At 41.8% G+C, this 57,671-nt stretch carries 51 protein-coding genes and 17 tRNA genes (2 of these 68 running past the window's edge); 31 read left to right on the top strand and 37 right to left on the bottom strand.

The features are described from left to right. The 6 genes from L3Q70_RS06490 to L3Q70_RS06465 form a co-directional block, all read right to left on the bottom strand. On the bottom strand, positions 1–282 hold the beginning of the coding sequence (locus L3Q70_RS06490; RefSeq protein WP_193988645.1) for a M90 family metallopeptidase. Its footprint begins 543 nt before the window's first position; the window shows 282 of its 825 coding nt (coding positions 1–282); the start codon lies at positions 280–282; its stop codon lies beyond the left edge, outside the window. A gap of 114 nt (positions 283–396) precedes the next feature. Continuing rightward, a complete protein-coding gene (locus L3Q70_RS06485) occupies positions 397–1,608 on the bottom strand; it encodes an elastinolytic metalloprotease pseudoalterin (protein ID WP_237115101.1) in 1,212 nt (403 codons plus the stop codon). 193 nt (positions 1,609–1,801) lie between these two features. Continuing rightward, on the bottom strand, positions 1,802–4,693 hold the full coding sequence (locus tag L3Q70_RS06480; protein WP_237115100.1) for a ligand-binding sensor domain-containing diguanylate cyclase: 2,892 nt from the start codon (positions 4,691–4,693) through the stop codon (positions 1,802–1,804). 130 nt (positions 4,694–4,823) lie between these two features. Next, the gene (locus L3Q70_RS06475) at positions 4,824–5,480 is read right to left on the bottom strand and encodes a CatA-like O-acetyltransferase (RefSeq protein ID WP_237115099.1); all 657 of its coding nucleotides are present in this window, start codon (positions 5,478–5,480) and stop codon (positions 4,824–4,826) included. 136 nt (positions 5,481–5,616) lie between these two features. Then, positions 5,617–6,657 (bottom strand): Glu/Leu/Phe/Val dehydrogenase, encoded by a 1,041-nt coding sequence (locus L3Q70_RS06470; RefSeq protein WP_062570699.1) that lies wholly within the window; start codon positions 6,655–6,657, stop codon positions 5,617–5,619. Positions 6,658–7,060: 403 nt separating this feature from the next. After that, on the bottom strand, positions 7,061–8,587 hold the full coding sequence (locus L3Q70_RS06465) for a fumarate hydratase (RefSeq protein ID WP_237115098.1): 1,527 nt from the start codon (positions 8,585–8,587) through the stop codon (positions 7,061–7,063). Positions 8,588–8,768: 181 nt separating this feature from the next. Between L3Q70_RS06465 and pabB the strand changes: the two genes are divergently transcribed. The 3 genes from pabB to L3Q70_RS06450 all read left to right on the top strand — a co-directional run bounded on the left by pabB (position 8,769) and on the right by L3Q70_RS06450 (position 12,186). Next, on the top strand, positions 8,769–10,112 hold the full coding sequence (gene pabB / locus L3Q70_RS06460) for an aminodeoxychorismate synthase component I (protein ID WP_237115097.1): 1,344 nt from the start codon (positions 8,769–8,771) through the stop codon (positions 10,110–10,112). Positions 10,113–10,129: 17 nt separating this feature from the next. Next, complete coding sequence (locus L3Q70_RS06455) at positions 10,130–10,708, top strand: CoA pyrophosphatase (protein WP_062570696.1); 579 nt, start codon at positions 10,130–10,132, stop codon at positions 10,706–10,708. A 101-nt stretch (positions 10,709–10,809) separates the two neighbouring features. Further along, positions 10,810–12,186: an L-serine ammonia-lyase gene (locus tag L3Q70_RS06450; protein ID WP_054551617.1), complete on the top strand. Its 1,377-nt coding sequence runs from the start codon at positions 10,810–10,812 to the stop codon at positions 12,184–12,186. 46 nt (positions 12,187–12,232) lie between these two features. On the opposite strand, the gene cysB is transcribed toward L3Q70_RS06450, so the two are convergent. Beyond that, the gene (cysB, locus tag L3Q70_RS06445; protein WP_062570695.1) at positions 12,233–13,210 is read right to left on the bottom strand and encodes an HTH-type transcriptional regulator CysB; all 978 of its coding nucleotides are present in this window, start codon (positions 13,208–13,210) and stop codon (positions 12,233–12,235) included. 320 nt (positions 13,211–13,530) lie between these two features. Between cysB and L3Q70_RS06440 the strand changes: the two genes are divergently transcribed. Continuing rightward, a complete protein-coding gene (locus tag L3Q70_RS06440; protein ID WP_062570694.1) occupies positions 13,531–14,289 on the top strand; it encodes a hypothetical protein in 759 nt (252 codons plus the stop codon). 39 nt (positions 14,290–14,328) lie between these two features. On the opposite strand, the gene L3Q70_RS06435 is transcribed toward L3Q70_RS06440, so the two are convergent. Continuing rightward, a complete protein-coding gene (locus L3Q70_RS06435) occupies positions 14,329–15,621 on the bottom strand; it encodes an NCS2 family permease (protein WP_193988640.1) in 1,293 nt (430 codons plus the stop codon). A 121-nt stretch (positions 15,622–15,742) separates the two neighbouring features. On the opposite strand from L3Q70_RS06435, the gene L3Q70_RS06430 reads away from it, so the two are divergent. Further along, positions 15,743–16,207, top strand: coding sequence for a sel1 repeat family protein (locus L3Q70_RS06430; protein WP_062570692.1), 465 nt, complete (start codon positions 15,743–15,745; stop codon positions 16,205–16,207). Positions 16,208–16,442: 235 nt separating this feature from the next. On the opposite strand, the gene L3Q70_RS06425 is transcribed toward L3Q70_RS06430, so the two are convergent. The 9 genes from L3Q70_RS06425 to dnaQ form a co-directional block, all read right to left on the bottom strand. Beyond that, positions 16,443–16,519, bottom strand: a tRNA-Asp gene (locus L3Q70_RS06425). Positions 16,520–16,569: 50 nt separating this feature from the next. After that, positions 16,570–16,646, bottom strand: a tRNA-Asp gene (locus L3Q70_RS06420). A 25-nt stretch (positions 16,647–16,671) separates the two neighbouring features. Further along, a tRNA-Asp gene (locus L3Q70_RS06415) sits at positions 16,672–16,748 on the bottom strand. Positions 16,749–16,789: 41 nt separating this feature from the next. Beyond that, positions 16,790–16,866, bottom strand: a tRNA-Asp gene (locus tag L3Q70_RS06410). A 31-nt stretch (positions 16,867–16,897) separates the two neighbouring features. Further along, positions 16,898–16,974, bottom strand: a tRNA-Asp gene (locus L3Q70_RS06405). Positions 16,975–17,015: 41 nt separating this feature from the next. Continuing rightward, positions 17,016–17,092, bottom strand: a tRNA-Asp gene (locus L3Q70_RS06400). A gap of 27 nt (positions 17,093–17,119) precedes the next feature. Next, positions 17,120–17,196: transfer RNA gene (locus L3Q70_RS06395), tRNA-Asp, on the bottom strand. A gap of 98 nt (positions 17,197–17,294) precedes the next feature. After that, complete coding sequence (locus L3Q70_RS06390) at positions 17,295–18,623, bottom strand: TIGR03503 family protein (RefSeq protein WP_228074469.1); 1,329 nt, start codon at positions 18,621–18,623, stop codon at positions 17,295–17,297. Positions 18,624–18,677: 54 nt separating this feature from the next. Continuing rightward, entirely contained in the window at positions 18,678–19,388 is a 711-nt protein-coding gene (gene dnaQ, locus L3Q70_RS06385; RefSeq protein WP_193988638.1) for a DNA polymerase III subunit epsilon, read from the bottom strand. Positions 19,389–19,456: 68 nt separating this feature from the next. Here dnaQ and rnhA point away from each other — a divergent pair, with 68 nt between their 5' ends. Both rnhA and L3Q70_RS06375 read left to right on the top strand, forming a co-directional pair. Continuing rightward, entirely contained in the window at positions 19,457–19,924 is a 468-nt protein-coding gene (rnhA, locus tag L3Q70_RS06380; protein ID WP_062570689.1) for a ribonuclease HI, read from the top strand. A 90-nt stretch (positions 19,925–20,014) separates the two neighbouring features. Next, positions 20,015–20,878, top strand: a complete 864-nt coding sequence (locus tag L3Q70_RS06375) for an MBL fold metallo-hydrolase (protein ID WP_062570688.1) — start codon at positions 20,015–20,017, stop codon at positions 20,876–20,878. Here the strand turns inward: L3Q70_RS06375 and L3Q70_RS06370 are convergent. Further along, complete coding sequence (locus L3Q70_RS06370; protein WP_237115096.1) at positions 20,849–21,607, bottom strand: class I SAM-dependent methyltransferase; 759 nt, start codon at positions 21,605–21,607, stop codon at positions 20,849–20,851. The two genes, L3Q70_RS06375 and L3Q70_RS06370, sit on opposite strands and share 30 nt — an antisense overlap. Positions 21,608–21,660: 53 nt before the next feature. Between L3Q70_RS06370 and gloB the strand changes: the two genes are divergently transcribed. Both gloB and L3Q70_RS06360 read left to right on the top strand, forming a co-directional pair. Next, positions 21,661–22,434, top strand: coding sequence for a hydroxyacylglutathione hydrolase (gene gloB, locus L3Q70_RS06365; protein ID WP_062570686.1), 774 nt, complete (start codon positions 21,661–21,663; stop codon positions 22,432–22,434). A gap of 146 nt (positions 22,435–22,580) precedes the next feature. Then, the gene (locus L3Q70_RS06360; protein ID WP_237115095.1) at positions 22,581–24,167 is read left to right on the top strand and encodes a LysM peptidoglycan-binding domain-containing protein; all 1,587 of its coding nucleotides are present in this window, start codon (positions 22,581–22,583) and stop codon (positions 24,165–24,167) included. A 55-nt stretch (positions 24,168–24,222) separates the two neighbouring features. On the opposite strand, the gene speB is transcribed toward L3Q70_RS06360, so the two are convergent. The 3 genes from speB to L3Q70_RS06345 all read right to left on the bottom strand — a co-directional run bounded on the left by speB (position 24,223) and on the right by L3Q70_RS06345 (position 27,717). Next, entirely contained in the window at positions 24,223–25,146 is a 924-nt protein-coding gene (gene speB, locus L3Q70_RS06355; RefSeq protein WP_237115094.1) for an agmatinase, read from the bottom strand. A gap of 3 nt (positions 25,147–25,149) precedes the next feature. After that, positions 25,150–27,063: a biosynthetic arginine decarboxylase gene (speA, locus tag L3Q70_RS06350; RefSeq protein WP_193988634.1), complete on the bottom strand. Its 1,914-nt coding sequence runs from the start codon at positions 27,061–27,063 to the stop codon at positions 25,150–25,152. 192 nt (positions 27,064–27,255) lie between these two features. Beyond that, entirely contained in the window at positions 27,256–27,717 is a 462-nt protein-coding gene (locus L3Q70_RS06345) for a GNAT family N-acetyltransferase (RefSeq protein WP_062570682.1), read from the bottom strand. 237 nt (positions 27,718–27,954) lie between these two features. On the opposite strand from L3Q70_RS06345, the gene cysZ reads away from it, so the two are divergent. Next, the gene (gene cysZ / locus L3Q70_RS06340; RefSeq protein WP_062570681.1) at positions 27,955–28,683 is read left to right on the top strand and encodes a sulfate transporter CysZ; all 729 of its coding nucleotides are present in this window, start codon (positions 27,955–27,957) and stop codon (positions 28,681–28,683) included. A 30-nt stretch (positions 28,684–28,713) separates the two neighbouring features. On the opposite strand, the gene L3Q70_RS06335 is transcribed toward cysZ, so the two are convergent. The 14 genes from L3Q70_RS06335 to hemA all read right to left on the bottom strand — a co-directional run bounded on the left by L3Q70_RS06335 (position 28,714) and on the right by hemA (position 43,632). After that, positions 28,714–29,214 carry a hypothetical protein gene (locus L3Q70_RS06335; protein ID WP_062570680.1) on the bottom strand — a complete coding sequence of 167 codons (501 nt, stop codon included), beginning with the start codon at positions 29,212–29,214 and terminating at the stop codon, positions 28,714–28,716. Continuing rightward, positions 29,211–32,246, bottom strand: coding sequence for a cadherin-like domain-containing protein (locus L3Q70_RS06330; RefSeq protein WP_237115093.1), 3,036 nt, complete (start codon positions 32,244–32,246; stop codon positions 29,211–29,213). The genes L3Q70_RS06335 and L3Q70_RS06330 overlap by 4 nt, the downstream gene beginning before the upstream one ends. Positions 32,247–32,260: 14 nt before the next feature. Beyond that, on the bottom strand, positions 32,261–33,346 hold the full coding sequence (gene rlmM, locus L3Q70_RS06325) for a 23S rRNA (cytidine(2498)-2'-O)-methyltransferase RlmM (protein WP_062570678.1): 1,086 nt from the start codon (positions 33,344–33,346) through the stop codon (positions 32,261–32,263). Positions 33,347–33,355: 9 nt separating this feature from the next. Then, positions 33,356–33,724 carry a DUF423 domain-containing protein gene (locus L3Q70_RS06320; RefSeq protein WP_062570677.1) on the bottom strand — a complete coding sequence of 123 codons (369 nt, stop codon included), beginning with the start codon at positions 33,722–33,724 and terminating at the stop codon, positions 33,356–33,358. Beyond that, a complete protein-coding gene (locus tag L3Q70_RS06315) occupies positions 33,721–34,365 on the bottom strand; it encodes an alpha/beta family hydrolase (RefSeq protein ID WP_062570676.1) in 645 nt (214 codons plus the stop codon). Before L3Q70_RS06315 ends, L3Q70_RS06320 begins: the two co-directional genes overlap by 4 nt. Before the next feature lies 1 nt (position 34,366). Then, positions 34,367–35,263 (bottom strand): transcriptional regulator GcvA, encoded by an 897-nt coding sequence (locus tag L3Q70_RS06310; RefSeq protein WP_062570675.1) that lies wholly within the window; start codon positions 35,261–35,263, stop codon positions 34,367–34,369. Positions 35,264–35,361: 98 nt separating this feature from the next. Beyond that, positions 35,362–36,216, bottom strand: coding sequence for a 3-deoxy-8-phosphooctulonate synthase (kdsA, locus tag L3Q70_RS06305; protein ID WP_062570674.1), 855 nt, complete (start codon positions 36,214–36,216; stop codon positions 35,362–35,364). A 9-nt stretch (positions 36,217–36,225) separates the two neighbouring features. Continuing rightward, the gene (locus L3Q70_RS06300) at positions 36,226–37,479 is read right to left on the bottom strand and encodes a DUF819 family protein (protein ID WP_193988630.1); all 1,254 of its coding nucleotides are present in this window, start codon (positions 37,477–37,479) and stop codon (positions 36,226–36,228) included. A gap of 15 nt (positions 37,480–37,494) precedes the next feature. Next, complete coding sequence (locus tag L3Q70_RS06295) at positions 37,495–38,322, bottom strand: tetratricopeptide repeat protein (protein WP_062570672.1); 828 nt, start codon at positions 38,320–38,322, stop codon at positions 37,495–37,497. 132 nt (positions 38,323–38,454) lie between these two features. Further along, positions 38,455–38,829 (bottom strand): SirB2 family protein, encoded by a 375-nt coding sequence (locus tag L3Q70_RS06290; RefSeq protein ID WP_062570671.1) that lies wholly within the window; start codon positions 38,827–38,829, stop codon positions 38,455–38,457. A 24-nt stretch (positions 38,830–38,853) separates the two neighbouring features. After that, positions 38,854–40,392: a response regulator gene (locus tag L3Q70_RS06285; protein ID WP_237115092.1), complete on the bottom strand. Its 1,539-nt coding sequence runs from the start codon at positions 40,390–40,392 to the stop codon at positions 38,854–38,856. 42 nt (positions 40,393–40,434) lie between these two features. Next, positions 40,435–41,280: a peptide chain release factor N(5)-glutamine methyltransferase gene (gene prmC, locus L3Q70_RS06280; RefSeq protein WP_237115091.1), complete on the bottom strand. Its 846-nt coding sequence runs from the start codon at positions 41,278–41,280 to the stop codon at positions 40,435–40,437. 2 nt (positions 41,281–41,282) lie between these two features. Next, a complete protein-coding gene (gene prfA, locus L3Q70_RS06275) occupies positions 41,283–42,368 on the bottom strand; it encodes a peptide chain release factor 1 (RefSeq protein WP_062570668.1) in 1,086 nt (361 codons plus the stop codon). Between the two features lie 7 nt (positions 42,369–42,375). Continuing rightward, positions 42,376–43,632, bottom strand: a complete 1,257-nt coding sequence (hemA, locus tag L3Q70_RS06270) for a glutamyl-tRNA reductase (protein WP_062570667.1) — start codon at positions 43,630–43,632, stop codon at positions 42,376–42,378. An 83-nt stretch (positions 43,633–43,715) separates the two neighbouring features. Between hemA and lolB the strand changes: the two genes are divergently transcribed. The 16 genes from lolB (at position 43,716) to L3Q70_RS06190 (ending at position 50,515) form a co-directional block, all read left to right on the top strand. Then, complete coding sequence (gene lolB, locus L3Q70_RS06265) at positions 43,716–44,303, top strand: lipoprotein insertase outer membrane protein LolB (protein WP_083515373.1); 588 nt, start codon at positions 43,716–43,718, stop codon at positions 44,301–44,303. A gap of 2 nt (positions 44,304–44,305) precedes the next feature. Further along, on the top strand, positions 44,306–45,172 hold the full coding sequence (ispE, locus tag L3Q70_RS06260) for a 4-(cytidine 5'-diphospho)-2-C-methyl-D-erythritol kinase (RefSeq protein ID WP_237115090.1): 867 nt from the start codon (positions 44,306–44,308) through the stop codon (positions 45,170–45,172). Positions 45,173–45,251: 79 nt separating this feature from the next. Then, positions 45,252–46,199 (top strand): ribose-phosphate pyrophosphokinase, encoded by a 948-nt coding sequence (locus tag L3Q70_RS06255; RefSeq protein WP_062570664.1) that lies wholly within the window; start codon positions 45,252–45,254, stop codon positions 46,197–46,199. Between the two features lie 150 nt (positions 46,200–46,349). After that, positions 46,350–46,958: a 50S ribosomal protein L25/general stress protein Ctc gene (locus L3Q70_RS06250; RefSeq protein ID WP_062570663.1), complete on the top strand. Its 609-nt coding sequence runs from the start codon at positions 46,350–46,352 to the stop codon at positions 46,956–46,958. A 19-nt stretch (positions 46,959–46,977) separates the two neighbouring features. Then, a complete protein-coding gene (pth, locus tag L3Q70_RS06245) occupies positions 46,978–47,562 on the top strand; it encodes an aminoacyl-tRNA hydrolase (RefSeq protein WP_062570662.1) in 585 nt (194 codons plus the stop codon). A 34-nt stretch (positions 47,563–47,596) separates the two neighbouring features. Next, on the top strand, positions 47,597–48,688 hold the full coding sequence (gene ychF / locus L3Q70_RS06240) for a redox-regulated ATPase YchF (protein ID WP_062570661.1): 1,092 nt from the start codon (positions 47,597–47,599) through the stop codon (positions 48,686–48,688). 441 nt (positions 48,689–49,129) lie between these two features. Further along, positions 49,130–49,206, top strand: a tRNA-Met gene (locus L3Q70_RS06235). 137 nt (positions 49,207–49,343) lie between these two features. Next, positions 49,344–49,428 (top strand) — tRNA-Leu (locus L3Q70_RS06230). Between the two features lie 36 nt (positions 49,429–49,464). After that, a tRNA-Gln gene (locus L3Q70_RS06225) sits at positions 49,465–49,539 on the top strand. A 4-nt stretch (positions 49,540–49,543) separates the two neighbouring features. Then, positions 49,544–49,620: transfer RNA gene (locus tag L3Q70_RS06220), tRNA-Met, on the top strand. A 163-nt stretch (positions 49,621–49,783) separates the two neighbouring features. Further along, positions 49,784–49,868, top strand: a tRNA-Leu gene (locus L3Q70_RS06215). Positions 49,869–49,908: 40 nt separating this feature from the next. Continuing rightward, positions 49,909–49,983, top strand: a tRNA-Gln gene (locus L3Q70_RS06210). Positions 49,984–50,054: 71 nt separating this feature from the next. Then, a tRNA-Leu gene (locus L3Q70_RS06205) sits at positions 50,055–50,139 on the top strand. Between the two features lie 35 nt (positions 50,140–50,174). Continuing rightward, positions 50,175–50,249 (top strand) — tRNA-Gln (locus L3Q70_RS06200). A 71-nt stretch (positions 50,250–50,320) separates the two neighbouring features. Further along, a tRNA-Leu gene (locus tag L3Q70_RS06195) sits at positions 50,321–50,405 on the top strand. Positions 50,406–50,440: 35 nt separating this feature from the next. Then, a tRNA-Gln gene (locus tag L3Q70_RS06190) sits at positions 50,441–50,515 on the top strand. A gap of 133 nt (positions 50,516–50,648) precedes the next feature. On the opposite strand, the gene L3Q70_RS06185 is transcribed toward L3Q70_RS06190, so the two are convergent. Beyond that, on the bottom strand, positions 50,649–51,818 hold the full coding sequence (locus L3Q70_RS06185) for an FAD-dependent oxidoreductase (RefSeq protein ID WP_237115089.1): 1,170 nt from the start codon (positions 51,816–51,818) through the stop codon (positions 50,649–50,651). Positions 51,819–52,076: 258 nt separating this feature from the next. Between L3Q70_RS06185 and miaB the strand changes: the two genes are divergently transcribed. Genes miaB through lnt form a run of 5 tightly spaced genes read left to right on the top strand, consistent with a single transcriptional unit; the run spans position 52,077 to position 57,511 of the window. Then, positions 52,077–53,522: a tRNA (N6-isopentenyl adenosine(37)-C2)-methylthiotransferase MiaB gene (miaB, locus tag L3Q70_RS06180; RefSeq protein WP_062570659.1), complete on the top strand. Its 1,446-nt coding sequence runs from the start codon at positions 52,077–52,079 to the stop codon at positions 53,520–53,522. Between the two features lie 49 nt (positions 53,523–53,571). Beyond that, positions 53,572–54,624 carry a PhoH family protein gene (locus tag L3Q70_RS06175; protein ID WP_062570658.1) on the top strand — a complete coding sequence of 351 codons (1,053 nt, stop codon included), beginning with the start codon at positions 53,572–53,574 and terminating at the stop codon, positions 54,622–54,624. After that, positions 54,621–55,076 (top strand): rRNA maturation RNase YbeY, encoded by a 456-nt coding sequence (gene ybeY, locus L3Q70_RS06170; RefSeq protein WP_062570657.1) that lies wholly within the window; start codon positions 54,621–54,623, stop codon positions 55,074–55,076. The genes L3Q70_RS06175 and ybeY overlap by 4 nt, the downstream gene beginning before the upstream one ends. Before the next feature lie 22 nt (positions 55,077–55,098). Beyond that, positions 55,099–55,983 (top strand): CNNM family magnesium/cobalt transport protein CorC, encoded by an 885-nt coding sequence (corC, locus tag L3Q70_RS06165; protein WP_237115088.1) that lies wholly within the window; start codon positions 55,099–55,101, stop codon positions 55,981–55,983. Then, positions 55,964–57,511, top strand: a complete 1,548-nt coding sequence (lnt, locus tag L3Q70_RS06160) for an apolipoprotein N-acyltransferase (RefSeq protein WP_237115087.1) — start codon at positions 55,964–55,966, stop codon at positions 57,509–57,511. The genes corC and lnt overlap by 20 nt, the downstream gene beginning before the upstream one ends. Before the next feature lie 39 nt (positions 57,512–57,550). Here lnt and L3Q70_RS06155 read toward each other — a convergent pair whose 3' ends face one another. Continuing rightward, positions 57,551–57,671 carry the final stretch of an FKBP-type peptidyl-prolyl cis-trans isomerase gene (locus L3Q70_RS06155; protein WP_237115086.1) on the bottom strand. 356 nt of this gene lie beyond the right edge of the window, so 121 of the gene's 477 nt are visible here — the last part of the coding sequence; the start codon falls outside the window, past its right edge — the gene reads right to left on this strand; it ends in the stop codon at positions 57,551–57,553.

The following is a 57,671-nucleotide window of genomic DNA, read 5'->3' as shown; positions in this document are numbered from 1 at the left end:
AGCAGCAACTATCAGCTTCATAGATTCGTTAAGTTTTAAGCCATCACAACCAATAAAACGTTTTTCATTTAAAAACCAAACGATATGTCGTTCCAGCTTTTCACGATCGGCGTCGGTCATTCTTTGGTAGATGGGCATGTACTTTAGCAACAAATTCTTTTGCTGTGAGTTAAGAGCAAAACGATGGTATTTTTTTTGCCAAAAATGATTTCTAATATCATCCCAGCGCCAATAACACACAATAAAAATAACTAAGGAAAGTAACAAAAATAGGTTAAGCATTACCATCGCCTAAAAAACGGTCTTAGTAGTTAAATGTGTGCAAACAAGAAAAGATCAATACTTGATAAATTAATTGAACATTAAAAGCCGTGTTAAACACGGCTTTTACCATCATTAACGGTATAAGGGTTGCCAAGCACAGGTTCTACGTCCATTGCGCTCAAAATAAAAGTTATTACAATTTGAATCATAGTTACTATTACCAACATCAATACGGTAATTACTGATATAACGGTTATGTAATGAAACTTGCTGACCATTTTGTAATAAAGTGAAGTGTACGTGTGGACCAGACGATTGTCCGCCTTCGCACAGTGCTTGGTTATAACTATTCGCATAACGACCTAGCAACGTTCCTGGCTGCACAGTGTCACCATTATTGTATTGTAAGTTAGACATGTGGTAATAATTAGTTGCAAAGCCACTTGAGTGCGTTACCCGTATATTACATGACGAAAAACGAGTGATGACCCCACCATGTGCGGCTTGAACCCAAGGCGTATTGCTTCCCCATCCACCAGAACCATTGTTAAAGTCTAATGAAGAATAAGGATAACCTGAGCCAGTGTTTGAATGCGCTCCACCACTATACCAATAATACCCTTGAGACCAAGGTAAGTTCATAGTAAATGTGGCTTGAACCGACTGCTCTTCCCCTGAGAAAGTGACTTGGTCTGTGTTCAAGATAAGAGACTGTTCGGGTGATAGTTGCTCGAATATATCTAAGAAGCGAGTTAAAGAATCATTTGCCTGACCATGCAGATTGTGCTGCTTACTCATCATGCTGGCAAGCGCAGCTGTAGCGGCAGTACTCACTTGTGAAGGCCTAATTAAATGCTTTATGGAGTTTGAGTTTTTATCATGCTTTACGGCTTGCTCTTGCCAGTGTTTAAAGGCATAGAAACGTTGACTTAATTTAAATACAACGTCTTTAACCTGCTCCTCAAATCCTTGCTTGTCAGAGATATTTTTAAACACGCTTTCTAATTCAACCGAAGGATCAGAGAGTCCCTCACTTTGCTGTTCAATCAGTGCCAAAATCACTTTTGGGTTAATACTATAATAGCCAGCCCAGTGTAGTATAAAAGCTTGTTTACTTTGAAGTTCAGGGGCATACGACGCGAAGTAGTTATCCCAGTCTTCATTTAATAGGTCATTATTAAATACAAATGTTTGGTCATCCATAATTAATAATGAATTAAGATTCAGTTGTTCTACTGCTTGGTCTGAAAATTCAAACGTTTCATGGTTATGCACACCGGCAAACGCTATAGAAGAAAAACCAAGTCCAGTCGTAACCGCAAGTGTTAGTAAATGTTTATTCATCTTTTTGTTCCCTTTTATAAAACCCCATACGGGGAACAAAAATGTAGATCAAAAGTGAATAAATTGTTAATTTTATATTTTTATGTAAACATTAACGTAAGTAATGTACCTTTAATAACACCACCTTGAAGCCGAAAGCGTGTACAAAAATAAAACATTTTATTTTGTAATCAATAACTGATTGAGGAACTAATTATTCATTGCCGTAAATAACAACCTGATTTCGTCCTGCGGATTTGGCGCAATATAATGCCTTATCAGCTTGTGCTAAAAGCCGATCGTAATCACTTGCACTTTGGCTGTCAGCTAAACCAAAGCTAACCGTAACAGACAAACCACTGGCGATATGCGAGAAATCATAGTTTGCAATCTCAAGGCGAATCACATCACATACTCGTGCCGCCTCTTTTGCTGTTTTTTCTGGGAATAAGAGCGTAAATTCCTCGCCACCCCAGCGAGCAGCTTGACCTATATGGGTACAATTTAAAGTGAGTAAGCGTGCTATTTCACAAATTACTTTATCACCTATTAGATGAGAAAAATTGTCGTTAATTGACTTGAAATGATCAATATCCATGATCGCAATAGAGAAGAATTTATTCTCTTTTCTGAATTTATCAAAACTTTGTGACAAACAAACATCGAAAGCGCGTCGATTAGGCAACTGAGTTAACTGATCATGATTAGCCAAATGTGCAAATGCATCCGCTTGCTTTTTCAAGTCATGCATTTGTTGCTCTACTTTTTCGGTTAACTCTATTTCAATCCGTTTATAGTGGTATAAACGAAATTTATAAATACTGTAAGCTATTAGAATAAAGGCAAAAACGATTAAAAGTTTGAAGCTTGTCTTCTGCCAAAAATAAGGGGCTATTCTAAAGCGTAAAACTTGCTCGTTATCTTGCCAATCGCTGTTGGGATAGCCGGCACGCACTTTAAAGGTATACTCACCTGGCGCTAAATTCGTGTATTCAGTAATAGCCAGGCGCCCTCTATCAACCCACTGTTCATTGTAACCGCTCAGTTGGGTCTGATAGTTAAGTCGCTGAGGCATAATAAAGCTCAGCCCCGCATAATTAAAAGACACCCGAGAAATACCTGGCGACAAGTTAAGCACTTCATTACTTGGTGGCAATGTAACCGCTCTGCCATCCACATCAAAGCTTTCAATGACGGTGGATAATTGACGTGTACTGGCTTCTTTTAGCCGCTCAGGCGTCGCGACAGCAACACCACGGGCGGTAGCAATCCATATTTGCCCATCAGAGTGAAGTGTTGCTGCAGGTGTTGAGCCTCCATTAGCTTGAGCGCTCAGCATGCCATCACCTTCATCATAGAGTTGCATGGACACAGTAAGTGGATTAACGCGGTCAGGCTCATCTAAAAATGCGACTAATTGCGCCTTGTTTACCTGAATAATACCTCTATTACTTGTCAACCAAAGTGAGCCACCTTGCTCAACTATCTGAAATAATTTATCGACAGGTAGCCCTTCTTGACGACCAAATAGTGCCATTGTGTCGTTTAGCATATTATAACGAACCAACCCTCTGTCAGTGGCTAACCACATATCGGTATCGTCTACATAAAAGCCAAACGCATATTCAGTGCTAAAGTATTCTGGAAAAGTGATAGTGGCAAAACGGTCCTCAGACGGTGTATAAATTGACACACCGACTCCGGTACCAATCCATAATCGACCTTGAGTGTCCTCCGCCAAGGCTATAATAAAGTCACCCGCTAAACCATTTTCTGATGTATAAGAATACACTTGCCCATCTTCGCTTAACTTTGTTAAACCACTGGCAGTACCTATCCATAAATTATTTTCAGAATCAAAAAGTAACGAACGAACTTCATTGCTGATTAAACCGTTTTTTCTATTTTTTACAGGGTAAATTTTACTATTAACGACTTTCATTAAGCCGGCTGTATACGTGCCTAACCAAACATCACCTTTTTTATCTTCGGTTAAACTCAACACCGATAAAGGATCACGTTCATAAGCTTGTCTTAAAGTGCTAATTTCACCCTTCTCAATGCGGTTGAGCCCATTACTGCTTCCAACCCATACACTGCCATCGGAGTGGGAAAGAACTGTTCTGACATAATCAGATGCCAACCCCCGACTTTGACTCCAGTTGGTAAATGGCGCTTCTCGTAATCTAAACAGTCCTGCATTAGTACCAACCCAGATACTTTTTTCACGATCTTGCCAAAGAGATAAGATCCGGTTGTTAGGCAATCCATCATCCGCATCTAGGTTCTCGAGCCCTCGCTCACTTAACCTAAAAACACCTTTATTAATGGTGCCAAACCATAAGTCCCCTTTTGCATCTTCAAGCAAACTCGATATTGATTCATTGTTTAAAATATCATTTATGGAAACAAATACATCGTGTTGCTTTTTCCAGGCTCCACTCTCAGTTCCTACAACTAAATCACCTGATTGGGTAAGTAATAAAGTAAAAACGGATGTATCAGGTAAACCTGAATTTGAGCTAACTTTACTGACTTTTTTATTGATAATTTTATATAAGCCATCACTTGTTGCTGCCCAGATAACACCATCATTATCTTGTAATAATCGATACACACTTAGCTTATCTAGTAGCTGTTGTTCAGGCGCTTGTTCAGATGAGCGGTAAAGTATACCTTGCCCCTCTAAAGCGAGCCAAAGCTCTCCACTTTTTGTAATAAGGGCATGATTTACCATTGTTGATGAAGCTGGGAGTGCCTGCCAATGACCTTGCGACCTTTTCGCAATTCCTCCACGAGCACCGACTATGTACAAATCTCCGTTCTCTGTGGCAATCAAACTGCGTAGACCTGAGTCAGGTAAACCTGGAAGTTCTGTGCGGGTAAAAAGTTTAAATTCTCGTCCGTTAAAACGTGCTAAGCCTTCCCACGTTGCCACCCAAATATAACCATCTTTTGTTTGGCTAACACTATTGATACTGTTATGCGGTAGGCCAGAGCGAGTGCTCCATGTTTCAGTGAAGTAATCTGTTAATGACAGCCGTGCCGGTTTGGCTATAAGCCCAAAACTTAAAAATAACAACACACAGCAGATTACCCGCGCCATAAAATAAAACCTTGATATTTATTATCATTATTACTGTGTATAGTTTTGCAGAATAAGCGAAAATTCAACCAACTGAGCAAATACTACCTAAGTGCTAATTTTTACTCAGTTTAGTCACAATTAGCAACAATCATTTACAAAAATCATTAATTTTTTCTTGCAGTAGTTTTACAAAACGTGCGACATGTAAGCCATCCATCAACGCGTGATGCACATCGATTGATAGCGGCATCTTGCCAGTTTGTAAGTCAAACTGACCAAATACAAATTTAGGAATGCCAAGACCATGACCTTCATTCACAGCATGAGAAAAACCAGTAAAATTTAACCACGGTAGCACTGAGATATGGATAAGATCAGGTTGCCCTTCTGTTGCAGCAAATGCATCAGAGAAAAATGGTTTTGCTTTACTTGTTTTACCCACTGCAATGGCATGTTTTGAGAAGTCTTCAATCGAGGCGTGTTTTTCAAAATAACTAAAGCGGAATGTTTCATCCTCAGCCAACTCAACCACGCTACCTCGAACTGATGACAACTGCACAGGTAGAGAATCAACTATACGTTGACGCATTGGCGCATAGTCATGACATGCTTCAAGCGTTAGGTAGACATAGCTGTGAAAGAACGAATACGGCTCTGCTTTGCACTTGTTGTAAAGAGCCGCCATGTCGAGCGACACACACACATTAAAAAAAGGCAGAGAAAATTCTTTAAAGAAAGCGAAATGCTGTTTACGAGGCCAAGTATTAAGATCAATTGGGGTGACTTCACAAGATAGAGTTTTCATTAGGCGTCCTCGAGATTTAAAAACCGAGTGTACCTAGCAAGCATTACTTCGTCACCTTGATGCGATAAATAACAGAGACAAAAAAGGTGCGACTTGCGCACCTTTTTTTAACTATAAATTTAGTCGATTTACTAAATTATAAACCGTTTTCGATGATTTCTAATGCTAGTTCATCGGCAATTAAATGCGTCGATTTTTGCTCTTTTTCAGAGCGAGCAAAGATTTCAGTTAGCGTATCAAAAATACCTTCAACGTGTTTAGTTGATGCTTCTGCACTATAACCTTCTGGCGCAGTTTCGTAGTAAACGTTGATAATACCACCTGCGTTAATTACGTAATCTGGTGCATATAAGATACCTTTTTCACGGATAATTTCTCCGTGACGAGACTCTGCTAATTGGTTATTCGCACAACCTGCAATAATTGTTGCTTTTAAACGCGGGATAGTCGTGTCATTTACCGTTGCGCCTAGTGCACATGGTGCATACACATCAACATCTAAGTCGTAGATTTCATCAATACCCACAGCCGTTGCATTGAAGTCATTTACAACACGCTCAACAGCTTGCTCGTTAATATCTGTTACAAATAACGTTGCACCCGCTTCGTGCAAATGCTTACAAAGACCGTATGCTACTGCACCTAAGCCCTGCACTGCTACTTTGATACCAGCAAGATCTTGATGACCACGTTGGTGTTGTAAAGCGGCTTTAATACCTAAGAACGTACCATAGGCTGTGAATGGTGATGGGTTACCACTTTTGCCTTCAAGGCCTAGTACATAGTTAGTTTCTTTGTTCATGATAGCCACATCATCACAGGTGATGTTTACGTCTTCAGCGGAATAGTAGCTACCACTTAAACGCTCTAATTGGCGACCAAATGCACGGAAAAGCTGCTCTGATTTAATTTCTTTTGCATTACCGATAATTACTGACTTACCGCCACCAAATGGTAAACGTGCCACAGCATTTTTATACGTCATACCTTTTGATAAACGAAGTGCATCTGTTACGGCAGCTTCATCCGTTGCGTAGTCCCACATTCTACAACCACCAACAGCTGGACCTAACTTGGTATTATGAACCGCAATAATCGCCTTAAGGCCTGATTCTTTATCTGAACAAAACACCACTTGCTCGTGGTTATCAAAGTCGACTTTATTAAATACAGCCACAGTTAAATACTCCGAAATTTTCTTACCCCAAAGGGTGTGAGCGCTGAAATTGCCGAGACTCTATCACTTCGAATGCTCCCTTGCCACTAAATGAGATGATAAAACTAAGCAAAGTTCCCACGTTGAAACAATCACTCAAAAAATAACGCTTTAAGGGAAAAATATACCTACCAAAGCAAATATTAAGCATTGTTAATTCAAAATAAACTATTTACATCAGCAACTTTATTACGTGAACGTAAAGGTAAAGTATAGCGTAAAGAAAAAGTGACAAGAAGAATGTAGCAATAAAGCCAAGAAGAATCTGCTTTTTAAAGATATGTTGAGAAAATAACTGAGACTGGTCAGAGCTGAAAAAAAACGGCGCAGGTGCGCCGTTTTTATTAAAAGCGTTGCAAGATGGTTATTTTAATTTGCCATCAAGTTCTTCAATTTTTGCTTTCCAAATAGCAGGGCCTTGCGTGTGCGCATTGGCACCTTCACTATCCACAGCAACCGTTACTGGCATATCTTCTACTTCAAACTCGTAAATTGCTTCCATACCTAAATCTTCGAATGCAACAACACGTGCTTTCTTGATTGCTTTAGATACAAGGTAAGCCGCACCACCTACCGCCATTAAGTAAATAGACTTATTGTTTTTGATTGATTCAACCGTTGCAGGGCCACGCTCAGCTTTACCAATCATACCGATGATGCCTGTGTTTTCTAACATCATATCAGTGAATTTATCCATACGCGTTGCTGTTGTTGGGCCAGCAGGACCTACCGCTTCATCACCCACTGCATCTACAGGGCCAACGTAGTAGATAAACTTGTTATCGAAATCAACGCCTTCAGGTAAACCTTCACCTGATTGGATCATATCTTGTAAACGCTTATGCGCGGCATCACGACCCGTTAAAATAGTACCAGACAGAAGTACAGTTTCACCCATCTTCCATTCTTGTGTGTCTTCTTTAGTCAGTGTGTTTAAGTCAACACGACGTGTACCTTCACCTACTTCGAACGTAACTTCAGGCCAATCTTCTAGTTTCGGTGCTTTAAGATCAGCAGGGCCTGAACCATTTAACGTGAAGTGAACGTGACGTGTTGCTGCACAGTTAGGGATCATTACCACTGGTTTTGATGCTGCGTGAGTCGGTGCCGTTTTGATTTTTACATCAACCACAGTTGTTAAACCACCTAGGCCTTGTGCACCAATACCTAATTTATTAGCGCGTTCGAAAATATCGATACGCATTTTTTCTTCAGTTGTTTCGGCGCCGCGCTCAATAAGCTCGTGAATATCAACCGGATCCATTAATGATTCTTTCGCTAGTACCGCTGCTTTTTCAGCCGTACCACCAATACCTATACCTAGCATGCCAGGTGGACACCAGCCCGCCCCCATCGTTGGTAATGTTTTTTCAACCCATGCAGCCACATCATCAGATGGGTTAAGCATAACCATTTTCGTTTTATTTTCTGAGCCGCCGCCCTTCGCAGCTACCATTACTTCAACTTCAGCGCCTGGCACTAAGTCGATGTGAACAACTGAAGGAGTATTGTCTTTGGTGTTTTTACGCGTACCAGCTGGGTCTGCAACAATTGATGCACGTAGCGGGTTATCTGGGTTTAAGTATGCGCGACGTGTACCTTCATCAACCATTTGCTGAACAGTCATGTCTGTTTTATCCCACTTAACATCCATACCTACTTTCACGAAACAAGTAATGATACCTGTATCTTGGCACAGTGGACGTTTACCTTCAGCAGACATACGAGAGTTAATTAAAATTTGCGCGATGGCATCTTTTGCCGCTTTACTTTGCTCTTTGTTGTAAGCTTTTTCTAGGGCTTGTACGAAATCGAGAGGGTGATAAAAAGAAATGTATTGCAATGCATCTTCAATGCTATCAATGAAGTCTTGCTGACGAATTGTGCTCATTACGGGTTCCTTAAGTTTTTATCACGTAGCGCTGTACGTGATCCTGAGTAAACCGGTGACGAAGATTTACTCTACGGGTTAGTCATGGCATCACTATAAAGGAAATCATAACGCTGCCAATCAAATTTAACTTATGATACCCTCCTCGCCCGTTTCGGGCTAGTTATTCAGGGCAATGTAGATGATAAACGATGAAAATTTGTGCATTAAATTAGAATTAAGCGGTGACTGCATCGCGCTATTTAGTCATTTTGCTCATTTGCCCTATGCTGTATTGCTCGATTCAGCCAATAGCGAGCATATAAATAGCCGCTTCGATATCATTGCCATCGCGCCATTAAGGCAATTAGAGGTGCGCGAAAATACATGCTTTGTCGACGGCAAGGCTCAATCAAGTGATTGTTTTAGCTTGATGAAATCGGGTCTTGGGGAGTTTAATCACACACCAAGCTCAAATAAGCTTCCATTTACGGGTGGTTGGCTTGGCTATTTTGGCTATGATTTAGGTCGTGTGATTGAAACCATGCCAAATAATGCCGAAAACGACATTAATATGCCGCAAATGGCTGTCGGCCTTTATCCTGATGCCCTTATTTTCGATAAGCAGCAACAAAGCTGGTTTTACGTCTGTCAGCCAAATCAAAATCGCTTAGCGCTGTACCAACAGCACCTAAACGAAACACCAGCAAGTGCAGAGTTCGCGCTAACAAGCGACTGGCGGTCAAATATGAGTAAAGCCAGCTACAACGAAAAGTTCGAGAAAATTCAAGCTTATTTAAAAAGCGGTGATTGTTATCAAATTAACCTTGCTCAGCGTTTTAAAGCTGAATTTTCAGGTTCAACATGGCAAGCCTATAAACAATTACGAGAAGCGAATAAAGCACCGTTTTCAAGCTATATAAATCACCCAGATGGCGCTATTTTGTCTATCTCACCTGAGCGCTTTATCTCTATAAATCAAGGTCAAATAGAAACCAAGCCCATTAAAGGAACACTCCCTCGTTTGGCTGACCCTGAACAAGACCAAGCACAAGCAACTCGCTTACAACACTCTGAAAAAGACCGTGCAGAAAACGTCATGATTGTTGACCTTTTGCGCAACGATTTAGGCAAAGTTGCTCGCCCAGGTAGTGTGACTGTGCCATCGCTATTTGCCATAGAAAGCTTTCCGGCTGTTCATCATTTAGTAAGTACTGTGCGCGCAGAATTAGCGGATGGCAAAGATGCCGTTGACCAAATTCATGCCGCGTTCCCAGGTGGTTCAATTACTGGCGCACCAAAAATTCGCGCCATGGAAATTATAGAAGAGCTCGAACCACATCGCCGTAGTGTCTATTGTGGCTCAATTGGCTATTTAAGTGCCTGTGGCAACATGGATACCAGTATCACAATTCGCACTTTAGTGTGTCATCAAGGTACAATCTATTGTTGGGCTGGCGGCGGCATTGTGGCTGATTCAAAAGTCGACTTGGAGTACCAAGAAACTTACGATAAAGTAAATAAAATACTGCCTTTATTAAAGTAAAAGTTGAAGTAACAGCCTTGAATAGTCAGCAACTAATTGCCCGTTTTAGTTTAAGTCAAACCACTGAGCGCCCAGCTACCATTCGCTTTAATGCCGAAAAGCGTGCCAGTGCCGTGATGCTGCCTCTGCTCGATGTGAATGACAAAGCGCATTTATTACTATGCAAACGACCAAGTTATTTACTTCATCACCCTGGGGAAATTTGCCTGCCCGGAGGTAAGTATGAGGAGCAAGATGAATCTTTGCTGCACACAGCCCTTCGAGAGCTTAATGAAGAGCTCAGCATTGGCAAACATCAAGTGACTGTCTATGGTAAGTTGCATCAATACGCGACCCTAACCGGTTTCACGATTGAGCCATTTGTTTGTACGCTTAGCGAAGGCACAACATGGCAAGCAGACCCTAACGAAGTTGCTGCCAGTTTTTTGATGCCCTTGTCTTATTTGAGTAATCAACAAAACTGGCAATCCCTACCTTTTGAGCGAGATGGAAAAACTATTACGTTGCAAGGCTTGATGACTCCGCACGGTCTACTGTGGGGGGCAACAGCCAGCATTATTAATAACTTTATCAAACAGCTCGCCCTACCAGTTTAATTATCCTGCTTTTAGGGTTACACAGACACGTTTAAACGTTATCATGTGGCACCGTTCAAAGGCAGGTAGTATGCCGTTAAAAGGAAAATGAGTAGCAAATTATGATCAGTGCATTCGATATGTTTAGTATTGGTATTGGCCCATCGTCATCTCACACTGTTGGCCCAATGCGCGCTTCGCGTTTATTTGTAAACGAATTAGAAGAAAAAAACTTACTTGCAAACGTTACCGATATTAAAGTTGAGCTGTTTGGCTCATTAGGTCAAACAGGAATTGGCCACGGCTCAGGTAAAGCCGTGATCTTAGGTCTTGCCGGTTATGATCCAGAAACCATTGATGCAGATTTAGTCGACGATATCCTCGCGAAAATCGAAAAAGAACAGGTTATTTATTTAAACCAAAGTCATAAAGCTAATTTCCCTAAGCAAGGTGCAATTGTATTCCATCGTCGTAAAACACTACCAAAGCACTCTAATGCAATGGAAATCATTGCTAGCCAAAATGGCGAAAAGTTATTTAGTAAAGTGTATTACTCAATCGGTGGTGGTTTTATCGTCAGTGATGAAGAGTTCGAAAACGAAAAACAAAAAGCACTCGAAATACGCGAAGAAAACCCTGCGCCTTATCCGTTTAATACAGCAAAAGAGCTGCTAGAACTGTGCCGTGAATCAGGCTTTAGTGTATCAACTCTTATGATGCACAACGAGAAAACCCTGCGCAGCGAAAAAGACATCAAAGATGAGCTGTTTAATATTTGGCAAGTAATGAAAGCCTGTATTGAACGTGGTATGCGCACAGAAGGTATTTTACCGGGCGGTTTAAAAGTAAAACGCCGCGCACCAAGCTTACACCTTAAATTAAATATTGAGGTAAACAATGACCCACTACGTGCGATGGACTGGGTTGATTTATTTGCTCTTGCGGTAAACGAAGAGAACGCCGCCGGTGGCCGTGTAGTTACTGCACCGACCAATGGTGCTGCGGGTATTTTACCAGCGGTATTAATGTATTATCACACTTTCATCAAAGAAGTAGACCGTGATATTGCAACACGTTATTTATTAACAGCGGCCGCAATTGGTATTTTATATAAAAAGAATGCGTCAATTTCGGGTGCTGAAGTAGGCTGCCAAGGTGAAGTGGGCGTTGCTTGCTCTATGGCAGCTGGCGCACTAACTGAAATAATGGGTGGTAACGTTGTGCAGGTTGAAAACGCCGCTGAAATCGGTATGGAGCACAATCTAGGTCTAACCTGTGACCCTGTAGGTGGCCTAGTGCAAGTACCGTGTATTGAACGCAATGCGATGGGTTCAATTAAAGCGATTAACGCGTCACGCCTTGCAATGCGTGGTTCTGGTGAGCAAAAAGTGACCCTAGATAAAGTAATAAAAACCATGCTCGACACAGGTAATGATATGAAAACCAAATACAAAGAAACCGCGCGTGGCGGTTTAGCGGTTAATATCATTGAGTGTTAATTTACAATAACGATAAGAAAAGCCGCTAAAGCGGCTTTTTTATTGTTTATTTTACTGGTAACTCTATGTTTTCGAAAAGCTTATCAACATCTTCTTGGTTACGTAATAAACTTGCTCGCTCTACTAACTCTTTAGTTAAGTGTGGTGCAAAACGCTCGATAAAGTCATACATGTAACTGCGTAAAAAACTGCCTTTTCTAAAGCCGATTTTAGTGGTGCTCGCTTCAAATAAATGGCTAGCATCAATACATACTAAATCAGTGTCTGTTACTTGATCAATCGCCATCGATGCGACAACGCCGACACCTAACCCTAAACGTACATAGGTTTTAATCACATCAGCATCTGTTGCAGTAAATACAATATGTGGCTCAAGCCCATGGGCATTGAATGCCTTATCTAACTCTGAGCGGCCAGTAAAACCAAATACGTAAGTAATAAGTGGGTATTTAGCAACATCAGCAACCGTAAGGTTATCAGCTTTTTGCGCAAGGGGGTGTGTTTTTGCCACGACGATACTACGATTCCAGTGATAACACGGCAGCATGACTAAATCAGAGTATAAATGAAGTGCTTCTGTGGCAATTGCAAAATCAGCATCACCACGAGCCGCAGCGTCCGAAATTTGTTGTGGTGTACCTTGATGCATGTGCAAAGACACTGCAGGGTACTTTTTCATGAAGCCTTGAATAACATTAGGTAATGCATAACGTGCTTGCGTATGCGTTGTGGCAATATTTAACTTTCCTTGATCAGGCAGAGTATGTTCATTTGCAACCGCTTTAATCCCCTCAACTTTCGATAGTATCTCGCGGGAAATATTAATTATCTCATGACCTGCACTCGTAACATGCGTTAAATGCTTACCACTTCGACCGAAAATCTGTACACCAAGCTCGTCTTCTAGCATACGAACTTGTTTTGAGATCCCTGGCTGGGATGTAAATAAGCTTTCAGCTGTCGCTGAGACATTCAGTTTATGGTTTTGGACTTCGACGATGTATCTGAGTTGTTGTAGTTTCATGGCTGCATTGTAAATGTTGTTATTCTTTATTTATAAAGGCTGCTAAGCAGGATGCCAAGTAATATTTACTCACATTATAATTTTTTTGTTTTCAATCTGACTTTTTATAGCAATTCCATCTAAGGCTAACACATCCAACGTTAACTCGATAGAGATGATTCATCTGAAAATACTCAATAAACATGCTAACTTAGTCTTGAGTTAGTAAAAAATAACTAGTTATTATAACTTTATTACACATTAGTATGCGCAAAACTACCCAGATGTAATATTTTTAATGTAAGATAAAAAAATTAGATAGTGAAAACTGAGATTTAGCTATGATCGTTTCTATCATCATTATGCTCATTGTTGCTTTGATTGTCATTGCTCTTTGGGTCAGTGCGGTTCAACAGCATAAAGAAAAACAAGAAGCTGAACGCCGAAAAGAATTAGCCAAACAAAAAAAGATTATTGAAGAAGCTGAAGATGTACTTATCAATAGTACCAATATTCCTATGTCTGAAAATCTTTTACGTATTATTCAACGTCGAGTCTACGATGCGTTAGCTTCAATGGTACAATTATCACCTACATCAAAAGAGTTAAAAAATCGCCTTAATGAATCTAAAGAACGATTAAGTGCGCCAATTGAGGCGAGTAATTCAGAGTCTTTAGTATTACCAGATAATGACAAGCAGCTAATTTCACTCATTCAAGGTATAAAAAAATTACGCTCTGTACTTCGTTCTGAGCATGGCAAAGGCAAACTTGATAGCCAAGTGTTTGTTGTTGAAGATAAACGCCTCGAGAAATTACAACTGAGGATCAATGTAGAAAGCCAAATCAAACGAGGAATTTCTGCTCGCTCAGCGAACATGATTGGCTCTGCAAGACAATATTTCGAAAAAGCCCTTGCGACGCTCTCTTCAATTACTTACAGCGACGAATACACAAACGCAAAGCGTAATGAAGTGGAAGGTTATTTAGAAGCAATTAGCACTGAATTAAAAGCGTCAAATGCAACGTCGCTGAAGAAAAAAGCAGAACAAGAACAAGACGATTTAGATGTTTTGTTTGCACCAAAGAAAAAGTGGTAAGCCACTTTTTCTTTGTGCCTTTAAGTTTTAAGTCGTATTTTAAGATAAAAACGCAAACTTAATGATAAACAATGCAGTTAAAATCCACACACTCACACTGATCTCATCTTTTTTTCCACATACAAATTTAACCGCTGTGTAAGCAATGAAACCAAGCGCAATACCGTGCGCAATCGAAAAGGTTAACGGCGTCATCAATAGTACAACACTCACTGGAATAGCATCAGTCATATCATCCCAATTAACCAGCTTTAAATTTTGCATCATCAATACTGCGACATACAAAATCGCTCCTGCTGTCGCATAAGGTGGGATCATCGCAGCAAGTGGCGCAAAGAACATCATTAATAAGAAGCAAATACCCACAACAACCGCAGTTAACCCCGTACGACCACCAACAGAGACACCTGAAACCGATTCAATATACGACGTGGTTGTTGATGTGCCTAGCATTGACCCTGCGATAGTCGCAGTGCTATCTGCACTTAATGCACGGCCTAAACGTGGCATCTTACCTTGTTCATCGGCAAGGCCCGCTTTTTGTGTAACGGCAACAAGTGTGCCCGATGTATCGAACAAATCTACAAACAAAAATGCAAAAACAACCGTTAACATTGAAATTTCAAACGCAGCGGCAAAATCAAGTTGCATAAAGGTCGGTGCGATTGACGGAGGCAAAGACATAACGCCTTGGTATTCAACTAAATCTAAACCTAGCGCAATGGCAGTGACTAATAAAATACTGATAAGTACACCGCTTTTCATATCGCGATATAAAAGCGCAGCAATCACAAAAAAGCTAAAAATAGCGAGTAAAGGTCCCGGAGCCGTTATATCCCCTAACTGTACAAGTGTTGCAGGACTTGCCACGATAATCCCCGCATTCTTCAATGCAATAAGCGCTAAAAATGCCCCAATGCCCGTTGCAATTGCACGCTTTAAAACTAAAGGAATCGCATCAATAATCCACTCCCGGACTTTGAATAAACTTAAGAAAAGGAAAATACAGCCTGACATAAAAACAGCACCGAGTGCAGCTTGCCAGCTATAGCCCATCCCTAGCACAACACCATAGGTGAAAAATGCATTCAGACCCATCCCTGGCGCAAGCGCTAATGGATAATTAGCCCATAATCCCATAATAAAACAGCCAATCGCAGCAGCAATACAAGTGGCAACAAACGCGGCCCCTTGATCCATACCCGCTTCAGCTAACATCGCAGGGTTTACAAATACGATGTAGACCATGGTGATGAAAGTTGTAATACCCGCAATGGTCTCGCGGCGAATAGTGGTGTCGTTATCGTTTAATTTGAAGAGTCTGTCGAACATGTTGAACTTTAAGTTAAGATTAATTGGCTAATTTTATCATATTTTAACTTAATTAGAGGACATTTTACCTTGCAATGTTCTAAACTAATAAGGTCTTTTATTTCAAGAAAATAACTAAACTATGTCTGATAAAACACCTGTTGGCTTAGATTTAGAACAACAACTCGATAATGTACTTGCCTTCATTACTCAACCAGACACTGGTGGGGAGCCCGCAATAAGTACAGACTCTGTTGAAAATGTACTAAATAAAGCCTTGTATTACTTAAAAAATGATCAACCCCCTTTAGCAGCCAAATGGATGCGCCTTGCAGCGATGGCAGCGAATCAAAGAGCGCAGTTTTATATGGGGCTATTTTTTATCAAAGGGCAAGGGGTGCCCCAGAGCGTTTTTCACGGTGCAGTGTGGTTAACGCTGGCAAGTAGTCAAGGCTATGAACCAGCCACAGCAGCCCTAAACGATTTGCGAAAGCACATTAGCACTCGCCGCTTACATGATGCACAAAGTTATGCTGCAACCTTATATGAACAAATCCACCAGCAACAGTTTGCTCATTTGATTCCCCGAGAATCTGACGCCAACTAACAGGCGTCAGGTTCTACAGCACATTAATGCTGTCTTGTCAGTTTACTCTCAAACATGATGAGACCAGCACCAATTACAACCAATAAGATACCGAGAAACTCAAGCCACACAGGGCCTTTGTTTAGCTCAATACGAGATACGAGATACGAGATACGAGATACGAGGTACGTCGTCAGTATAAAAGAGAACACATTGAAATATAGACTTGTTTAATCATTTGCTTGAGGAAAACAAATGGCGGAGTGGACGGGACTCGAACCCGCGACCCCCGGCGTGACAGGCCGGTATTCTAACCAACTGAACTACCACTCCGCAGTGGTATGTGCATGGGGTAATGCACTTAATTTGTTTATGATATCAAATGGCGGAGTGGACGGGACTCGAACCCGCGACCCCCGGCGTGACAGGCCGGTATTCTAACCAACTGAACTACCACTCCGCAGTATCATTGCTATTTAATTTGTTGGCGGAGTGGACGGGACTCGAACCCGCGACCCCCGGCGTGACAGGCCGGTATTCTAACCAACTGAACTACCACTCCGCAAAGGAAAATGTTTTACAACCATAAGTTGTGTAAGTAAGTGGCGGAGTGGACGGGACTCGAACCCGCGACCCCCGGCGTGACAGGCCGGTATTCTAACCAACTGAACTACCACTCCGCAGTATCTAAATGCTATTTATTTTTCCTATTGGCGGAGTGGACGGGACTCGAACCCGCGACCCCCGGCGTGACAGGCCGGTATTCTAACCAACTGAACTACCACTCCGCAAAGGAAAATGTTTTACAACCATAAGTTGTGTAAGTAATTGGCGGAGTGGACGGGACTCGAACCCGCGACCCCCGGCGTGACAGGCCGGTATTCTAACCAACTGAACTACCACTCCAGCGCATACTTACAAATTGTCGAAAATTGGCGGAGTGGACGGGACTCGAACCCGCGACCCCCGGCGTGACAGGCCGGTATTCTAACCAACTGAACTACCACTCCACATTTTCGTTGCTGAGAGAGTCTCCCCTGACAGCGGCGTGAATAATACGAATCACCCTCTGGTTCGTCAAGGGCTTTTTTGTTTTTTTACAGGTTTTTTAGTCATCTGACATCGAAAGGTTTAAAATTTCACCTGATTTATCATTTTTTGAGCCATTTTTGCCAACTTCTTTTTCACCGGCTGCCTGTTCGTCATTACTCGTTTGGTTTTTTTTCTTTAAAAATGGTAAAGAAAATTTAAATTTAAGCGGTTTCTTTTGTACAAAAACTCGAATTGCTAGCCAGCCTAACAACAAGACGGTTAAATTTCCAACAACAATTAACGTTATCATCAACATCGTTGATGCTCTTTGTTCTTCTTCGAGGATTCGTTGTTGCTCTGCTTGTGCTTCTAAATCAATTTCAGGGCGAACAATTTCTGGTACAACTTCAATTGGCCTATCAATCTCAAATTTATAGGTGGGCAATGTAGCCATAAATTCTCGATCATTTATATTGCTACCAAATACTGATAGCTCAACACTGTATCGCCCCCAGTCATAATTTTTAATCGTGAGCTGTCGAGTTTGAGACGGCTTTGCGTCCATTGAGAACATCTGCTCTTCATTATTTGGGTAATAGATTTTTCCTTGAAGCAATACCGTTTCAGGTTTAATTAGCTCAGGATTGAGGGTTATAGTGAGCAAATGGTCATCCGTTTCTTGCTCAGCAAGCGCCATGTCGTAGCTAAATGGCGGTTCATGAATAACAATAGGTTTCTGTACTACGGTACGTTTAAAAATAGGTGTTTCTATATATAGTTCTGGTTGCCATTCTCCAGCCGGGAAAGATAACTGAAATTCACCCGTAAAGACGCCATCAAGAGGCCGCTCATCAAAGCCGCGTCCATCATCTTTAAAGTCGGTTATACTTTGCGTCCCCGCTCCAAAGTTTGCATAGTCACTATTATTTGTACTTACAAAATCGACGTGCAGGCTAATAACATCCCTGAATTGCCCGACTTCTATTGGCTCGCCATCATTGAGTACACGTCCTGTCAGTTTTATTGTTTCACCACGAAACAGCATCGGAGGAAGAGGATCAACGCTTAATTCAATTTCCCCCAACACAATAATACGACTATCAGGTAAAATACTACCAACAACCTGCCAAGGTCCTGGCATTGGTTTTGAAATGGTGATTAGGTCATAGGTCATCTCATCATGCCACTCCAAATCATCATTGTTCAATGATTCGTTAACGTGGTACTTACTACCATCAGGCCTAACTAAGACAACTGCAGGGGTTCCTCTTTTACGAAAGAAGAGTAAAGTAATCTTTTCGACTTTATGATCAATGCGAAAACGATTTTCTAGCAGGGGGATCTCATTTTGAATCCCATCCCGTTCAAGTGGCGTAATTTTATCTTGTTCCGCGCTTATGCCCATTAGGGGCAGTACACATAGCAATCCCGCTAGAAATTGTTTTTTCATTTTATTACCCTATTCTGCCCGCCATAAACACTCACCACCTTTAGCGACCAAGTCTAAACGCTGTTCATGAGCGGCATGCTCTTGCTCTGTAGCTTTTAATACAACTAAAGGGGCTCTGTCAGCACTTAAACGTCGAATCCCTCCAGTTTGTTGCTCAGACCCTTCATCTTTATTCTGATTTAAATTTAACTTAACTTGACCCCCTGTCATTGCTAAGTAAACATCCGCTAGGATCTCAGAATCCAGTAGTGCGCCGTGTAAGGTACGTTTTGAGTTATCGATATCATAACGACGACAAAGTGCATCAAGGTTATTCTTTTGACCTGGGTGCAAGTCACGCGCCATTTTCAAAGTATCCAGTACACTACATACATCGGCAGTATTTGGAAAACCTTGATTTAACAATGCAAACTCATTGTCCATATGGCCGATATCGAACGCTGCGTTATGAATCACAAGTTCCGCACCACGAATATACTCTAAAAACTCATGGGCAATTTGGTGGTACAAGGGTTTATCACGCAAAAATTCATTGGTAATACCGTGAACGTCAATCGCTTCTTCTTCAATTTCACGTTGTGGATTAATGTATACATGAAAGTTGTTGCCAGTTAGGCGGCGATTAACAAGCTCAACACAACCAATTTCAATAATGCGGTGGCCTTGTTTTGGGTCAATACCCGTGGTTTCTGTATCTAAAACTATTTGTCTATGTGCCATATCGTCTTAAGCCTGACTCTGGTATCGTTCTATCATCACTTTATTGTACACAATATCAAGGTAAAACAGTGCAGAAAACCGTAGAGATTTACACCGATGGATCATGTTTAGGTAATCCAGGGCCTGGGGGGTATGGCATCGTGATGCGATATAATGGTCACGAAAAGCAATTAAGTAAAGGCTATACCTTAACAACCAATAATCGGATGGAAATGCTCGCAGCCATAGTCGCACTTGAAACTCTCACCCGCCCTTGTCACGTCATTCTGACCACCGATAGTCAATATGTAAAACAAGGTATTGAATCATGGGTCGAAAACTGGAAAAAACGCGGCTGGAAAACCGCAGCTAAAAAACCTGTGAAGAATGTCGATTTATGGAAACGACTCGATACAGCATGCCAACAGCACAGCGTAGAATGGCGCTGGGTAAAAGGCCATAGCGGCAATAAGTATAATGAAATTGTTGACGACCTTGCCCGCGAAGCTGCTGGCAGCAATGAATTACTTGAAGACACAGGTTACGACGGTAATTAAAAATGCCTTAAAATAAACTTTGCGCAGGCCGTTTTATATTTTTGTTATATGATATAAGATTTAGCTATAACATATAACTAAGGACTTTTTATGGCTTTGCGCATTCACTCTTTTTTTCATCTACAAAGCGCTACTCTGTGTTACTTAGTCAGTTGTGAAAGCACTAAAGATTGCATGCTGATTGATGCACCCGCTGATTTTGATATGCCAAGTGGTGAGTTAAGTTTTGCTACAGCCAATGAGATCATCAGCTACATAAAGACTGAGCAACTCACATTACAGTGGCTACTTGAAACTCATGCCCATGCAGACCATATCACCGCCGCAAGTTATATAAAGCAGCAATTACAAGACACACATCCATGCAAACTTGGCACTGGCGAAGGGATCACACAAGTTCAAAAGCACTTTAGCCAACTTTATAATTTAGATATGCCATGCAATGGCGAACCTTTTGATGCCTTATTTGCTGATAAAGCACAATTTCGGTTAGGTGAATACACGGTAGATGTGATTGCCACGCCTGGCCACACCCCTGATAGTGTGTGTTACCACATTGATGGCAATGTATTTGTCGGAGACACCTTTTTTATGCCAGACAGCGGCACAGCCCGCTGCGACTTCCCAGGTGGCAGTGCCGCTGAGCTATATGATTCACTACAACGAATTTTAGCCTTACCTGACGATACCCTACTTTGGATGTGTCATGACTACCAACCAGAGGGTCGCCCCCTTGCGAACAAAACTACAGTGAAAGAACAGCGTGAGCAAAATATTCATTTAAAAGGAGATAAGCAAAGCTTTATTGCGACACGTGAAGGCCGCGATGCAACCTTGACCGTACCAAAGCTGTTGCACCCTTCTATTCAATTAAATATTCGTGCAGGTCAGTACCCAAATAAAGCGGATAGTAAACAGCGCTATTTAGCTATCCCGCTCACAGTGCTGCTTTGATGTTTGTCTTAGCCCCGCTCCTTTTACTGGCGAAAATTGGGGCCTTGCATGCCATTTAGGTTTTATTGGTGTAAGCGGAGCCACACGTTTTCGAGCCACCAGCATATAAACACTGCCCATTGGTTTTAAATATTGTTGTCCAAAACTGCGCCACGCAGCAAAGCGCGATAAGCGGTTACCTCTGGCAAGAGAAGAATGGATAAAACGCTCATCAGAAATAATCTCAAAACCTAAAAGATTCAGCCAATCTTTTACACGAGACGGCGTAAAAAAGCGCCCTGTCCAAGGGAGCTTTTGGCGACTAAAAGGCAATAACTGCGCCAACCCACACAAGCTAAACGGGTTAAAGCCTGTGATCACAATATAGCCACCTGGGATCAATGTACGATGTGCTTCGCGTAAAATATGGTGTGGATCAGAATGATATTCTAAGCAGTGCGATAATATGCAGGCATCAACACTGTGCTCATTAAAAGGTAACTCGTCCACATCGGCAATAACCCCAGTAAATAAGCCCTGCTCTGCGACGCAAACTTGATGCTTAATAGGGCTTTCACTGGTTGCTATTTCACCACTTAAATTACCAAGCTTTAACATGTGATAACCGAACATGCGTGGCAGCCACGGAACTAGCTTACGCTCTATTTCAGCACGTAAATAGTCACCATGAGGGAACTGCTGCCATGAGTAAGGCTTAGGACCTTCTTGAAAACTAAGGGCTGGTTTCATTTTCTGAGCTCGTTATACTGTATCTTAACTGTCACTTTATAGAGCAATTAAACATGGTGCAAGTCAAAGCAATTAAAGCCTTTTCTGATAATTATATTTGGTGTATCACAAATGAAAGTGAACAAACAGCATGGGTGGTTGACCCAGGTCAAGCTGAGCCTGTTTTAAACTATCTAAGTGAACAAAACTTAACACTCGCAGGGATTTTAATTACCCACCACCATTATGACCACACTGACGGCGTGGCTGCGCTGGTAAAAGCATACCCGAGCATTCCCGTTTATGGTCCTAAGCACAGTCCGTTCAAGGGCATTAATCATGGTGTGTTAGAAGCAGATAAAGTCACCGTATATAATTACACCTTTACCGTACTTGCAACTCCTGGCCACACTCTGGATCACATTTGTTACTTACATGATGAGCTAAGCTTTACTGGCGATACGCTGTTTAGTGCAGGTTGTGGGCGGTTATTTGAAGGTAGTGCCGAGCAAATGTGGCACTCTTTATGTAAATTAAGAGCCCTGCCGGATGAATGTAAAATCTACTGCACTCATGAATACACGCAAGCCAACTTAGCCTTTGCAAAAGCCGTTGAACCAAACAATGAATACCTACTCAACTACAGTGATAAAGTAGATTCGCTGCGCGCCAACGGTGAAATAAGCTTACCAACTAAGTTAAGTGTAGAAAAACAAATAAACCCATTCTTACGTAGCCACTTGCCTAATATCACTGATGAGCTTCCCAATGAGCTAAAAAATAATTTGAATCTTGATGAACCTTGGCAACGCTTTGCAGGTCTCAGGGCTTGGAAAGATAATTTTTAAAAAACAAGCATGACTTCAGTTACAATTTTATAGATTTAGATCAGCATCTTGCAACAATAAGCTGACATAAACTGGTCATAAAGTGGCAATATGTTCTCAGAGCAGGTAATATTCGCCGAGTTTTTTTACCTGATGTATGGGTATATATGTATAGATCTCCTCTAGTTTTTACACTCGCGCTGGCTTTAAGTGGTTGTCAACTAACAACTTCTGATACTGCACAACCTAACATTGCTAATAATGATGTTGAGCAGCAACTGGGTGGTGCCAGTCCAAGTGATGTCAATGATGCATTGATGATCAACGCACAATACCAACAGTTAACTGATATTGATGCACCACCACCAGTTTTTGACGATGTATGGGAACGTATTCGTTATCAGCTATCTATTGATGTGCCACAAAACCGTCCTGTAGTTGCTGAGCGTAATTACTATGCACGTCATCAAGCATACCTTGACCGCATTGCAAAACGCGCAGAGCCATACCTTTACTTCATTGTGGAAGAAGTTGAAAAGCGTGAAATGCCAATTGAGATAGCGCTTTTACCCATTGTTGAGAGTGCCTTTGACCCCTTTGGCTATTCACACCGCAGTGCCTCTGGTATCTGGCAATTTATGCCACAAACCGGTGAGCGTTTCGATTTAAAACAAAACTGGTGGTACGACGGTCGTCGTGACATTGTGCAATCGACGCGTGCAGCGCTTGATTACTTATCATATTTACACAAGACCTTAGAAGGTGATTGGTTAAATGCCATTGCCGCCTATAACTCAGGTGAAGGTCGTTTACTTCGTGCTATTAAAAAGAACCGCAAAAAACACTTACCCACAGATTTTTGGTCATTAGACCTGCCACGAGAAACCACGTCGTATGTACCAAAGCTCTTGGCTCTGTCTGATCTTGTAAAGCGCAGTGACGAATTTGGTGTGAAGTGGCAACCAATCATCAACGCGCAAGTAGTTGAAGCCGTTAATATCGGTAGCCAAATTGATTTAGCACTTGCCGCTGATATGGCTGATATTAGCTTAACTGAGCTGTACCGCTTAAACCCAGGCTTTAATCGCTGGGCGACGGATCCAAACGGTCCACACTTTTTATTACTGCCATCAGATAAAGTTGAGTCTTTTACTGAGAAACTAGCAAAAACAGAGCAAAAAGATCGCCTACGTTGGCAGCAATATGTGGTTGCCCGTGGTGATAGTTTATCAGTGATAGCGAAAAAGTTTTCAACGAGCGCAAGCGCGATAAAAACGCTGAATAAACTTTCATCAAATACTATTCGTGTTGGCCAGCAGTTACTTGTGCCACTCAGTGACGGTGAAATCAATAGTCAGCACTTACCTAAGTCTGTGCGAATGGCTGCGAATAAAGCGACACGTAAAAAACTTAGCCATAAAGTCGCCAGTGGCGATACCTTATGGGATATCAGCCGCGAGTACGATGTGACCATTGCAGAGCTTGCAACATGGAATAAACTGAAAAAAGACGCTGTATTGCGTGTTGGTCAAAAGCTCACTGTGTATAAACAGGAAAAATCACAACTTGCTACTACACAAATCAAAGAGCGCACCATTACCTATAAAGTGCGTCGCGGTGATTCGTTAGCACGCATTGCTGCCAAGTTTAATGTGTCTGTAGAAGATATTGTTAAATGGAACTCATTAGCAGGGCAAAAATACATTCAACCTGGGCAAAAGCTTAAACTCAAGGTTGATGTACGAAGCGCTTAATTGCTTCATCCAATATAAAAAAAGAGCGCCTAATGGCGCTCTTTGTCTCTCTCATTTAGTATTTATGCTTTAAAGCCCATAAGTGTAATAGCTCATTGGCAATGGTCGCTGCAGCAATCGCTGTAAGTTCACTTTGATCATACGATGGTGATACTTCAACTACATCCATACCGACCATATTAATGCCTTTCAATGCACGAAGTACTTTAAGTACTTTATCGCTGGTTAAGCCACCACACACTGGTGTACCTGTCCCTGGCGCGAATGCTGGATCAAGGCAGTCAATATCAAAGGTTAAATACACAGGTAAGTCACCCACGCGTGCTTTGATTTGCTCTGCGATATCTTGTGCAGGTAAATCATTGGCTGCCATTGCATCAATCACCGCAAACTCGTGTTTGCTCTGTTCAAAATCAGTACGAATACCGATTTGAATGCTGTGATCAACATCAATCAATCCTTCCATCGGCGCATGATAAAACATGGTGCCGTGATCATAACGTGAGCCATTGCTGTAAGTGTCTGTATGCGCGTCAAAATGAACTAATGCCATTTTACCGTGTTGCTTAGCATGGGCACGTAGTAGTGGCAAAGTCACAAAGTGGTCGCCACCTAAACCCAATAATGTTTTACCTTGGCGAAGAATTTGCTCAGCCGCTAATTCTAATTGCGCGGTAAAATACTCTGGGTCGCCTACTGGGTAAGTAAAATCACCGGCATCTGCTAATTTCAAACGCTCGAACAACGGGAACGTCCACGGGTACTTGGTTTCTTCCCATGCGAGGTGCACTGAAGCACGGCGAATTGCATCTGGCCCTAAACGTGCACCTGGACGGCCTGAGGTTGCCAAATCAAATGGTAAACCTAACACCACCACATCCGCATCGATTGCTGTGATGTTTTGCACCATCGGCTGACGTAAAAACGTCATGCCGTTTGAGTATAACGAATGATCTGTGTGGTCAAACAATGTCGACATTGCTTATAACTCTTCTAAATAAGTGTAACCATTTAAGCCAGTTTGCAGCTCATCTAATACGCTTTGCTGCTCTGTTTCTGGCAATTTTGCCGCCACCAGCTGGGCGTAAGATTGCTGGAAGCTTTCTACATCTAAATGTACGTAACGCATCATGTCTGCAACGGTATCACCTTCGTTAATTTCAGTGATTTGCGCCTGACCTTGCTCATCCATTTTTATAATTGCACTGTGTGTGTCACCAAATAGGTTGTGCATATCTCCTAAAATTTCTTGGTAAGCACCGACTAAGAAAAAGCCCATTAAATAAGGTTTTTCTTCGCTAAATGCTGGCACAGGTAATGTGCTTTCAATGCCTTGACCGTCTACATAGTGCTCCATCGCACCGTCTGAGTCGCAAGTAATATCAAGTAACACGGCGCGTTTCTGTGGTGCTTGCGTTAAACCACTTAATGGTAGAACAGGAAACACTTGGTCAATACCCCATGCATCCGGTAATGACTGAAACAGTGAAAAGTTCACAAAAAACTTATCTGCTAAACGCGCATTTAATTCATCAATAATCGGGCGATGAAAACGGTTTTTGTTATCCATATGTTTGTTAAGTTCATAACATACACGTAAGTTAACTTGCTCCGCCCATGCTCGCTCTGTTAAATCAAGTAAACCAAGTGCAAACTGATTATGTGCTTCGGCTAAATCGCCTTGGCTATCGTGATAAATTTCAATTAATGCACGGTCGTCATTGTCATCACTTAACTGCTGCCATGATGTCCACATATTTTTTAATAACAGAGGTGCATCAGCGGCTGGCGCTTGAATGTCTTCTGGTACATAGCTTTCAGTGCCAATCACATTCGAAATCAATACAGCATGGTGCGCTGTTAACGCCCGACCTGATTCAGAAATAATGCGTGGCATTGGCTGCTCATATAACTTACAGGTATCACCAATGGTGTATACGATGTTATTAGCGTATTCACTTAGGCTGTAGTTCATTGAGTTATGAGACTGGCTGCGTGTACCGTCATAATCTACTGCTAAACCACCACCCACATCTAAGCAATCAATTTGTGCGCCTAATTTACGTAACTCACAGTAAAAACGCGCAGCTTCACTGACACCTAAGCGGACATCGCGGATGTTGGCCATTTGCGAGCCAAGGTGAAAGTGTACAAGCTGGATCAAATCGAGTTGATCAGACGCTTTTAAGCGATTAACTACACTCAATACTTGCGATGCCGATAAGCCAAATTTTGATTTTTCGCCACCACTTGCTTGCCACTTGCCCTTACCTTGCGACGCTAAACGTACGCGAATACCAATGCGCGGTTTTACGTTTAACTCTTTTGCTTGGCTAAGCACCATGTCAAGCTCAGACAGTTTTTCAAGAACAATGTAAACCTTGTGGCCTAGCTTTTCGCCAATCAGTGCTAAGCGAATGTATTCTTGGTCTTTGTAGCCATTACATACAATCACCGCACTGGTTTTTTCAGCCATTGCTAATACAGTTAATAGCTCAGGTTTACTGCCGGCTTCTAAGCCCAATTGTTTCTTTTCAATACCAGCTTGGCTTGCAACAATTTCTTCAACAACTTCACGTTGTTGGTTTACTTTAATTGGGTAAACAAGCAAATAGTCTTTCGGATAACCATAATTTTCAATTGCCGTGTTAAATGCCTGGCATAAGCTATGTACACGATGATGTAAAATTTGTGGAAAACGAACCAGCGCAGGCAAGCTTAAGCCTTTGTCTTGTAATTGCTGTGCGATATCGATTAGTGCAATGGTTTGCTCTGGGGCATGGGCCTTTGGCGCAACATACACATCACCTTGATCATTAATACCAAAGAAACCTTGGCTCCAATGACGAACATTGTAACTCGTGCGAGCTTGTTCTAGTGATGTTGTCTCTTTCATCTATCTTTCTCTTTTATTTTAGTAGTGCCGAAATCGGCAAGGGTTGTTGCCGCGCATTAAAAGAAAAATAGTGATTCAAGTCCAACAAGAATTTTTACTCGTAACGAGTGATTTTTGATGTGTAAATTAAATGGCAAACCCACTTAAGGTAAGCCTTAGCAGTGGGTTAAAATGATAAGTAGCAGTAAAGAATTATTGATTAAGGCCTAATTCCATAAATAAACTTTGTGGATTTTCGCTGTAATTACCAAATGGACCACATCGACTAAAGCCTAAGTTTTCATACAAATTAATTGATTCTGTTTGTTTAGGGCCTGTTTCAAGTCGAATAAGTGGAATTTGTTGCTCACCGGCATGATGCAATAAAATTTGCATAATACGGCGGGATAAGCCCTTTCCTCGATAGCTTGGTTTTACGTATAAACGACGAATCTCACCATATGGCGGATTTCCCTCTTGCATCACAATTGCGCCACACGCCACAATACCATCATCATTTTTTAACCCTATCGCATATACATTTGGCTCAGCGAGCTCTTCAACGCTTAACGATTGAGCTGTGGCGACTGGATATAAAGAGTTTATAAGTCGGTCTATATCGGAAAACACGTTTACTACGTCAGGATCATGTGGATTTAAATCGACTAACTGCATAAAACTCCCATTTTCAAGATGTCGTTTTTGTTAATTATGTTAACAATAGTATAGGATCCTCAGCGGATCCTCTAGTGCTGTTTTCATTATTCGTTTTTATAGGTACTTTCAGACCCCGCACCGTACCGCTTAGTTCAACACAGCATAACTTAAAAACACTTTGTTACGGAAAAGAGCTGTTCAAACACGTTGAAAATCTTATACTGCTGACAATAAGTAATTATGTGAGGTTATCTCGTGCAGTTTACTCAAGGTATGGAATACTTTTTTTCTGGCTTTAAACTTATTAGCCAAAAAGGGCTAAAACGTTTTGTACTTATTCCTTTATTAATCAATATTGTGCTCTTTGGTAGTTCATTATTTTTTTTATATGGCTGGCTAACTGACGGCTTCGCTTATATGAATTCACTACTTCCAGAATGGCTAAGTTGGTTAGAGTGGTTAATGTGGCCGATTGCCGTATTGGTTATTTTATTTAGTTACAGCATGCTCTTTACCGTGATTACTAACTTTATTGCTGCGCCATTTAATGGTGTACTCAGTGAAAAAGTCGAGCTGTATTTAACGGGTCAAAAAGTCAATGATGATGGCATTTTAGATACCATGAAAGATGTGCCACGCATGCTTGGCCGAGAATGGACAAAGCTTTGCTATTATCTACCAAGAGCGATAGGGTTTTTCATTTTACTATGGCTTTTACCTGTTATCGGCCAATTGCTTTGGATACTTTTTACTTGCTGGATGTACGCGGTTCAGTACGAAGATTATGCATTCGACAATCATAAAGTAAGCTTTAAAGAGATGAAGGATGATTTAAAAGAAAAGCAAACACTCTCTTACGGCTTTGGCTTAGCGGTCATGATTCTGACCGCCATTCCTTTTGTTAACTTAATTGTTATGCCTGTCGCTGTGTGCGGTGGCACGCGCTTGTGGGTGGAAAATTACCGCAGCAAATATCGCCATTAATCCGCATTAAAAAGCCAGTGGGTATGAAACCTACTGGCTTTTTAAAACACTGTAATGCAACTTTACAGATAAAGGCTCTGACAGCGCAAAATCAGCCCGTGGCTCTTCAAACTTTGTTATTACTGCCTCATAACGACTCCGCCCCATAGTCACCTCAAAAGGCTGCTCAAGCTTAGTGATAATTTTAATGTCGGCGTGCTTATTTTCTAACTGTATTAAGCCATCTTCTCGACTACGAACCAACAAAAATTGGGCCCCCATTTCAAAAACGAGTCTCGCTTTATGGGCTTTTCTGTTCTGCGCTCGCCACTGTCCTTGCTGATAGATAGTACTTAGCTCTGTAACACCGTCAGGCTCGTAGAGTCGCTCTTTTTTTATCTCACACGTATCACAACCTTTAATACGCTCAGCCTGCCAGTTAACTGGATAACCGTTATAATTCAAGCGTGTTGTCATCTGCCAGTGCGAATTATTTGCAGGACCACACGCTTGCAAACTCACCAAGATAATTGCAAAAATTAGCCTCTTCATTGCTCAGCAGCCGCTTTTCGCACAGCTTGAATTTCATCGAGTATAAATAATGGCGGCGCTTCTTCTTTAATAATCCGCTGACGAATAGATGTGTTTGCGTTATTCACAGTGTTTAACTCTGTGAAATCTAAACCAAATCGATTACCAGAAAAATAACTGTAAAAACGAAGATCTATTAATGACCACTCATCAACATCGTTTAATACACTCGTGCTTGCATCGTCATTGGTATCCTGACTAAGTGTTTCTGTCAGGTTAAGATTACAATTATAATCGACAGCAACAGAGCCTGGGTAACCCAAACCATTTGCTTCCTCGATGGAGGTTTCATCCAAAGGTGCACCTAAACCATGCGAAAAAGACATAACAAAACTCTCAGGTGAACCCAATGGACCGTTTACCAACTCAGACGTTTCTACACCACAATTTGGGTTTGTTCTGTATCGGCTTGAGTAGTAGCGATCTCCTTCGTTATTGCCGATGGTTGGCAAGCCCCGAAGTTGGTATAAGTAGTTCATAATACTTAAATGGTTTGGCTTGTAGTTAATACTGTTATTGCCACCATGCTCTAAACCAAGGTTATGTCCGAGTTCATGCATTATCGTTGAAGCTTGATAGTTGTAAGTCAGATTACGTGAAGCTTCATTATCAAGTGATAGGCCCCAGTTACCAAATGTTATCATTAAATCGTTGCCATTTACTTCAGCCAGCCCCGCAGGACCAACACTTCCATCCTCATTAAGGCTACTTGCCATCAACATATAATGAAAAATCGGTTTGCGGCGCATATCAAAATTAGCCATTTTATAATGGAACAAACCTTCTACACCTGCATTGAAATTATAAGGCGTATAGGGGCGGAATATAACTTGTTCACCGCCACCTAAATCATAATTTTCAACTGACATACCTGTTGCTTGGTGATACAAGTCCCCAACATCAAAGTGAACAACAATATTCTCAGCAGCAAATGACGAGATAACTTTTTCAAGGGCTATCCTTTGCGGAATAATGCCTGCATCACTACTGTCCATATAGTCTACTTCAACAAAAAGATCTTTTTGATTAACTCTCGCTCCCCAATCATATAGTGGAAGTCCCGCAAAGCTTGAGCCAGGCAGCTCCGCGCAATCGGGTATACCGTCTTGATCAAGGTCGTCTTCACAGGTTAAATCATTAGCACCAGCAGGTGTTGTGAAGAGGCTATAAATCCAATCTGAAGGGGTATCTGTATCGGTACTGTCTTTATAACGCTTAATACTTGAGCCTGTTATATTATTTATACTTGGGGCTGCGCCAGTTGACCAATGCGCTGGCGAAGTAGGCTCTGTGGTATCATTGCCAAATCTGACAAAATCGATGGTGGTTGTTTCATCACCCGAAAGAAGTTCAATAAAACCATTCACAAACCAATATGGGCGAATCGTAGAGCCCGCTTCACCAATAAATGCGATGTATTTATTTTGCTCTGCTGCATCATAGAAAAGTTCGTCGCCAAAGCGACTATGGATAATCGCATACTCACCAACCTCTATTAATTGATTAGGTAGGTTAAAAATGGTTGATGAGGTTATGCTTCCATCACTCGAATTTCGGCTCTTTGTTCTAACCTTATAATCGGCTAAATTGATGTCACTGCCAGTGCCATTGTAGACTTCAAACCAAGGAGCATCTGTTCCAAAGCGAATTGCAACCACCTCCGTAATTACTAAGTCACCACTGCCAGTGCTAAATTCAGTTATTTCTTGCGCATTGATGGCAGTATCATCAAAATTGACTAAATCTTCTGTTACTCGCAATTTATACGTTCTATTTTGCTGTAGTGCTGGTGAAAACGTCACGCCATTAAAATAGGTATTGGTATCTGACTCTGGACCGGACAAATTCAAAGAGGAAATTGCCAAGCAAGAACTAAAATCATCATCCGATAATTGCAACGAGCCTACACACCCCCCTGCCGTTTCATTCACTGATAAGCTGCTGGTTTTCATCACATCAGAAAAATCAATCGATAAACTTGCGTTTACGCTCACAGCTTGGCTGTTATTTTGCGGATTAACATTGATAATTGTCGCAGCAGTGCTATCTATAATTGCTACATTGATCGTTGCTTGTGTCGTGGCAATGCCATCCGACACACTCACGCTAATGGGTGCCTGCGAAATACGGTTAATCGCAGGTGTATATTGGTAAGTAAAACTCGCTGCATCAACAACTGTTATCGTAGCACCATCAAGGTCTGATGCAAAACTCACCGTCAGCTCGTCATTATCTGGATCTTGAACGTTAAGTGTGAACTCACTGCTTTGGTTAAACTCTGAGACAAAGTTAGTATCGTTAAGGATTGGTGCTTTATTAACATTCACAATCATAAAAGTGATCGGCAGCTCAGACGATGCTCCCCTGTCATCCGTTGCTGTAACTAAAAACTCCACTTCACTCGTGCTTGGTACTTCTGGTGCTGTAAAATTGATTATCTGGCCAGTTTGTGTAAAGTTAATAACAGGGCCACGCAGCTGCTGCCATTCAATCGATACAATACTGCCATCACTATCTACAGCACTTACTTGGATTGATACTTCACTCAATTCAGTAATATCAGCTATCGGTTCACTACTAATTATAGGTGCCGCATTGGTATCATTTTGAATATTAATCGTATAATTTGCCGAGGCCGAGGCCCCATCATTATCAGTTACCATCACCTGAAAAGTAATCGTCGTATCACTTTCAACATCTGGCGCAGTAAAGTTAAGTACAGCAGCGTTAAAAGTGAAAATGCTGGTTGGCCCTTGTGTTTGTGACCAGCTGTAATTTGCAATAGTGCCATCTGAGTCTGTGGCTGTTGCGCTAAGGGAACTTATTTGCCCTTCTTGGAGGTTTTGCTCTCCCGAAATTGAAACCTGAGGAGATTGATTGGTTGTGGGAGCTGGGGTAGTTGGCGTATCACTATCACCGCCGCCGCCCCCACAGGCTGTTAAGAAAATGGGAAATAAAGCATACAAGCAGAGCGTTAATCGTTTATTACCCATTTTCTATCCTCTCTTTAACTGTATAAGCTTTGCGGCACCTTAATGACATTTAAATGTACAGTCACTTCTTCACGATCATGATACAGATGCTTCGCTTGGAGTTCATAACTTACGCCGTATTTTTCAAGCTCTTCTTTAATCAACTTCAAGCATTCATAGACACTGTCAAAGCGCTTTTTCATTGGTAATTTCAGATTAAAAATAAGCTCTTTTGCGTAGGCATTTACCGCCCAATCAATCATAAGATTAGTAACTTTCACTGGCTTTTCCACCATATCGCAAACTAACCAGCTAATATTCCGCTTTTCGGGACGATACTTAAAACCATCAACACGGAAATGCTTAACTTGTCCCGTTTCCATTAGTTCATCATTCATTGGCCCATTATCGATAGCACTCACAAACATGCCGCGACGTACCAATTGATAAGTCCAACCACCTGGGCAAGCACCTAAATCAACACCTCGCATCCCCGCTTGCACACGATCCTCAGCTTCATGAGGTGGAATAAATACATTAAACGCTTCATCTAACTTGAGTGTAGAACGGCTTGGTGCATCACTTGGCATACGTAAACGTGGTATCCCCATAAAAAAGGGCGAGTTATTGAATGTATATGAATAACCAACGTAAGCAGAATCATTTGTTAAAAACGCAACATGCATAACGGGCTTTTTATCTGCCAACTGGCGTGTCACCTTCGAGCGCTTTTCAAGTGTTTTTTTAAGGGGAGTAGATATCTTCTTACAAAATTTAGATAGCTCTTTCCCCTCATTGGTATCGGGTGTTTCTACGCGTAAGTCTCCACATTCAGGAAAATCAACGGCAGCATCAACAATAGCACTAACACGATCTTCAAGTGGCATATTATCCACTAAGATGCCAGTAAACCATTGACGCGCGAAAACCATATTTTTGAAATCTACTTTTTTAATGATTTCATCGCCGTGGCTCGCATCAAAACATTCGTAAACAACAATCCCTGTATTTGGTTTCGTTTTTACGTAACCTGCAAATCCTTGTTCAGCAGCTTGAAAAGTAATTTCAGCAGCGGCATCATTTTCAAAACCACTGCGACAATAAATAACTACACTCGACATAGATAACCCTTAAAACTTATATCGTGCGGCTTGAACTAACAAAATAGCCCAACCAATAATAAAACAAACGCCGCCAATCGGGGTGATAGGGCCCAGCCATTTCATGCCCGTTAATGCGAGTAAATACAAACTACCGCTAAATAACACTGTACCCGCGATAAAAAAGCCACCAGCCCAATTTAAGTTGATGCCCCACTTTATTAATATCGCAATGGCAATTAAAGCAAGACCATGGACCATTTGATACTCAGCAGCCGTTTTAAAAATCCCAGTTGCGTATTCTGAAACACGGCTTTTTAAACCATGCGCAGCAAAGGCACCAAGCATCACCGAAAGCATGCAAAATAAGCTGCCAATCATTAAATAGAGTTTGATCATTGCTCATCTCCTGCCACTAAATTCATAATAAACTGTGCTGCATAATCCGCAGCTAGTTGTAAGTTTTCTTGTTCTGTAATACCACTTTTTTTACGTGGCTTTAATGAGTGGTCGCCATCTTTGAGAAATTTGATTTCTGGCGGGTTAACCACTTCAAGCTCAGCGAGTTCTTGCTGGTTACCAAACGTGTCTCGCTCCCCCTGCAGCACTAAAAACGGACATGGTACATCTGCAAAATGGTCTGTGCGACGTTTTTCAGGTTTACCCGGTGGGTGAAACGGATACCCAAAAGCCACAACACCAGCGACTTTTGGAATGTTCTGTTCAGTACACAACATTGAAGCCATTCTGCCCCCCATCGATTTGCCGCCAATAAATAGCGGCAATTCAGACTGACGCTCAGCTAAAACTTCTGCAAAATATGCAAGCAGCTTGGGGGCTCGATCTGGCGGTCTGCGTTTGCCAGTCTCTTTGGCAATTTGCATGTATTGGAAATCAAATAACGCCACATCAATACCTTGCTGACTAATGAGCTTCGCCATTGTTTGCATAAACTCGCTATCGCTGCCTGCACCGGCACCATGAGCAAATATAAATTGTGCACAGGCTCTATTACCTGTGCTTTTAAACCACTGCAACATGTTAATACTCTTGTTCTTGTTCAACTAGACTCAGCATCCAATCTTTAAATGAAACTATTTTGCCTAGCTCTGTTTGAGACTCTCTTATAACTAAATAGTAGGCATTTTTACTGACCATAGCGTGACTAAATGGAATAACCAAACGCCCTGCATCAATATCAGGTTTAGCAAGCACGCTATTACCTATTGCCACACCTTGACCATGAACCGCTGCCTGTAAAACCATTGATGAATGACTAAAGATCGGGCCCTGATTAACTTGCACATTACGCACACCCGCCGTTTTCATCCACGTTTTCCAATTTTTACGAGTCGTATCATGAAGCAATGTGTGATTCGCCAAGTCACTTGGTTGATCAAGTGGTTTAGGACCGGTTAACAGCAAAGGGCTACATAGAGGCACAAGGTATTCAGTATGAAGCTTATAAGTTTGCACCCCACTCCAATGGCCACGGCCATAGTAGATGGCAATATCGACATCATCCGACAGAGAATTCTCGTCCTGATCCTGTGCTTTAATCCGTACATCTATCTCAGGATGTAACTCATTAAATAAACTAAGCCTTGGTACCAACCATTGAATTGCAAAACTTGGTGTCAAACTTACCGTTAAAGAGCCTTTAGCTCCTCTTGCTAGTAGTTTTTCTGTAGCATCAATTAGTTGAGTAAAAATCTCTTTAATATCTAAAAAGTAGCCCTGGCCTTCTTCGGTTAATAGTAAAGAGCGATTTTTACGCAGGAAGAGTTTTAAACCCAAATGTTCTTCAAGGGTTTTAATTTGATGACTAACGGCAGCTTGGGTTACATAAAGCTCTTCCGCAGCTTTGGTGAAGCTTAAGTGGCGTGCAGCAGCTTCGAATGCTTTTAATGCATTTAATGGAGGTAAACGACGAGACATAAACACCAAGCTTAGAATTAGTTTTTCTTATGCATCGATTATAGCGACACAAATAAAAAAAGGCGACCATAGTCGCCTTCTCATCAACTAATTAAATATTACAAGTCATTGGCACTGGTATCTAATGGTGCAAAGCTTTTAATAAGCTCATCCACAGCTTTCATTTGTGTTAAGTAGCCTTCTAGCTTACTTAATGCAAGTGCACAAGGGCCATCACATTTTGCTTCATTTGGGTTAGGGTGCGCTTCAATGAAAAGACCCGCAAGGCCTAGTGCCATGCCACTACGCGCAAGCTCTGCCGCCTGAGCGCGACGCCCATCCGCCGAGTCAGCACGACCACCTGGGCGTTGCAATGCATGCGTAGCATCAAAAATAACTGGTGCCATTGGCTTCATATCATCCATACCTAGCATATCAACCACTAGGTTGTTATAACCAAAGCTAGTGCCGCGCTCGCATAATGCAACATTGTTATTACCTGCATCATTAAATTTCTTAATGATATGGCGCATTTCGTGCGGTGCTAAAAACTGTGGTTTTTTCACATTGATAATGGCACCTGTTTTTGCCATAGCAACTACTAGGTCAGTTTGGCGGGCAAGGAATGCTGGCAACTGAATAATATCAACCACCTCAGCAACTGGTGCTGCTTGATGTGGTTCGTGTACATCAGTAATAAGTGGCACATTAAAAGTAGATTTAATCTCTTCAAAGATTTTTAAGCCCTCTTCCATACCTGGACCACGATATGAATTAATTGACGAGCGATTCGCTTTATCAAAAGAGGCTTTAAATACATATGGGATGTTCAGCTTTGAAGTTACTTCAACATAATGCTCCGCAATACGCATTGCTAAATCACGTGATTCAAGTACATTCATACCACCAAACAACACAAATGGTTTGTTGTTTGCTAATTCAATCTCGTTAATTTTAATTAACTGGTTGTTCATTTCTATTCCTTAAGGTGAAACAGCTTGTAGCATTAAACCACAAATATAAGCCATGTAAGTACCTACACCATAGCCCAAAACCGCAAGTAACACACCAACCGGTGCCAGCGATGGATGGAACGCAGAGGCAACCACAGGTGCTGATGCAGCACCACCAACATTAGCTTGTGAACCCACAGCCATATAAAACAGCGGCGCTTTGATTAATTTAGCCACAATCAACATCAAGCTTGCATGTGTTAGCATCCAAATCACACCTAGTACAAAGTACATAGGCGAGTCGAAAATAGCGGTAATATTCATATGTAAGCCAATCGAGGCCACAAGAATATATAAAAAGCTTGATGCAACCTTTGAGGCGCCAAATGCTTCAATATGGCGAACTTTAGTAAACGATAAACTAATCCCGATAGTGGTCGAGATCACGATTAACCAAAAGAACTTGCTATTTAAACTATACTCCTGTGCCCAAGGGAAGTTAGCACCGAAGTACGGGCCTAAAAAGTCAGCACAAAAATGCGCAAGACCTGTAATACCAAAGGCTATCGCAATAATCGTCATATAATCATTGAGCGTTGGCATACGTGCATGCTCAGCGTGATACTTTTCTACGCGCTCTTTTAGATCTTCAATTGCACGGGTATCAGCCCCTGTTTTAGCATCAATCGCTTTATGATTAGCCGCCATGAGTAGTAATACAGCCATCCATAAGTTCGCCACAATGACATCAACAGTCACCATAGCCGAGAATATATCACCGCCTACTTCGAACATCTCTTTCATAGAGGCTTGGTTAGCACCGCCACCAATCCAGCTGCCCGCAATGGTTGTCATGCCACGCCATACGGCATCAGGACCATGTCCGCCAACCGCTTCAGGATAAACGGCGCTCATCACTAAAATGGCAAGAGGTCCGCCAATAACGATACCCATGGTCCCCGTTAAAAACATGATCAACGCTTTCGGGCCTAAGTTTAAGATAGCCTTTAAGTCGATACTGATGGTTAATAAAATTAAACAGGCTGGAAGTAAATAGCGGGATGCCACGTAGTAAACGTTTGATGAATGACCATCAACAATTCCAAAGGTATTTAATAATGATGGCAAAAAGTAGCAAAGCAGTAAAGCGGGGACGTATTTATAAAATTTTTGGCATGCTGCATTGTTACTATGCGAGGTTCTAAAAACAAACCCTAAAATAACGGCGAGTAAACCAAGTACGACTGCGTCATTGGTAATTAGCGCACTGTGGGCGTCAGTCATAAGTGTTCCTTAAAACTAGTGGTGTGTATTATTGTTGTCTTCTATTTCAGCAATCTGGTGCTGAATAATATCGATAGCGGGATCATCTGGGCATTCATTAACAAAATACTGTAGATCATCTCTGGCCATTTTAGGGCAATCTAACTGATTAAGTAGATAGCCACGGTCACGACGCTCATAAGGATCATCGCCTAATAATTCCATCAGCATGTCAACGCAGTGTAGCGCATGACCAAATTTACTTTCGCTAATGAATGACCATTTTTGCTGAGCTAAGTAAAGCTTATATATCTCTTCATCAAACACCAGTTCAAGCGGCTCTTGCTCATCGCCATTCTCTTCACTGGCATTTTCAGGAATGATATACCAACTTTGCTGGCCTGTGCTTGGCTCTATGAGATACCCTTCTTCATCACTTATGGCAACATGCACCTGCACTTCACCTTGACTTAAGGTCACTGAAGCATCCAAGTTAGCATGTTGTAATAAGTGACACAGTAAAATAGCCAATGTTGTTTGCGTACCACTGCGCATCGTAACCGTATAGCTAAAGCTATTTAAGGTGTATTCGGGTACTTTCAAGCTAGAAGCACTGAAAAGCCATTGTTGATAAAAGATATCCAAGAGTTTATCTAAGCGTTCATGAGGCTCTTTATGTTCAACACAAAGTACTGAAACCGTATGCTCAAATTCATTGAGTAGTTCATAACAAGCAGTTAGATCTACTTGTGTATCCCACTTTAATTCAGCATCAATACAACGATAAAGCACTTTAGAAGAAAATGCATCGTAGGCCTCATCTTGATAGGATTCATTTTGATCTTCAAACCAAGGGGTGGTCATTTATACTGCAACATCTCTTTCAAAAACGAGGTGCTAGTTTACCTACTTTTGCCCTAAGTTACCAATACTGAACGATGAGATATAAAAAAGCGGTACGACGGCACTCGCCATCAAAATACCGCTCAGAGATTCTTAGAGAAGAAGTGCAGTTTTAGCCGAAGCTAAATAACCAATTGCTAATAAAATGAAGGTGGTTATAGCAAGCAATACCACTTTCGCAGTCTGTGCGCTTTGCTTTGCAGCCACAACACCTAGTACGATATAAGCAATAACAAGTATAATTTTTTCTAATAACCATGATTGCTCTAATGGGTTAAATCCTGCCATCACGATTAACGCAACTGCAGAAACAAGCAGCAATGTATCAATGCTATGACTTCCAATGAACACCACTTTATTTTTTGCAAGTGCGCCCGTTTTTAAACGTGAAAAAGAACGAACGTAAAATAGTACAATACTCAACACGGCAAATAACATGTGAGTATGTTTTACTGCTAAATAATCCATATGCCCCAATACTACTTTGTTTAATTAATCTGGATAACGTACGAGTACGTCTTCTATTTCTTTAACGCGTTGATTAAACACTTCTATTAACTTAGGGTCAAATTGTTTGCCCTGTTGTGCATTAATTTCCTTTACAACATCTTCAAGTGACCACGCCTCTTTGTAGCAGCGTTTATGACGTAGTGCATCATACACATCGGCTAATGCGGCAATACGCCCAGCAATAGGAATCTCTTCACCTTTCAAGCCCTTAGGGTAACCTGTTCCATCCCAACGTTCATGATGAGATAGCGCAATTATGGCCCCAGTATTAACGATGTCACGATTCGAGCCCTTTAGGATTAAATGACCTTTTTCAGCATGTTGCTGCATAATAGCCCACTCTTCGTCTGTTAGCGGGCCAGGTTTATTTAAAATGGCATCAGGAATACCTACTTTACCCACATCATGCAGCGGTGCAGCTAAGCGAATAAGTTCAGCTTCGCGTTTAGATAATCCATATCCCATCGCCAGCTCATAACAGATATGCGAAACACGTTTTACATGGTTACCCGTTTCAGTTGAACGCTGCTCTAGAGCTTCACTGAGTCTAAACACAAGCTCTTGTTGTGTCGCCTCAATTTCAGCTTGAAGCTGTACATTCTCATACGCCAATTGAACATTTTGCGAAAAAATTTCAATCAAATGGCGTTGTGTATCAGTTAAATGTTTAGGGATACCCGAGATAAACAACATAGAATTATGGTTAAACTCACTGCTGCAATAGGCAAATAAATAATTATCACGATAGACAATCGTTTTATCTCTTAGAGCTTGTTGGCAGGCATTGAGCTGTTCATCAGTGAGCACTTCTTCAATTGCTTTACCTTCGCTGCGCTCAAACTCCCCCCGACCGGAAAAAACCACCAGCTTTTTTTGATTATCAAGAGGGTTACTCGCAACTAAGCTTGTCGCATACATAGCTTGCTCAACAGTGCCTAACAAAGATGTAAGTTGCTGCATTACACCTTCAATAAAGTGCTCTAGCGAATGGGTAGAAAAAATATCGCGTGATGCTTTAATTATTTTTTCGAGACCCTGACGTGATTGCTCAATCGATAAAATATCGCGATAAGAGCGTAAGCTTGACATCACCACCGTAAACAATTTTTGTGCGGTCAGCTCAGTTTTCGATTTGTAATCATTAATATCATAATTAACAATAACTTGTCGTTCAGGTGCTTGGCCTGGTTGACCCGTTCTCAAGATAATACGAATATGATTATTCTTCGCAGTTTCACGGATATATTTAGCGACTTTAAGCCCCGCATCATCCGTTTCCATAACAACATCAAGTAAAACTATAGCTGCATCAGGGTGCTGTTCAATAACTTGCTTGGCTTCTTCTCCTGAATAGGCACTGATAAACTCAAGGCGTTTGTCTTGGAATTCAAAGTCACTGAGCGCAAGCTTTGTTACGGCATGTACTTCTGGCTCATCATCAACAACGATGACTTTCCAACTACCTTGAACCACCTCACTGACTTCATCAAGTGCTTCATCCGAAAACAAAAATTCATCCATTGTTTGGGATCCTCAAAGGCTATGTGTGCCCAGCAAAGCTTATTATTTATGAGCCCACTGCGCTAACGTTACACGGTCATTACCGCCAAGATCTTTTACTGTAAGTATATGGCTATACGACATTTGTGCAAAAAATTCTTGGACTTTCACACTTTGTTGGTAACCATGTTCAATTAAAAGATAGCCATTTGTTGTCAAATAGTCACGCGCGATAGTAATAATTTGTTTAATATCAGCCATGCCGTCGTCATCGGCTACTAATGCTGATAATGGCTCAAAACGCACATCACCTTGGCTTAAGTGCTCATCATCGTGTTCGATATAGGGGGGGTTGCTGACAATTAGGTCAAACTTTTCTTTTTTAACCGCACTAAACCAATTGCTCAAAGCAAAAGTGACATTGTTAATATCGAGTCGCTGTTGGTTTTCTTGGGCTAATGCGACGGCATCAGCCACTCTATCTACCCCTGTCACCTGCCAATTTGGCATTTCGCTGGCCAGCGCAAGTGCTATAGCGCCTGTACCTGTGCCCAAATCAAGCACATTTGCATCAGCGGGCAGCTCAAGACCTAAAGCGTATTCAACTAACGTTTCGGTATCAGGTCGTGGAATCAAGGTTGTTGGGTTTACCTTAAGTGGAAGGCTCCAAAATTCACGAAAACCGACAATATGCGCGACAGGTTCACCCTTTAAGCGGCGTTGGCATGCCTGTTCAAAATCGAGCTGTTGCTGTTCGGTAAGGTGTTTTTCTGGCCAAGTGAATAAGTAACTACGCGGTTTATTCAGGATGGATAATAACAGGACTTGGGCGTCTAATTTCGCACTGTCGCTGCTAGGCGTTAGTAACGCCGTCGCAGCAACCAGTGCTTGCTCTATGCTTTGTGGCACGATTATTCATCGCCCATCGCAGCGAGTAAGTCAGCTTGATGTTCTTGCATAAGTGGTTCGATTACACTGCCTAAATCACCTGCAACCACTTCATTCAAACGATAGAGAGTTAAGTTAATACGGTGATCGGTAATACGGCCTTGCGGGTAGTTATAAGTACGAATGCGCTCAGAACGGTCACCACTACCAACTAAGTTACGACGCTCAGATGCCTCTGCAGCTTGGCGTTTTTCGTCTTCAGCTTGTTGCAAGCGAGCGCCAAGTACTGACATCGCTTTAGCACGGTTTTTATGCTGTGAACGTTCATCCTGACACTCTACAACCACACCTGTTGGAATATGTGTGATACGGATTGCTGAGTCAGTTTTATTGACGTGCTGACCACCGGCACCCGATGCACGAAAGGTATCCACTTTAATATCCGCGGGGTTAATCTCAATTGCTTCCGCTTCAGGAATCTCGGCCATGACTGCTACAGTACAGGCTGATGTGTGAACACGGCCTTGCGATTCAGTCTCTGGTACACGTTGTACACGGTGTGCACCTGATTCAAATTTAAGCTGACCATATACACCTTCACCCGAGATATGCGCAATTACTTCTTTATAACCGCCATGCTCACCTTCGTTAGTACTTACTACTTCTACTTTCCACTTTTTGGTTTCAGCGTAGCGGCTGTACATACGGAATAAGTCACCAGCGAAGATAGCGGCTTCGTCACCACCGGTACCCGCACGAACCTCTAGGTAGACATTATTATTGTCTTTAGGGTCCTTTGGCAGCATCAGAATTTGGATTTCGTCTTCTAATGCCGTTATTTGTGCTTTTGCTTCTTTATATTCTTCTTGCGCCATTTCACGCATATCAGGGTCTGAATCTTTTAGCATTTCTTCAGCTGTCGCTACATCATCCTGTGCTTGCTGATACGCTAAAAACGCTTTAACAATTTCTTCTAACTCTGAATACTCTTTAGATAAGGTACGAAAGCGATTTTGATCGCTGATCACAGAGGGGTCGCTTAGTAGCGCTTGCACTTCCTCATAACGCTCAACTAAGGTTTCTAATTTTCTATAAACAGACTCTTTCATTTAACGACTATTCCTGATCAATACCTAACATTTTCTTTAATTGACTTAACTCAGCAGCTTCGCCATTTTTTGCTGCATCTTGAATGGCACGGGTAGGTGCGTGCATCAAGCGGTTGGTCAGTTTATTTGCCAACTCGAGTATCACTTTTTCTGCCTCTTTACCTGTTTGCAACTGGCTAAGCGCCTTTTCAACAAGTTCAGATTTTATATCTTGGACGTCATTACGATAATGACGAATTAAATCCACTGAATCCAGTGAACGCAGCCACATAACGAACTCATTCGTACGTGCACTGATAATGTCTTGTGCCTGTTCGGCAGCTTGCTCACGAGCCGCGATATTCTCGCTTACTATGGCTTGTAAGTCATCAACTGAATATAAATAAGCGGCATCAAGCTCACCTACTTGGCTTTCAATGTCACGTGGAACCGCAATATCAATAAATAGCATAGGTTTGTGGCGGCGCATTTTTAGGGCTTGCTCCACGACACCCTTACCAATAATTGGTAACGTGCTGGCGGTGGAACTTATAACAATATCTGCATCATGTAACCGCTCCGGTAGCTGAGCCAACGCGATCACATCTGCATTAACTTCGCTCGCTAAGCTCTTCGCTCGTTCAATGGTGCGGTTCGCTACGGTTATTTTTTGCGGGTCATTTTGATATAAATGCTTTGCAACAAGCTCTATAGTTTCACCCGCACCAATAAGCAGTACATTGGTTTTATCGAGTTTGCCGTAAATATGTTTGGCTAGATTAACAGCGGCATAGGCAACCGAAACTGCACTGGCACCAATGTCCGTTTCAGTTCGAACTTGTTTCGCTACCGAAAAGGTTTTTTGGAACAAACGATCGAAGGTTACGCCAATAGCATCGTGTGTTTTCGCGTTATGGTAAGCTTGTTTAATTTGCCCCAGAATTTGCGGCTCACCGAGCACCAAAGAATCAAGACCACACGACACTCGCATTAAATGGTTAATCGCTTTATCACCTTCGTAGTAATAAGTATTATTGCTCAGTTCATGTTCATCCAAACCATGAAAACCTGCTAACCAACGTAACAAGGTTTGGGAATTACGCTCAGCAAGGCTACAATAGATTTCGGTTCTGTTGCAGGTCGAAACAATAACCGCTTCATTAAAATGCGCATGACCGCTTAATTGCTGTAACGCCTCAGCCATTTGCTCAGGTGAAAACGCGACTTTTTCACGTAATTCTACGGATGCGGTTTTGTGATTTATACCAAGTGCTACGATGGTCATATGTACCAAATATTGCTAAGCCCAGCTGTAAAGGCGTTAATTTTACCAAAAATCAGCGGAATATGGAAAGTAAGGAACGTCATTTGATTAAACAATATTTGATTTTATTCATGTTTTTTTTATTTATCAGCGGTTGTGCGCAAAAAATGTCAACCGTTGATTACATTTATCCTGACTGGAAAAGCCGTTTAGAACAACAAGCTCAGTGGCAAGTACAGGGAAAAATGGCATTTATTAGCACAGAGCAGCGCCAATCTGCTAATTTAAACTGGCAACATGATGAGCTATACAGTGACATGGTACTCACCAGTTTTATTGGCACTCGTATTTTGTCTTTAAAACAAAATGCCCAAGGGGCCGAACTTGAATATGACGGTGATGTTTATACCGATCGCGATGCGGCTATGTTGTTATACCGTTTAACTGGCTTTTCGATTCCATTAGATAACGCCGCAAAGTGGCTAAAAGGCACTGTCGAAAACGACCAAGCCAGTTATGATGAGCAAGGCCGATTAAAAAATCTGATTTGGCAAGCACACAATGGCCAACAGTGGCAAATAACCTATTCAGATTACATTAAACAAGATGGCTATTGGCTTCCTGTTAAGCTAAGCCTCAAAAACCAAAAAATCCGTATAAAAATTCAACTTAATGATTGGCAGTTAAATTAATCATGACGCAAGTATCAACCGCCCCGCTAACGTTAATAGCGCCTGCAAAACTTAATTTATTTCTTCATATAAATGCGCGCCGTGATGACGGCTACCATGAGTTAGAAACCTTATTTACCTTTTTAGAGTTTGGTGATGACTTAACATTTACTGTTAACAACGAGCCAAACATTACAGTAACCGGTGATACAGACGGTATTGAGCTTGCAGATAACCTTATATATAAAGCAGCCCGTTTATTACAACAACACTGTGATTGCCAACAAGGCGCTATAATAAAGCTATTAAAACGTTTGCCAATGGGCGGCGGTGTTGGGGGTGGCTCTTCCGATGCCGCAACAACTTTGCTCGCGCTTAATAAATTATGGAACTGTCATTTATCTTTACACGAGTTAGCAAATTTAGGCGTGACCTTAGGCGCTGATGTCCCTGTGTTTATTAATGGCCACACCGCCATTGCGCACGGCATTGGTGAGCAACTTCATAACGTCGAGTTACCAAAGCGTTGGTATTGTGTGATCCACCCTGGGGAGCATGTAAGCACCGCAAAAATTTTTACTCACCCCGATTTAAAACGCGATACACCGAAACTAAAAGCAGACTGGCAAACAGAAAATTTACGCAATGATTGTGAGGCTTTAGTTAAAAAGCTCTGCCCCGAGGTTGAAAAAGCCCTGCAGTGGTTGCTAAAATACGCCCCGTCAAAGATGACTGGTACAGGCGCTTGCTGCTTTGCTGAGTTTTCAACCGAGGCACAAGCACAGCAAGTTTTAGCCGAATTACCAGAAAAATGGACGGGTTTTGTTGCAAGTAGTGCTACAATTTCTCCTGCTCATACAGCTTTAAATGCTCACTTTGAAATGAAGTAACGTACAAGTAAATGTTAACCTGCTTTGGTGCCTACCATAGCCTGTTAGTCCCAAAATTCAGTGCCTGAGGAACCCTACCGTGCCTGACATGAAGCTCTTCGCTGGTAACGCAACACCTGAGCTAGCTCAAAAAGTTGCAAAACGTTTGTATATTGAATTAGGCGATGCTGTTGTTGGCCGTTTTAGTGACGGTGAGATCAGTGTTCAAATTAATGAAAATGTTCGTGGTTCTGACGTTTTCATTGTTCAATCAACCTGTAACCCCACTAACGATAACCTGATGGAACTTATCGTTATGGTTGATGCCCTACGTCGTGCGTCTGCTGGACGTATTACCGCAGTTATTCCTTATTTTGGTTATTCGCGTCAGGACCGCCGTGTGCGCTCTGCTCGTGTACCAATCACAGCTAAAGTAGTTGCAGATTTCTTATCAAGTGTTGGTGTTGACCGCGTATTAACTGTTGACCTACACGCAGAACAAATCCAAGGTTTCTTCGACGTACCGGTTGATAACGTGTTCGGTAGCCCTGTGCTATTAGAAGACATGAAAGAGCGCGACTTCGAAGACGTCGTGGTTGTTTCTCCTGATATCGGTGGTGTTGTTCGTGCTCGTGCAATCGCGAAGCTATTAAATGACACTGACCTTGCTATCATCGATAAGCGTCGCCCACAAGCAAACGTATCACAAGTAATGCATATTATTGGTGACGTTGAAGGTCGTGACTGCATCATCGTTGATGACATGATTGATACAGGCGGTACATTATGTAAAGCAGCAGCTGCGCTTAAAGAGCATGGTGCAAAACGTGTTTTTGCTTATGCAACCCACCCAGTTCTTTCAGGTAATGCAGCACAGAACATTCGTGAATCAGTTATTGACGAAGTGATTGTTACTGACTCAATACCACTTACTGACGAGCTTAAAGCACTTGATAATATCAAAGTACTTACGCTTGCAGATATGCTTGCTGAAACAATTCGTCGTATCAGCAACGAAGAATCAATCTCTGCGATGTTTGAGCATTAATCAACAGCACATGATATTGAAAAAAGCACCATTTGGTGCTTTTTTTGTAGCCGTTATTTATTTTCCCTAAAAGGGGTGGTATGATAGCGCGCCTTTTGGCTAGGGACCTTGGTCGCAAAGGCCCTACGACTATTAATTATTGGAGACATTATGTCAACTTATACATACAATGCAGAATTACGTACAGAAACAGGTACTGGTGCGAGCCGCCGCCTACGCCGTGAAGATAAAGTTCCTGCAATCCTTTACGGTGCTGACAAAGAAGCTGCATCTATCGTTCTTGCACACAAAGATATGATCAAAGCGCAAGAAGACGAAGGTTTCTACACGCACATCCTTACTTTAAACATCGGTGGCGAGTCAGTTGAAGCTATCCTTAAAGATATTCAACGTCACCCGTTCAAGCCTAAGATCACTCACTTAGACTTCCAACGTGTAGATGCTTCTCACAAACTTCACACTAAAGTGCCAGTACACTTCATCGGTGAAGAGAAAGTAACTAAAGCAGGTAACACTGTTGTTCACCAATTAACTGAAATCGAAATCACGTGTCTTCCTAAGTCACTTCCTGAGTTCGTTGAAGTTAACGTTGCAGACTTAGTAGCTGGTGATTCAATCCACCTTTCTGACCTTAAACTTCCTTCAGGTGTTTCATCTGTTGAGCTTGCTAAAGGTGCAGATCACGATCAGTCAGTTGTTACTGTTAAAGCTAACAAAGCTGCTCCTGCTGAAGAAGCTTCAGAAGACGCTGCAGAATAATTTTTAAGGTGTACACACCTTGAATTCTATTCAAATGCTTGTGGGCCTGGCTAATCCAGGCCCCGAATACGCAAACACACGCCATAATGCAGGTGCTTGGTTCATCGAAGAACTCGCTGCACGTTACAACTGCACTCTCAAACATGATCCTAAATATCACGGCCTCACTGGCAAAGTGATTATTCAAGGCCAAGAATTTAAACTACTGATCCCTACAACTTATATGAATTTAAGTGGTAAGTCGGTGAGTAGTCTCGCTAATTTCTTTAAAATTCCTGTTGAAAACATTCTCGTTGCTCACGACGAAATGGACTTAGAACCAGGCATTGCTAAACTAAAAAAAGGTGGCGGCCACGGTGGTCACAATGGTTTAAAAGACATTATTGCGAAAATGGCAAACCAAAAAGATTTTATGCGCCTTCGTATTGGCATTGGACACCCTGGTCACCGAGAAATGGTAACAGGTTGGGTGCTAGGCAAAGCTGCGAAAGACGATCAAGAAAAAATGGATGCCGCAATCGACGAAGCAGTTCGTTGCATGGAAATTCTTGCAAAAGATGGTGTGTTAAAAGCACAAAACAGACTACATTCATTTAAACCTTAATCCGTTTTAATGAAATTACACAAGGTATCTTACTATGGGTTTTAAATGTGGCATCGTTGGCTTGCCAAACGTTGGTAAATCAACATTATTTAATGCACTAACTAAAGCGGGAATCGAAGCCGCTAACTTCCCTTTCTGTACTATTGAACCAAATACGGGTGTGGTGCCAGTTCCTGATGCGCGCTTAAATGCGCTTGCTGAAATCGTCAATCCACAACGCATTTTACCAACAACGATGGAGTTCGTTGATATTGCAGGCCTTGTAAAAGGCGCTTCAAAAGGTGAAGGTCTAGGTAATCAGTTCCTTGCGAATATTCGTGAAACAGATGCAATTGGTCATGTTGTTCGTTGTTTTGAAGACGAAAATATCGTCCATGTTGCTGGTACTATCGATCCAGCTGACGATATTGATGTTATTAACACCGAATTAGTACTTGCAGATATGGATAGCGCAGATAAAGCGCTTGTTCGTAATGCCAAGAAAGCAAAAGGCGGCGATAAAGACGCGAAAGAGCAAAACGCTGTACTTGAGAAAGTAAAAGCGCATCTGGATGAAGGTTTAACATTACGTTCTTTAGAACTCACTAAAGAAGAAAAAGCGGCAATTAAAACGCTTAACTTTTTAACAATCAAACCAACGATGTACATTGCGAATGTAGCAGAAGATGGTTTTGAAAATAACCCTTACCTAGATAAAGTACGTGAAATTGCCGCAGCTGAAGACGCGGTTGTTATTCCTGTTTGTGCTGCTATCGAATCTGAGTTATCTGAACTAGAAGAAGAAGATAAATTAGAATTTATGGCTGACCTAGGTTTAGAAGAGCCAGGCCTTAACTTAGTGATCCGTGGTGGTTACGAGCTACTTAAATTACAGACTTACTTTACAGCAGGTGTAAAAGAAGTACGCGCATGGACCATTCCAGTAGGTGCGACGGCACCACAAGCTGCTGGTAAAATCCACACAGACTTTGAACGTGGCTTTATCCGTGCTCAAACAATCGCTTTTGACGATTACATTGAGTTCAAAGGCGAAAGCGGTGCAAAAGAAGCAGGTAAAATGCGTCAAGAAGGTAAAGAGTATATCGTTAAAGACGGTGATGTCATGAACTTCTTATTTAACGTATAAGTTCTTAAGCAACTCTATTTAAAAGGCTCGTAATTACGAGCCTTTTTTATTTTCTGGGTTTACATCACGATACGCATGCAATTTTTAGTACTGCAATAGCGCCATTTTATCTCCCTACTCTTCTACTCTGTATAGCTGTAAATGCATTTATGAGTTAGAAAAACTACCAACAAAATAGTTTTTAAATTTATAAACTTAATTTTTGTATGAAAATCAAACAGATTAAAAATGAGCTTTTATTTACAATAATACGTAACAGACTTTTAGAGTTGTCTTTGACCGACAAAAAAACAGCAATTTAAGTAAAATTTAACCTGTTAGCTTAATTTTAATGCAAACAAACCCTGTTAAGTGTTTTTTTGCAAAAAAGGTGTTGACGGATTTAGGTCATATCAGCATAATACGCCCCGCACTCAGCGATGAAGTGTTAACAAAAAAGATGGCTAAGTAGCTCAGTTGGTTAGAGCACATCACTCATAATGATGGGGTCACAGGTTCAAATCCCGTCTTAGCCACCATTCTTTTTGTTGCTCAATGAAGAGTTAAAAATAACTACCAGTACTTTAAGTACGAATAATGCGACAGTAGTGGAATTGGCCGATGTCTTGATTAAGACGCTGGATTTTGGTTCCCTTACTGCAAACGCAAAAGGTATGCGGGAGTGGCGGAATTGGTAGACGCGCTGGATTTAGGTTCCAGTAACTTCGGTTGTGAGAGTTCAAGTCTCTCCTTCCGCACCATGTTCTTGATATGAACTAAAACTATCAAGCTTTTGTTGGGATATCGCCAAGCGGTAAGGCAGCAGGTTTTGATCCTGCCATTCCCAGGTTCAAATCCTGGTATCCCAGCCACAATGGCTAAGTAGCTCAGTTGGTTAGAGCACATCACTCATAATGATGGGGTCACAGGTTCAAATCCCGTCTTAGCCACCATTCTTTCTTTAGAATGGCTCTGCAGGAGTTAAACTGCACTCAATGAAGAGTTTAAAATAACTACCAGTACTTTATGTACGAATAATGCGGGTGTGGCGGAATTGGCCGATGTCTTGATTAAGACGCTGGATTTAGGTTCCTTTACTACGAACGCGAAAGATGTGCGGGAGTGGCGGAATTGGTAGACGCGCTGGATTTAGGTTCCAGTAACTTCGGTTGTGAGAGTTCAAGTCTCTCCTTCCGCACCATGTTCTCGATAAGAACCAAAATTATCAACTTATTCTTTGTTGGGATATCGCCAAGCGGTAAGGCAGCAGGTTTTGATCCTGCCATTCCCAGGTTCAAATCCTGGTATCCCAGCCACTTTCTCAAAGTGACAAAGAATACTCAATGAAGAGTCTAAAATAACTACCAGTACTTTATGTACGAATGATGCGGGAGTGGCGGAATTGGTAGACGCGCTGGATTTAGGTTCCAGTAACTTCGGTTGTGAGAGTTCAAGTCTCTCCTTCCGCACCATGTTCTTGATAAGAACCAAAACTATCAACTTTTGTTGGGATATCGCCAAGCGGTAAGGCAGCAGGTTTTGATCCTGCCATTCCCAGGTTCAAATCCTGGTATCCCAGCCACTTTCTCAAAGTGACAAAGAATACTCAATGAAGAGTCTAAAATAACTACCAGTACTTTATGTACGAATGATGCGGGAGTGGCGGAATTGGTAGACGCGCTGGATTTAGGTTCCAGTAACTTCGGTTGTGAGAGTTCAAGTCTCTCCTTCCGCACCATGTTCTTAAGTAGAACTAAAACTCTTCAAGTTTGTTGGGATATCGCCAAGCGGTAAGGCAGCAGGTTTTGATCCTGCCATTCCCAGGTTCAAATCCTGGTATCCCAGCCAACTACTTCCCTTTCTAATTTCTAATTTCTAATTTCTAATTTCTAATTTCTCCAAAATTTAATTCATTTTTATTTAGCACAAAAAAAACGGGCTAATTTTCATTAACCCGTGTTTAGTCTCTATCACTATGTGGTTAACTTAATGTCCCGCTGATCGCATACTTTAAAACCCAGTTCTTTGCAGGTCCTGTGTTATTAGCAAGCTTTAAGAACTTACTGCGCACCCAACTCAGTGGTTTTATCTCGTTTGAAAAACCAAAGTAACAGACATCCATCATACTCATCATTAGCAAATTAGCATGACGGCGTTTTTTCTCGTAGCGTTTGAGTAACGCTTGCTGACCAACATCAGGTTGATCTGCCAAAATATCTGCCAGTGCTACAACATCTTGAAAGCCTAAGTTCACACCTTGTCCAGCGAGCGGGTTAATTGTGTGCGCCGAGTCACCGACTAAAACTAAACGGCCGTGCGAATAGTCATTGGCATGTTGGCGTGCAAGTGGAAAAACAGCCTGCTCAAGCAACTCAAAGTCGCCCGGTAGTTCAGGGAAATGCGCAATGAGCGTTGCTTTAAGTTGCTCATTCGACAATTTTTGCCACTGCTTTAAAACCGCAGCATCGTGATAACAAATTAAATTAGCATAAGGCGCCTGCATCGGTAAAAACGCCACGGGTCCGGTTGGCGTAAATTGTTGCCACGTTTTTACTTGCTGCGGGGCATCTAATTTAATTAACACACCCATGCAGTGCTGAGCATATTGCCAACCCGTTACACCCAAGCCAGCTTTAGTTCGTAATTGTGACTGTCCACCATCTGCTGCAACAACTAAATCGGCAGTATATTGAGTATCGCCATACTGCAAGGTGATTGAATCAGCCGTTTGAATAATATTCGTAATGGCTGATAATTGCTCTATCACTTCGATGTCGTACTTGGCGAATTGCTGCCAAAGACTGGCTTGAATTAAATTATTTTCGATTAAATGACCTAAATGCGTTTCGCCAATCTCATGGCAATCAAACAATAAATTTTCGCCTTGTTGCTGGTAGGCCTCTAGTTGTTGGTAAGGCGCAATGCGATTTTGTCTTAGTAACGGCATGGCACCAAGGTCATCGAGTAAATTCTCTGAAAAGCGATTAATAGCCGAAATGCGAATATCAACCCTATCTGAGCTAAGAATATGATCTGCATCGATAAGGTGCTTTTCAATAACGGTGACATCCCTCCCCTGTTTAGCCAGTTTTATAGCTATAGCAGCACCGACCATGCCCCCACCGACAACAATTACCTTATTTTTATTCATTTAATATTCGCTCATTTGGCTATTTAAATACGCAGCAAATTGTAACGTAATTCAATAATCAGTGTCAGTGCATTTACTGCTTAAGAATTTCAAAACAGTGACTTGTTTGATTTCACACCACAAAGATAAAAACTATACTTGGATCTGTGCGGGTATCCAGCTAAAATACGCGTCCTTTAAGTCGGCATACTTGCCACTTAATCCTGTTTCTAACACATTTTTGTGTCACTACCGAATTGAAAACGAGGCTATATTTCAATGAGTAAAAAGCTGCATATTAAAACCTGGGGTTGTCAGATGAACGAGTACGACTCTCAGAAGATGGCTGATCTACTAGATGCGACTAACGGCTATCAGTTAACTGAAGAAGCTGAAGATGCTGACGTGATCTTACTCAATACCTGTTCAATCCGTGAAAAAGCACAAGAAAAAGTATTCCATCAGCTTGGCCGTTGGAAACTATTAAAAGATGATAAGCCTGAATTAATCATTGGTGTTGGTGGCTGTGTTGCATCGCAAGAGGGTGATTCAATTCGTCAACGTGCGCCGTTTGTTGATGTAATATTTGGCCCGCAAACATTACACCGCTTACCAGAAATGATTAAGCAAGTACAAAGTGGCGACAGCAGCTCGGTAGTTGATGTTTCATTCCCTGAGATTGAGAAGTTTGACCGCCTACCTGAACCAAAAGCGGAAGGCCCTACTGCGTTTGTATCTATTATGGAAGGTTGTTCTAAATACTGTACATTCTGCGTAGTACCTTATACGCGAGGTGAAGAAGTAAGCCGTCCACTTGATGACGTATTACTTGAAGTTGCACAACTTGCAGAGCAAGGTGTTCGCGAAGTGAACCTACTTGGTCAAAACGTAAATGCCTATCGCGGTGAAACTCACGACGGTGAAATTTGTTACTTCTCTGATCTATTACGTTATGTGGCAGCGATTGACGGTATTGACCGTATTCGTTACACCACTTCACACCCTGTAGAATTTACGCCAGATATCATTGACGCCTATGCTGATGTACCTGAACTTGTTGATCACCTGCACTTACCAGTGCAAAGTGGTTCAGACCGTATTTTAAACCTTATGAAACGTGGCCATACTGCACTCGAGTACAAATCAACGATTCGTAAGTTACGTAAAATTCGCCCTAATCTAAGTATGTCATCAGATTTCATCATTGGTTTCCCAGGCGAAAGTAAAGCTGACTTTGAAGCAACCATGAACCTTATCAATGATATCGGTTTTGATATGAGCTTTAGCTTTATCTACAGTGCTCGCCCTGGTACGCCTGCTGCTGATTTACCAGATGATGTATCAGAGCAAGAGAAAAAAGAACGTTTATACCTGTTACAAAATCGTATTACGCAAATGGCGCAGCAAATCAGCCGCCAAATGTTTGATACCGAACAACGTATTTTAGTTGAAGGTCCTTCTAAGAAGAACCCAATGGAATTACGTGGCCGTACAGAAAACAACCGAGTTGTAAATTTTGAAGGCCCACACTCTGTGATCGGTCAATTCGTTGATGTACGTATTACTGAAGCATTGCCAAATTCTTTACGTGGTGAATTAATTCGTACAGAATCAGAGATGAACTTACGCCGTGACGTGGCGCCATCATCTATTTTAAGTAAGGCAGCCGAGGCTGAAGCTGCACAAGCCCCTAACGAAATTGGCGTTGCTACTTTCGTCCCGTAGGGGAAAATTTGGTGCAGGCATGGCCTGCACCCATCAATAGGAAGCTATTTTGAGTAATCAATTAAAAACTTTAGAGATTTATTTAGAACCCGCCGACAATAAACGCCTTTCATCTTTATGTGGTCCGTTTGACGAAAATATCAAACAAATTGAGCGCCGATTAGGTGTAGAAATTGCTCATCGCGATAATTTTTTCAGAGTCACTGGTAAGCTTCACTGTGCTGCAGCGAGTGTAGAAATCTTAAAAAACCTTTATGTTGATACTCAACCTGTACGTGGTCAAATTGGTGAGATAGAACCTGAAGCGGTTCATTTAGCAATTAGCGAATCAAATGCCCTCGAGCAAGATGAAAATCCAGGCGTTTATGGCAAAGACATGGTTATTAAAACTCGCCGTGGCGTAATTAAACCGCGAAACGACAACCAAGGCGTGTACATTGCAAATATTTTGCATCACGACATTACCTTTGGTATTGGCCCTGCTGGTACAGGTAAAACTTACCTCGCCGTTGCAGCCGCTGTTGATGCCCTTGAGCGCCAAGAAATTCGTCGTATTCTACTTACGCGCCCTGCCGTTGAAGCAGGTGAAAAACTCGGTTTCTTACCAGGTGATTTGAGTCAAAAAATCGACCCTTATTTGCGCCCTCTTTACGATGCATTATTTGAAATGCTTGGTTTTGAGCGCGTTGAAAAGCTCATTGAAAAGAACATCATAGAAGTTGCCCCACTTGCATATATGCGTGGTCGTACATTGAATGATGCCTTTATCATTCTAGATGAAAGCCAAAACACCACAGCAGAACAAATGAAAATGTTCTTAACCCGTATTGGTTTTAATTCGAAAGCGGTAATTACTGGTGATATCACCCAGGTCGATTTACCGCGCGGTGCGCGCTCAGGCTTACGCCATGCAATTGAGGTACTCAATGGTGTTGAAGCAATTAGTTTTAACTTCTTCCAATCTCATGATGTTGTGCGTCACCCTGTCGTAGCTCGTATTGTAGAAGCCTACGAGCGTAATGATGAAGCTGAGCGTTTAAAGCGAGCTGAAAAGCAACGCATTAAAGAATCACAAGCAAACCAACAAGAAGCAAACTCGTGACCGAATTAGACCTACAAATAGCCTGTGAGTTTGACAACTTACCCAGCTTTGAACAATTCCAGCTTTGGGCTGATAAAGCCCTTAGCAATTATCGTGAAGACGCTGAACTGACTATTGTGATAAGTGATGAGGCACAAAGTCAACAGCTTAATAATGACTACCGTGGTAAAGACAAGCCGACTAATGTCTTATCGTTTCCGTTTGAAGCACCACCTGGCATTGAGTTACCTTTAGTCGGTGACTTAATCATTTGTCCGGCGATTGTTTTAGCCGAGTCAATTGAACAAGAAAAGGCCTTTCACGACCATTTTGCCCATATGGTGATTCATGGATGCTTGCATTTACTTGGATTTGACCATATAAAGGACGAAGATGCACTTGAAATGGAAAGCATAGAAAAGCAGTTACTTGCCGATCTGAACATCGCTGACCCATATCGAGACGATATTTAAATTAACGGAGCAATTAGACGCAATGAGCGACGACAACTCGCAAACTAGCCAGGGTTCTTCTGGCAAAACTTGGTTGGGCCGTATAGCCCAAATGTTGCAAGGGGAACCCCAGAATAGAGAAGAGCTGGTAGAAGTAATTGCCGATGCGCAAGAACGCGACCTTATCGACCCTGAAACAAAGGATATGATTGAAGGGGTACTGGGTGTATCAGAGCTAAAAGTGCGCGATATAATGATACCGCGCTCACAAATGGTCACCCTAGAAGTCGATACACCTCTAGAACGGCTATTACCTATGATGGTCGATTCTACGCACTCACGCTTTCCTGTCGTATGCGAAGATAAAGACCATGTTGAAGGTATTTTATTAGCTAAAGACCTATTACCATTGATCATCAACAAAGATGAGCAACTACCTTCTTTACGTGATTATTTACGACCAGCCGTTGTGGTGCCAGAGAGTAAACGTGTTGACACGCTCCTTAACGAGTTTCGTCAACAGCGTTACCACATGGCCATTGTAATCGATGAATATGGCGGTGTATCTGGTCTTGTAACTATTGAAGATATTCTCGAAATCATCGTTGGTGAAATTGAAGATGAGCACGATGAAAGCGAAGACCAACAAGATATTCGTCAAGTTGCAAAGCATGTTTATGCCGTGCAAGCACTGACACCGGTCGACGACTTTAACGAATACTTTAAAACAGGTTACAGTACCTCAGATGCAGATACTATTGGTGGTACTGTACTGCATGCGTTTGGCCATATGCCAAGCCGTGGTGAAACCATTGATATTGATGGTTTACAGTTTAAAGTCACCAATGCGGACAATCGTCGCATCCTGCAATTGCAAGTAACTATTCCTAAGGCTGATGATAACGACAGTGAAGAAACTGCTAACTAACCTAAGCCTTCTTGCAAAAGATAAAAAAGCCTGGCTCGCACTTATTGCGGGCCTCTTTTTGACCCTTAGCTACGCCCCCTTTAATCTTTGGTATATTGCTTTTATATCACTCGGTGCCCTTCTCTACTGCATTAACCCCCTTGCAAGTGGTAAGACCGCAGCAAAGCAAAGTGCCAAATATGGCTTTATCTTTGGTTTGGGCTGGTTCGGTGCAGGTATTAGCTGGGTGCATGTTTCTATAGCGACTTTTGGCGGCATGCCACTGATTGCCTCTATTTCGCTTATGGTTTTACTGTGCGCATATTTAGCCCTGTATCCTGCATTAGCCGCTTGGCTCGCTACACGTCTTGCTAACGGCCCCTATAGCTTTATTTGTTGGTTACTTGCTACCGTTGCTATTACAGAATATTTACGCGGTACTTTGCTTACCGGTTTTCCTTGGCTGAGCTTTGGTTACACCCAAACAGACAGCCCGCTGAATTTTTTAGCACCCGTGATTGGTGAGTTTGGTATCACGCTTATTTGCGTATTCATTGCCTTTTCGCTTTATCGCTTGATAAACAAAGATATTAAACCGTTAATTATTTCTGTCGTAATACTTACAGGCTTATATTTTATCGCAAATGGCAGCCCTACAAAGTATCAAGACAAAACAATCAAAACAGTTCTCGTACAAGGTAATATTAAACAGCACTTACGCTTTGAGCCGTCAGAGTTTTGGAATACCATGAGTAAATACCAAGACATGACCCGCCTGCATTGGAATGCTGATTTAATAGTTTGGCCTGAAGCCGCTGTTCCAGAGCTCGAAGCATTGGCCAGTGAGTATTTAACGGGTCTTGATAGCGCTGCCACATTTAACAATACGGCACTTATTACAGGTATCGTTGATTACCAATACGACACCCGTAACATTTTTAATACGCTAATTGTGCTTGGTAAAAAAGAGCTAGAAGATAGCGAAGGCCACTATCAGTATTTAGCTAAAAACCGCTATCAAAAGCATCAGTTATTGCCGATTGGTGAATTTGTGCCATTTCAAGAATTACTGCGCCCAATCGCGCCATTGTTTGATTTGCCTATGTCATCTTTTACCCGCGGCGATGAAGTGCAAAACAATTTACGGGCAAATGGCTTAAATATTTTACCTGCAATCTGTTATGAGATTGCTTTTGCTAGTTTAGTTCGTGGCAATTACCGCAGTGAATCTGATATTTTATTCACGGTTAGTAACGATGCGTGGTTTGGTGACTCACATGGCCCGCATCAGCATATGCAAATAGCGCGTATGCGTTCCCTTGAATTACAGCGCCCGCTGATTCGAGTGACGAATAATGGTATTAGCGCTGTTTACGACCCCATCGCTAAATCACAATTAGCTATGCCGCAATTTAAAGCCGATGTACTCGAGGCAACAATTACGCTCATCAAAGGCGATAGTATTTATAGCCAATACGGCAATTTGCCAGTATGGGTTGTGGTGATATTACTCAGTGCTGCTGGCGTGATTGTAAGATTCAAAAAGTAACCATTAAAAAGGCTTCATGATGAAGCCTTTTTTTGTGTTTTAAGATTCTATCTTTATCAACTCGACATCAAATATCAGTAATGAGCCAGCTGGAATACTACCAACGCGCTTACGCCCGTAAGCAAGCTGCGGCGGAATATAAAAGGTGAATTTATCCCCT

The organism is Pseudoalteromonas sp. CF6-2 (assembly GCF_021729425.1).
Lineage (GTDB): Bacteria > Pseudomonadota > Gammaproteobacteria > Enterobacterales > Alteromonadaceae > Pseudoalteromonas > Pseudoalteromonas arabiensis.
This window is presented reverse-complemented; position numbering and strand designations above follow the sequence as displayed.

Coding starts and splice junctions, on each gene's coding strand:
- L3Q70_RS06485 (WP_237115101.1), bottom strand. CDS start 1,608: ATGAATAAACATTTACTAACACTTGCGGTTACGACTGGACTTGGTTTT.
- L3Q70_RS06480 (WP_237115100.1), bottom strand. CDS start 4,693: ATGGCGCGGGTAATCTGCTGTGTGTTGTTATTTTTAAGTTTTGGGCTT.
- L3Q70_RS06475 (WP_237115099.1), bottom strand. CDS start 5,480: ATGAAAACTCTATCTTGTGAAGTCACCCCAATTGATCTTAATACTTGG.
- L3Q70_RS06465 (WP_237115098.1), bottom strand. CDS start 8,587: ATGAGCACAATTCGTCAGCAAGACTTCATTGATAGCATTGAAGATGCA.
- pabB (WP_237115097.1), top strand. CDS start 8,769: ATGATAAACGATGAAAATTTGTGCATTAAATTAGAATTAAGCGGTGAC.
- L3Q70_RS06450 (WP_054551617.1), top strand. CDS start 10,810: ATGATCAGTGCATTCGATATGTTTAGTATTGGTATTGGCCCATCGTCA.
- cysB (WP_062570695.1), bottom strand. CDS start 13,210: ATGAAACTACAACAACTCAGATACATCGTCGAAGTCCAAAACCATAAA.
- L3Q70_RS06440 (WP_062570694.1), top strand. CDS start 13,531: ATGATCGTTTCTATCATCATTATGCTCATTGTTGCTTTGATTGTCATT.
- L3Q70_RS06435 (WP_193988640.1), bottom strand. CDS start 15,621: ATGTTCGACAGACTCTTCAAATTAAACGATAACGACACCACTATTCGC.
- L3Q70_RS06430 (WP_062570692.1), top strand. CDS start 15,743: ATGTCTGATAAAACACCTGTTGGCTTAGATTTAGAACAACAACTCGAT.
- L3Q70_RS06390 (WP_228074469.1), bottom strand. CDS start 18,623: ATGGGCATAAGCGCGGAACAAGATAAAATTACGCCACTTGAACGGGAT.
- dnaQ (WP_193988638.1), bottom strand. CDS start 19,388: ATGGCACATAGACAAATAGTTTTAGATACAGAAACCACGGGTATTGAC.
- L3Q70_RS06375 (WP_062570688.1), top strand. CDS start 20,015: ATGGCTTTGCGCATTCACTCTTTTTTTCATCTACAAAGCGCTACTCTG.
- L3Q70_RS06370 (WP_237115096.1), bottom strand. CDS start 21,607: ATGAAACCAGCCCTTAGTTTTCAAGAAGGTCCTAAGCCTTACTCATGG.
- gloB (WP_062570686.1), top strand. CDS start 21,661: ATGGTGCAAGTCAAAGCAATTAAAGCCTTTTCTGATAATTATATTTGG.
- L3Q70_RS06360 (WP_237115095.1), top strand. CDS start 22,581: ATGTATAGATCTCCTCTAGTTTTTACACTCGCGCTGGCTTTAAGTGGT.
- speB (WP_237115094.1), bottom strand. CDS start 25,146: ATGTCGACATTGTTTGACCACACAGATCATTCGTTATACTCAAACGGC.
- speA (WP_193988634.1), bottom strand. CDS start 27,063: ATGAAAGAGACAACATCACTAGAACAAGCTCGCACGAGTTACAATGTT.
- L3Q70_RS06345 (WP_062570682.1), bottom strand. CDS start 27,717: ATGCAGTTAGTCGATTTAAATCCACATGATCCTGACGTAGTAAACGTG.
- L3Q70_RS06335 (WP_062570680.1), bottom strand. CDS start 29,214: ATGAAGAGGCTAATTTTTGCAATTATCTTGGTGAGTTTGCAAGCGTGT.
- L3Q70_RS06330 (WP_237115093.1), bottom strand. CDS start 32,246: ATGGGTAATAAACGATTAACGCTCTGCTTGTATGCTTTATTTCCCATT.
- rlmM (WP_062570678.1), bottom strand. CDS start 33,346: ATGTCGAGTGTAGTTATTTATTGTCGCAGTGGTTTTGAAAATGATGCC.
- L3Q70_RS06320 (WP_062570677.1), bottom strand. CDS start 33,724: ATGATCAAACTCTATTTAATGATTGGCAGCTTATTTTGCATGCTTTCG.
- L3Q70_RS06315 (WP_062570676.1), bottom strand. CDS start 34,365: ATGTTGCAGTGGTTTAAAAGCACAGGTAATAGAGCCTGTGCACAATTT.
- L3Q70_RS06310 (WP_062570675.1), bottom strand. CDS start 35,263: ATGTCTCGTCGTTTACCTCCATTAAATGCATTAAAAGCATTCGAAGCT.
- kdsA (WP_062570674.1), bottom strand. CDS start 36,216: ATGAACAACCAGTTAATTAAAATTAACGAGATTGAATTAGCAAACAAC.
- L3Q70_RS06300 (WP_193988630.1), bottom strand. CDS start 37,479: ATGACTGACGCCCACAGTGCGCTAATTACCAATGACGCAGTCGTACTT.
- L3Q70_RS06295 (WP_062570672.1), bottom strand. CDS start 38,322: ATGACCACCCCTTGGTTTGAAGATCAAAATGAATCCTATCAAGATGAG.
- L3Q70_RS06290 (WP_062570671.1), bottom strand. CDS start 38,829: ATGGATTATTTAGCAGTAAAACATACTCACATGTTATTTGCCGTGTTG.
- L3Q70_RS06285 (WP_237115092.1), bottom strand. CDS start 40,392: ATGGATGAATTTTTGTTTTCGGATGAAGCACTTGATGAAGTCAGTGAG.
- prfA (WP_062570668.1), bottom strand. CDS start 42,368: ATGAAAGAGTCTGTTTATAGAAAATTAGAAACCTTAGTTGAGCGTTAT.
- hemA (WP_062570667.1), bottom strand. CDS start 43,632: ATGACCATCGTAGCACTTGGTATAAATCACAAAACCGCATCCGTAGAA.
- ispE (WP_237115090.1), top strand. CDS start 44,306: ATGACGCAAGTATCAACCGCCCCGCTAACGTTAATAGCGCCTGCAAAA.
- L3Q70_RS06250 (WP_062570663.1), top strand. CDS start 46,350: ATGTCAACTTATACATACAATGCAGAATTACGTACAGAAACAGGTACT.
- ychF (WP_062570661.1), top strand. CDS start 47,597: ATGGGTTTTAAATGTGGCATCGTTGGCTTGCCAAACGTTGGTAAATCA.
- L3Q70_RS06185 (WP_237115089.1), bottom strand. CDS start 51,818: ATGAATAAAAATAAGGTAATTGTTGTCGGTGGGGGCATGGTCGGTGCT.
- miaB (WP_062570659.1), top strand. CDS start 52,077: ATGAGTAAAAAGCTGCATATTAAAACCTGGGGTTGTCAGATGAACGAG.
- corC (WP_237115088.1), top strand. CDS start 55,099: ATGAGCGACGACAACTCGCAAACTAGCCAGGGTTCTTCTGGCAAAACT.